Here is a 56,055-nt window from a genome sequence, read left to right as displayed (position 1 = left end):
CAATAACCCGCCGCAGCGGCAGAATTGCAAAATAATACTACAAAATTTCATTTTGCAATTCTGAAAGCAGCTTGGCGAAAAATCCCGAAGGGACTTTTTTGACAAGCTGAGCCTGCATGGCGGTCCGTGACCGCCATGCAGGCTGACTTTTGGCCTCTGCCATTATGGAATCGGCAGCTCTGCGCCGGGAGCGGCGTGCCGCTCCCCTGCAATGCGCCATCGGCAGTCTGCTGATCAGGACACCGTTGCGGGGTCGTACAGCGACGCGGAGAGGCTGTCGGACAGCTCGACGAGGGCATGGCGGTAGCCGCTGAGGTAATCGAAGCGCTGCTGCGCGGTGCGGACGGCTGCGGGCCGGCGCACGAGCGAGAGCGTGAACATCACGTCCGCGCCGCCGGTCGGGACATTGGCCGCCATGAGCGTGCCGCCGTGCAGGCGGGCGATCTCGCGGACCATGGGCAGGCCATAGCCGGTGCCCCAGCGCGGGTCGCCGACGGGGATGAGGCTGTAGCGGTCGAACAGCGTGCCGAGCACGCTCTCCGGGAAGCCCTCGCCCGTATCCGTCACGCGGATGAGCAGCGACTGCTCGCGCCGCTCAAGGCTCAGGCAGATCTCGCCGCCCGCCGGGGTAAAGGCCAGCGCGTTGGACAGCAGGTTATACACCGCGCGCTCCACAAGCTTGGCATCCGCATCGGCGGTGACGGCGGCCGGCAGGCCGCGGTAGACAAAGCGCCGCCCGGCGCGCTCGAACAGCGGGGCGACATCGTCCGCGATGCCGTCCAGCAGGGCCGTCAGGTCCACGCGGTGCCGCTCCGGCTTGCAGGTGCCGGCCAGCAGCTCGCCGCCCGTGGTGAGCTGGCCGCACAGGCGCAGGAGCTGATACAGCCCGCGGTTCAGCTCGGAGGAGACGGCCGTGGCCGCCGGTTCCTCGAGGTCCTCCACGCGGTCGAACAGCTCACGCGCCGCCGTCATGACATTCTGCAGCGGACGGCGGAGAATGGCCGAGGCCTTGAGCGCCGCCCCGGCCGCCGCAGACGGCTCATGCGGGGCATCGGCCAGAAACAGCAGGCCCCGCTGCATCGCGCGGACGGAAAAATCACACAGCGCCCCGCCGAACGGCAGGCTCAGGCGCAGCGTGCCCCTGCGTGACCACAGGCCGAACGCCGTTCCCTGCAGCATGGGCTGCAGGGACGCGCCCGGATCGAGCACGGCGGACGCCGCGGCGTTGCGCCATTGGACGGTCTCGCCGTCCGTCAGAAAAACGGGTTGGGGGAAGGCCCCCAGGACCCATAACAGATCATCTTCTTCCAAGAAAAGCCCTCCTCTCCGGCATGCAGGCAGAGGCCGGTAGGGGCCGGGCAAATGCCCGTCAGCTTGTCAAAAAAACCCTTCGGGCTTTTCGCCAAGCTGCTTTCAGAATTGCAAAATAGAATTTTGTTGTATCTTATTTTGCAATTCTGCCGCTGCGGCGGGTGATTGGACGCGAAAGGACACCCTGACGGTTTCCTTTCACGCTTTTCTTCCCTCCGAAGCTTTTGGCTTGGCAGTTTTTTTGACAGTCTGCCGGGCGAAAGCCCGTGTCCCTTGTTTGTTTTAACCGGACGCGGCTGCGTTATGCGCCGGAAAAACGCCGGGCAGCGGCAGAAACGGCCGTGAAAAATGCAATTGCAGATTCTACCTTCCATCATAACGGATTTTTTCTGCGAAAGCAACCGAAAAGGAGAAATTGGACCGGAAAAATCCGGATTGATGGCGATTTTTGATTTTTTCGACAGGATGTTGTAGGGGAGAGCGCTGATGCAACTCGCGCTTCCCTGACGTGGCGCCCTGAGCGCTAAGCGCGAGGAAGTGCCCTTGGGGTGCAATCTCGGAGAGGCAGTTGCGTTTTCGCCGATCGCTTTCTCGCGATTCGGCCGGGTTCTGCGAGATTGCCACGGCCCCGTTGGGGCCTCGTAATGACAAACTTGGGAGCCTTGCGCTGCAATGTGTGCCGCAGTCATTGTCAGTCTGCAAGGCGCTCACTGAGCGCCGCTACAGACGCAATTGGTGCATACCATTTTAACGGCAGCCGGCACGATTCGGCAGTGCCCTATGGGGCGGTCGGCGAAAAATCGTACATTTGTTTATAAATTTTCGTTGCTGCGATCCGGACAGCGTGGTATAATAAGACTTCAGAGAAATCATCGGCAGGAGGCAGCTATGCGAAATTCCATCCTCGTGCGCGGTGCGCGCGAAAACAACCTGAAAAATGTGGATGTGGAGATCCCGCGCGACGCGCTGTGCGTATTCACAGGGCTTTCCGGCTCCGGCAAATCGTCGCTTGCGTTCGACACGATCTATGCCGAGGGGCGGCGGCGCTATGTCGACTCGCTTTCGGCCTATGCGCGGCAGTTCCTGGGCCAGATGGACAAGCCCGACGTGGACGTGATCGAAGGCCTGTCCCCCGCCATTTCCATCGACCAGAAGACGACGTCCCGCAACCCACGCTCGACCGTGGGCACGGTGACGGAAATTTACGACTACCTGCGCCTGCTGTGGGCGCGCGCCGGAACGCCGCACTGCCCGCGCTGCGGCCGCGAGATCCGCCGCCAGACCGTCGACCAGATCGTCGACAAGGTGCTGGCCCTGCCGGAGGGCACGCGCTTTCAGGTGCTGGCCCCGGTCGTGCGCGGCAAGAAGGGCGAGCACGTCAAGCTGCTGGCCGACGCGCGGAAGAGCGGCTTCTCCCGCGTGCGCGTGGACGGTATCCTCTATGACCTGAGCGAGGAGATCACACTCGAGAAGAACAAAAAACACACCATCGAGCTGGTGGTCGACCGCCTTGTGCTGCGCGGCGACCTGACGCGCCGCCTGACGGATTCCGTCGAGACCGCGCTGGAGCACGGCGGCGGGCTCGTCGTCATCCAGCAGCCGGACACCGGCGAGGAGACGCTGTTCTCCCGCAACTATGCCTGCGACGAGTGCGGCATCTCCATGCCGGAGCTTTCGCCGCGCATGTTCTCGTTCAACAATCCCATGGGTGCATGCCCGGAGTGCAGTGGCCTCGGCTTCCTTTTGAAGGTCGACCCCGCCATCATCATCCCGGACCCGTCCCTCTCCATCTACGACGGCGGCATCCAGGCCAGCGGCTGGGGCAATATCCGCAGCGACTCCATCGCGCGGATGTACTTCGACGCCCTGTCGCAGAAATATCACTTCGACCTGCACGCGCCGATCTCCAGCCTCTCGAAGGAGGCCATGGACGTCATCCTCTACGGCACGCGCGGCGAAAAGCTCACACTGCACTACGACCGCGGCAGCAGCCGCGGAACGCTGGAGCAGGCGTTTGAGGGCATCATTCCGAACATCGAGCGCCGCGTGCGCGAGACGCAGTCCGAGGCCATGCGCAAGGAGCTGGAGGAGACGATGTCCGCCTCCCCCTGCCCGCACTGCCATGGCAGCCGCCTGTCCGATATCTCCCGCGCCGTGACCGTCGGCGGCCTGTCCATCACGGAATTCTGCGACATGCCCGTCGACCGCGAACTGGCATTCGTGAACGATCTGCGGCTCGAGGGCGCGCAGGCCGTCATCGCCGAGCAGATCCTGCGCGAGATCCGCGCCCGCCTCGGCTTCCTGCAGAGCGTGGGCCTGCGGTACCTGACGCTGTCCCGCGCGGCCGCGACGCTCTCCGGCGGCGAGGCCCAGCGCATCCGCCTTGCCACGCAGATCGGCTCGTCGCTGATGGGCGTGCTCTATATCCTCGACGAGCCGAGCATCGGCCTGCACCAGCGCGACAACGACAAGCTGCTCGACACGCTGCGCCGCCTGCGCGACCTCGGCAACACGCTCATCGTCGTCGAGCACGATGAGGACACGATCCGCGCGGCAGACTATATCGTGGACGTCGGCCCCGGCGCGGGCGTGCACGGCGGGCAGATCATGGCGCAGGGCACGCTGCAGGACATCATGAACGCGCCCGACAGCATCACGGGCCAGTATCTCTCCGGTAAGCGGCGCATCGCCGTCCCGGCGCAGCGGCGCGCGGGGAACGGGAATTTCCTGCGCGTGTTCGGCTGCCGGGAGAACAACCTGCGCAATGTGGACGTCAGCATCCCGCTTGGCACGCTGACGTGCGTGACGGGCGTGTCCGGCTCGGGCAAGTCGTCACTCGTCAACGAGATCATCAGCAAAAAGCTCTCGGCCACGCTGAACCGTGCGCGCGTCCGCCCCGGCAGGCACGACCGCTTCGAGGGCATCGAGAACCTCGACAAGGCAATCGTCATCGACCAGAGCCCCATCGGCCGCACGCCGCGCTCGAACCCAGCGACCTATACGGGCCTGTTTGCCGACATCCGCGACCTGTTCGCCGCCACGGCTGACGCAAAGGCCCGCGGCTACGGCCCCGGCCGCTTCTCCTTCAACGTCAAGGGCGGCCGCTGCGAGGCCTGCAGCGGCGACGGCCTTGTGAAGATCGAAATGCACTTCCTGCCGGACGTCTACGTCCCGTGCGACGTGTGCCGCGGTGCGCGCTACAACCGCGAGACGCTCGAGGTGCGCTACCGCGGCAAGTCCATTGCGGACGTGCTGGAAATGACGGCCGACGAGGCGTTGGGCTTTTTTGAAAATCTGCCGCGCATCCGCGACAAGGTCGCAACGCTCGTGGAGGTCGGCCTCGGCTATGTGAAGCTCGGCCAGAGCTCCACGACGCTCTCCGGCGGCGAGGCCCAGCGTGTGAAGCTCGCAACGGAGCTGGCGCGCCGCGCCACGGGCCGCACGATGTATATCCTCGATGAGCCGACGACGGGCCTGCACATGTACGACGTGCAGAAGCTGCTCGACGTGCTGCAGAAGCTCGTGGACGCCGGAAACACCGTGCTTGTCATCGAGCATAACCTCGACGTCATCAAATGCGCCGACCACATCATCGACCTCGGCCCCGAGGGCGGCGACGGAGGCGGCACGATCGTCGCCACCGGCACCCCGGAGGACATTGCCGCCTGCCCGGCGTCTTTCACGGGCCAGTATCTGAAGAAGATGCTGTAAGGCGGCATGCTCCGATTGCACCTGTAGGGGAGCGGCATGCCGCTCCCGTCCGCGAAGCGGCAAAAGGATTGCGAATTCGATGCAATGCACTGTTCCCACTGCCGCACCACTCTGACGTGTCATTCCGAGGAGCGAAGCGACGTGGGAATCTCGCAGGACCCGGCTGGATAACATGGCACTTCCGGCGAAATCGCAACTGCCTTCCCGAGATTGCACCCCAAGGGCACTTTCTCGCGCTTCGCGCTCAGGGCGCCACGTCGGCCGTTGGCCTCCTCGCAATGACAAACCTTTGGCTTTCACCGTTTTATCGGCAACCTGTACCGGTCGACAGCATTGCGCCGGGCCGGCTGTCCCCTCCCCTACAATATTCCATATTCCATCAACGCAAAGGAGGCGATCCCATGGACGGATCCACGGCCAATCTGCTGCGGCGCTTTTTGCAGCGCGCGCCGGACGCCCTCACGGACGAGGAGCTGCTGACCCTGCTGCTGCACGCGGGCACGGGCGCGGAGGAGCCACGGACGCTCGCCGCGCGGCTCATCGGCCAGTTCGGCTCTCTCGGCGCGGCCCTCTCCGCCTCGCCGGAGGAGCTGGCCAGCGTGGAGGGGATGGATGCATCGCGGGCGCTGCTGCTGCGGCTCGTGACGGAGCTGCACCGGCGCTACTACCTCTCCCGGCCGTTTTCCGGCGCGCGCCTGACGGGCACGACGGATTTCGGCAATTTTCTGCTGCCGTTTTTCTACGGCGCGCGGGAGGAGCTTGTATACCTGCTGGCGCTGGACGCCGCCGGGCGGCTTCTGACCTGCACCTGCCTGAGCGAGGGCAGCGTGAACTCGGCCAACGTGCCGATGCGCAAGCTCATGCGCGCCGCGCTGAGCGCGAATGCCAGCGGCGTGGTGCTGGCGCACAACCACCCGGCGGGCATTGCCCTGCCGTCGCACGAGGATGTGGAGCTGACGCGCCGCCTGCAGCAGGCACTCGACGTCGTGGACATTCTGCTGCTGGACCATCTGGTGATCGCGGATGACGACTTTGTGTCGCTGCGCGACAGCGGCTACCTGCGCTGACGGATATTGCGGCATGTAAGGGAGAACTCCTGCCCTATTTCAGGCTTGCATTCCGTCCTGCGGCGTGCTATGATAAAATTTGTGTAGTTTAGGCAAAAAGCAAGTGGCCTTTGCAGAGGAGGGGCATGCCCCTACAACGCGCCGCTGCGGCCCCGCCAATACCATAATCGGATCATTTTGAAATTCACCATACAGGAGTCTTTTCGGGAATGAACATTGTTATCATCGGAGCCGGCAAGATCGGCGCGACGCTGACGGAGCAGCTGCTCCGCGAGGGTCACGAGATCACCGTCGTCGACACGCGCACGGCTGCGCTCGACGCCATCGGCAACACGCTCGACGTCATGACCGTCGAGGGCAACGGCATCAGCATGGACACGCAGGTGGAGGCCGGCGTGCCCTCTGCCGATCTTGTCATCGCCGTGATGTCCACGGACGAACAGAACCTGCTCTCGTGTCTCATTGCCAAGCGCCTCGGCGTGGGCAACACGATCGCCCGCGTGCGCAACCCGGAATATACGAGCGGGCTGCACCTCATTCAGGACGACCTCGGGCTGAGCATGGCGCTCAACCCGGAGCTGGCCAGCGCCACGGAGATCGCGCGCATCCTGCGCGCCCCGGCCTCCATCAAGATCGACACATTCTCAAAGGGCCGCGTGGAGCTGCACAAGATGCGCATCGACCCCGGCTCCATGCTCGACGGCATGAAGCTCTCCGACCTCGGCCGCCTGCAGTCCGGCGCGCTTGTGTGCGTTGTGGAGCGCGGGCAGCACGAGGTGTACATCCCCGACGGCAGCTTCACCCTGCTGGCGGGCGACCGCATCAGCGTGGTGGCAAGCCCGAAGCTCGCCGCAAAATTCTTCCACAAGATCGGTGTGCAGACGAACCCCGTCAAGCGCGTGATGCTGCTCGGCGGCGGGCGCATCTCCTACTACCTCGCGCGGCAGATGCTGGACTTCGGCGCAAGCGTAAAGATCATCGAGTCCAGCGCCGCCGTGTGCGACTCGCTGGCAGAGCGCCTGCCCGAGGCCACGATCATCCACGGAGACGGCACGAGTGAGCAGCTGCTCGCCGAGGAGGGCATTGCCAAGATGGATGCCGTCGCTTCCCTGACGGGCATCGATGAGGAAAACGTGCTGATGAGCCTCTATGCCCGCAGCGTCTCGAGCGCGAAGATCGTCACGAAAATCAACCGCACGACATTCTCCCACATCATCAAGGGCATGGACCTCGGAAGCGTGTTCCACCCCCGCTATATCGCGGCCGACCACATCGTCCGCTACGTCCGCGCCATGCAGAACTCGCTCGGCTCGAACGTCGAGACGCTCTATAAGATCGTCGGCAACAAGGCCGAGGCACTGGAGTTCCGCGCCACGGAGAAATCCGCCGTCTGCGGCAGGCCGCTCATGGAGCTGCCCACGCGGCCGAACCTGCTTATCGGAGCCATCAACCGCGAGGGCCGGATCATCACCCCCGGCGGCCGCGACACCATCGAGCCGGGCGACACCGTCGTCGTCGTGACGGCGGCGACAGGCCTGGACGATCTGGACGACATTCTGGACAAGCGGAGAGTGAAAGCATGAATTACCGCATGATCCTCTCCCTGCTGGGCGACGTGCTGCTGGTCATCGGGGCCTTCCTGTTGCTGCCGTGCATCGTCGCCGTGATCTACGGCGAGCCGGAGCTGTGGACCCTGCTTGCTACGGCCGCAGGCAGCGGCCTGCTCGGCGGTCTTTTTATCCTGCTGCGGCCGAAGCGCCGCCGCGAGCTACACGCACGCGATGGCTTCGTGATGGTCGCACTGAGCTGGATCCTCATCTCGCTCGTCGGCGCGGTCCCGTTTACGGTCTCCGGGGCGATCCCGTCGTATCTCGACGCCGTGTTCGAGACCATGTCCGGCTTTACGACGACCGGTGCAAGCATCCTCCGCGCCGTGGAGGATCTGCCGAAGTGCCTGCTGTTCTGGCGCAGCTTCACCCACTGGCTCGGCGGCATGGGCGTGCTCGTATTCATGCTGGCCATCGTGCCGCTGTCCGGCGAGAGCATCTATCTGCTGCGGGCCGAGTCCCCCGGCCCTTCCGTCAGCAAGATGGTTCCGAAGATGCGCACGTCCGCCGCGATCCTCTATGCCATCTACTGCGCCATGACGCTGCTGCAGATCCTGTTCTACCGGCTGGGCGTGCTGTTCGGCTGGGGCGAGATAACGTGGTTCGACAGCCTGTGCCTTGCCTTCGGCACGGCCGGTACGGGCGGCTTTTCCGTGCGCAACAGCGGCCTTGCGGACTACTCGGCCTACCTGCAGGCCGTGACGACGGTGTTCATGATCCTGTTCGGCGTGAATTTCTCGGTGTATTTTTTCCTGCTGCGCCGCCGCTTCAGGCTCGCGTGGCACAACAGCGAAGTGCGCTGGTACTTTATCATCATTTTCGGGGCCATCGTCCTCATCAGTGCCAACCTGCTGCTCACGGGCGGGTTCTTCCCCACCGTGTTCCAGACGATCCACCATGTGGCCTTCTCCGTCGGCTCCGTCATCACGACGACGGGCTTCGGCACGGCGGATTTTGCGAAATGGCCGGAATTTTTCAAGACGGTGCTGCTCATCCTGATGGCCATCGGCGCGTGCGCCGGGTCGACGGGCGGCGGCATGAAGGTCAGCCGCGTGCTCATCCTGGCCAAGACGGCCCGCGCCGAGACACGCCACCTGCTGCACCCCCACTCCGTGGAGGTCATGACGATGGACGGCAAGCGCGTGAGCAATGAGGTCATCCGCGGCACAATGGCGTTCTTCATCTGCTATGCCGCCATTGCCGTCGTGTCCATCCTGCTGGTCTCGCTCGATAACTTCGGGGCCGAGACGAGCGTGACATCCGTGTTCGCCACGCTGAACAACATCGGCCCGGGCCTGAGCCTCGAGGTCGGCCCGTTCGGCAGCTATGCGAGCTTCTCTGCCCTGTCGAAGGTCGTGCTGACGCTCGACATGCTTCTCGGGCGGCTGGAGCTGTTCCCCGTGCTGCTGCTCCTCAGCCCCGCAACATGGCGGAAGCATTAAAGGCCAAATGTAGGGGCGAGGCATGCCTCGCCCGTCCGCGAAGCGGCATAAGGACGGCCCATTCGGTGCAGGGCACCATTGTCAGCGCCGCGCTCCCAGATTTGTCATTGCGAGAAGGCCAACGGCCGACGCGGCGCCCTGAGCGCGAAGCGGCATAAGGACGGCCCATTCGGTGCAGAGCACCATTGTCAGCGCCGCGCTCCCAGATTTGTCATTGCGAGGCCCCAAAGGGGCCGTGGCAATCTCCTGCGACCGGTCACGTTTTCGCCGGAAGTTCCCTGTTATCCGGCATTGTACTGTGAGATTGCCACGTCGCTTCGCTCCTCGCAATGACACATCAGGGGAGTGCCGTGGTGCACCAGTGCCCTCCTGCCGTTGAATGTCTCTGTACAAGGCGCTCAGCGAGCGCCGCTACAGACGCAATTGGTGCATACCGTTTTATCGACGGCCGGTACGAGTCGGAAGTGCCTCCCCGAGATTGCCACGTCGGCCGTTGGCCTCCTCGCAATGACAAATCGGAGGCCGGTTTCATTTTAACGAAAGCCTGTACGGGTCGGCGGCGCTGTGCCGGGAGGGGCATGCCCCTCCCCTACAGCACGCAAAAGCAGCCCGGCAATATCACTCAAAATCATCCAAAATTCGATCATTCTGGAGGCGACTGCGCCATGCAGGACTATTTTCATCCGCAAATGACCCAACAGGAGCTGCTGGCCATGTCGTCCCTGGCGCTGGCGCACATCGGCGACGCCGTGTTTGAGCTGCTCGTGCGCACAAGGCTGTGCGTCGAGGGCGGCACAACAAACGGCCGCCTGCATCAGCAGACCGTCGCACTCGTGCAGGCCCCGGCGCAGGCGCGCTTTGCCCTGCGCATCCAGCCCCTGCTCACGCCGGAGGAGGCCGCCGTCTATCGCCGCGGCCGCAACGCCCATCCTCACGGCATTCCGAAGCACGCCACGCCGGGCGAATATGCCCGCGCAACGGGGCTGGAGGCCCTGTTTGGCGCACTGTATCTCTCCGGGCAGACCGCGCGCATCGAGGCGCTGTTTGCCGCCATGATGGAGGAAGACCATGCCATTTGACGCCATGTTTCTCACGGCCGTCGCCGCAGAGCTGCGCCCCGCCCTCGTCGGGGCCCGCGTAGACAAGGTCCAGCAGCCCGCGCGCGACACCGTCGTGCTCCAGCTGCGCGGGCGCGACGGCGGCGGAAGACTGCTGCTGTCCGCCAACGGCAACCGGCCGCGCGTCCACCTGACGCAGGCGCAGCTGGAAAACCCCGCGCAGCCGCCGATGTTCTGCATGCTGCTGCGCAAGCATCTGGCAGGCGGCAGGCTTGCCGGTATCCGTCAGCCAGCGGCCGAGCGCATGCTCGACCTGACGTTCGACTGCACGGACGAGCTGGGCGTGCCCTGCCGCAAGCATCTGATCCTCGAGCTGGTCGGGCGCAATTCCAACCTGATCCTCACGGGGCCGGACGGCCGCATCCTCGACTGCCTGCGGCGCGTGGACTTTGAAATGTCCGAGCTGCGCCAGCTGCTGCCCGGCCTGTTTTACCACGAGCCGCCGCGGCAGGACCGCCGCATCCCGCAGGAGACGACGGAGACCGAGCTTCTTGCCCTGCTCGACCGGCCCGACGCGGCCATGCGGCTGGACAAATGGCTGCTGGCCCACTTTGCGGGCCTGTCGCCGCTCATCGCGCGCGAGCTGTCGTTCCGCTTTGCGGGCGAGACGGACGCGCCCATCCCCACGCTGGACCCCGCGCGGCTGGCGGCATTTCTGACGGCGGAGTTCGCCGCCCTGCCGCCCGTACAGATGCAGCCCATGCTGCTGTGGAAGGACGGCGCACCGACGGATTTCACCTATCGCGACATCCGGCAATACGGCGGCTATCTGCGCGCCGAGCCGTGCGAGAGCTTTTCCGCCCTGCTCGACCGCTTTTACACCGAGACGGACCACGCCGAGCGCATGCGGCAGAGGTCGCAGACGCTGCGCAAGGCCATTTCGAACCTGCACGAGCGCACGCGCCGCAAGCTGGAGCTGCAGCGGCAGGAGCTGGAGGCCACGCACGACCGCGAGCAGCTGCGCCGTCAGGGCGACATCGTCACGGCGAACCTGCACGCCATCACGCGCGGGCAGACACTGCTGCGCGCCGAGGATTTTTATGACGAGGATCTGCGCGAAATTGAAATTCCGCTCAAGCCGAACCTCTCCCCGCAGCAGAACGCCGCGCGGTTCTACAAGGACTACGCCCGCGCCAAGCATGCCGAGCAGGTGCTCACGCAGCAGATCGCGCAGGGCGAGATCGAGGAGGCCTATCTGGGCGGCGTGCTCGAGGAGCTGGCCCGCGCCGAAAATGAGCGCGATCTGAGCGAAATTCGAGCGGAATTGGAGGCCGGAGGCTATGTCCGCCCGGCGGACCGCCGCAAGCAGGTCAAGCAGCAGCCCTCCAAGCCGATGCACTTCCGCTCGTCGGACGGCTTCGACATTTTTGTCGGCCGCAACAACCGCCAGAATGACCAGCTGTCGCTCAAGACGGCGCGGCGCGACGACCTGTGGCTGCATGTGCAGAAATTTCACGGCACGCATGTCATCATCGCGTGCGCAGGCATCCAGCCGCCGGACGAGACGATCACGGAAGCGGCCGAGCTTGCGGCCTACTACTCCGAGGCGCGCGAGGGGCAGAACGTCCCCGTCGATGTGACGCCCGTGCGCTGCCTGCGCAAGCCGAACGGGGCCAAGCCGGGCATGGTCGTGTATGACCGCTACCGCACGGTGCTCGTCACCCCGGATGCCGCCCTCCCCGCCCGCCTCCGCGTGGAATGAGAAATAACATGAACGGCACGCTTTGCGTGCCGTTCGTTGTTATATAAAAAATCAATTGTGGGGGCGGGGCATGCACCGATTGCGTCTGTGCATTTTTATCGACAACTTGTACGAACTGCAAGTACCTACTGAGATTGCCACGTCGCTTCGCTCCTCGCAATGACAACTCGGGGGCGTTTACCATTTTAACGATGGCCTATACCAGTCGTGAGTACCGCGCCGGACCCGGCTGTCCCCTCCCCTACTTTTCCTCTCGCAAAGCGCGCAGGGCCTCGGGGGTATCGACATCGGCCAGCGCCTCCGGCGGGACGTCGACGGCAAGGTAGCGCTCCGGATACTGCCGGATGACGGCGCTGCCGCCGCGGTCTCCCTCGAGCGCGCACAGGGCCGGGAAAAATTCCCGCGGGAACACGTTCGGATTGCCCCGCCGCGTGCCGCAGGCCGCGCCCACGATGCACGACGGATGCTCCCGCCACTGCCGCACGACCGCGCGCACGGCCGATGCCGACAGCAGCGGCTGGTCGGCCACGAGGAAGGCTATGCCGTCGCACTGCGCCAGCGCCTGCGTGCCGAGGCGGACCGTGCGGCTCAGCCCGTCGCCGGGCCGGTCGTTGCGCACCGGCTCGAAACCGAATTCCCGCGCGAGGGCTGCAACGGCGGGATACTGCGTGACGACGGCGACGCGGTCGAACACCCCGGCCGGAACGGCCTCGAATGCCCGGCGGATGAGCGGCTTGCCGTCCAGCTCCGCCTCGAGCTTGTTCGCGCCGAAGCGCACGGCGTTCCCCGCCGCCATGATGACACAACCCAGCATGGTGATACCTCCTGTTTGTATTGATCGGGGCAGACCACCCCCCGAATTTGTCCCTGCACCCCTCCGAATGGAGCAGGCCCCGAGCTTGTCATTGCGAGCCTTGCGCGCTCGGAAGCCGTGTCGCTTGGCTCTCCCTTTGGGAGAGCTGGCGGCGCAGCCGCCTGAGAGGGAAAATCAGCCCTCCCCTTGATTGCTATTGCCATTCAAAAGTGCCTGCAAGGCCCTCTCAGTCACCTTCGGTGACAGCTCTCCCGGAGGGAGAGCCAGCGGGCGCTTCGCTCCTCGCAATGGCAAGCCTTTGGCTTCTGCGCCGGGCCCGGCTGTCCGCTCCCCTGCATTCACATTATTTTCCGTTTTTATCTATAGTATATCCGCAATCGGCGGGGTTTTCCAGCCGGAGCGTTCGCCATTGCCGAATTATCCGTTATCTATAACATAGAATAACGTTTTCGCTTTCCACGCTGCGGAATTTATGCTATACTTCAAATTACAAAGAAATTTCCCGCAGAATCTGTGCACATTGCCGGTATTCTGCTGCGATCCAAAAGGAGGGTTCCCCATGGAGGTTGGCAAGAGCGTCCGCCGTGTGGACGCATTCGACAAGGCAACCGGGCGCGCAAAGTACTGCGATGACCTCTGTGACCGCAGTGCGCTCGTCGCGCGCGTGCTGCATTCGACCATTGCAAACGGCGTGGTCAAGTCCATCGACACGAGCGCCGCCGAACAGATCGAGGGCGTCGTGAAGATCGTCACCTGCTTCGACGTGCCGCAGATCAAATTCCCCACGGCAGGCCATCCGTGGTCGACCGATCCGCACCATCAGGACGTCGCCGACCGCCTGCTGCTGACGTCCCGCGTGCGCTTCTACGGCGATGACGTAGCCGCCGTCGTTGCGGAGAATGAGGTCGCCGCCGCGCAGGCCCTGCGCGCGCTGCGCGTGGAATATGAGGAATATCCCTTCGTGCTGGACGTGCAGGAGGCCATGAAGCCCGATGCCCCGCTGCTGCACGAGGAATTCCCGAACAACATCCTCGCCCACACGACCATCCGCAACGGCAACTATGAGGAGGCCAGCCGCGAGCCGGGCCTCATCAAGGTCGAGGGCTGGTACGACACGCCGACCGTGCAGCATTGCCACATCGAAAACCACATGTGCTTCGCCTCCATGGAGGCCGGGCGCATCGTCATCTACTCCTCCACGCAGATCCCGCACATCGTCCGCCGCGTCGTCGGGCAGGCTCTCGGCATCCCCTGGGGCAAGGTACGCGTCGTCAAGCCGTATATCGGCGGCGGCTTCGGCAACAAGCAGGACGCGCTGTATGAGCCGCTGTGCGCCTACCTCTCCACCGTCGTGGGCGGCCGCCTCGTCAAGCTCGACTGCACGCGCGAGGAGACGTTCGTCTGCAACCGCGTGCGCCACGCCATCCGCACGCACATCATCTCGTGGGTACGGCCGGACGGCACGTTCGCCGCGCGCAAGATCGAGTGCTTCTCGAACCAGGGCGCTTACGCCTCCCACGGCCACGGCATCGTCGCCAAGGGCATGGGCGCGTTCCCGCAGCTGTATCCCTGCCCGAACGTCGACGGCGACGCCTACACCGTGTTCACGAACCGCCCCGCCGCGGGTGCGATGCGCGGCTACGGCATCCCGCAGGCCATGTTTGCGGGCGAATCCCACATTGAGGACGTCTGCCGCGTGCTTGGCGTCGACTCGCTGGAGTACCGCCGCAAGCACATGATGCCCGTCGGCTTCGTCGACGGCTTCTCGAAGAACGAGAACCATTCCGACACGCTCAATCAGGTGCTGGACAAGGGCGAGGCGTGGATGGACTACAGCCGCAAGCACCGCGAATACGAAAACCAGACCGGCCCCGTGCGCCGCGGCGTCGGCTGCGCCCTGTTCTGGTACAACACGGCTGTCTGGCCCATCAGCCTGGAAAGCTGCTCGTGCCGCATGGTCCTGAATCAGGACGGCTCCATCCAGCTGCAGACCGGCGAGACGGAGATCGGCCAGGGCTGCGACACCGCCTTCGCCCAGATGGCGGCGGACGCCGTGGGCATCCCCGTTTCGGACGTGCACGTCGTCACGGCGCAGGACACGGACGTCACGCCGTTCGGCACGGGCGCCTACGCCTCGCGCCAGACCTACGTCGGCGGCTTCGCCATCGCCCAGACGGGTGCGCTGCTCAAGGAGCGCATCCTGAAGTACGCCTGCGAGCTGACGCGCCAGATGCCCGCCCTGCTCGACATCGTCGACGGCAGGATCATCCGCAAAACGGACGGCCGTGTGCTGATGACGCTCGGCGAGCTTGCCACGGAGGCGCTCTACAGCCTGTCGCACTCCGAGCATCTGACGGCGGAATCTACTTACCAGATCAAGAACAACGCCTATTCCTTCGGCTGCTCGTTCGCGGAGGTCGAGGTCGACATCCCCCTGTGCAAGGTGAAGCTGCTGAAGCTCATCAACGTGCACGACTGCGGCAAGCTCATCAACCCGCAGCTTGCTGAGGCGCAGGTGCACGGCGGCATGTCCATGGCCATCGGCTACGGCATGTCCGAGGAGCTGAAGTTCGACCCGAAGACCGGCCGCCCGCTCAACAACAACCTGCTGGACTACAAGCTCTCGACCATGATGGATCACCCGCATCTCGAGGCCCAGTTCGTGGAGAACGCCGAGCCGACGAACCCCTACGGCACGAAGGCCCTCGGCGAGCCGCCCGCCTGCTCCGGCGCGCCGGCCATCCGCAACGCCATCCTGAACGCCACGGGCATCGGCATCGACGTCGCGCCCATCACCCCGCACGTTCTCTTCGCCGCATTCGAGAAGGCGGGCCTGTTCGAAAAGGAGGAAACCGCCCATGTATGATATGAAAGCGCTCTATGAGGCGCATTCCGTGGAAGAGGCCGTCGCCCTGCGTCTGGAGCATCCGGAGGCGCAGATCATCGCAGGCGGCTCGGACGTGCTCGTGCAGATGCGCGAGGGCAAGCGCGCCGGGGCGGAGCTCATCTCCATCTACGGCATCGACGCCATGCGCGGCATCTGCATCGACGAGGACGGAAACATCCGCATCGGCTCGCTGACGAGCTTTTCCCACATCACGCGCGACCCCATCATCCGGAAATACATCAACGTGCTCGGCGAGGCGGTCGACATGGTCGGCGGCCCGCAAATTCGAAACATCGGCACCATCGGCGGCAACACCTGCAACGGCGTGACGTCCGCCGACTCCGCCTCCACGCTGCACGCATGGGAGGCCATCGTGGAGCTGACCGGCAAAAACGGCGTGCGCCGTCTGCCCATCAAGGACTTCTACCTCCGTGCAGGCAAGGTGGACATCCGTGCCGAGGAGGGCGAGATCCAGACGGCCATCCTCATCCCGAAGGTAAGCTACGAAAACTGCTTCGGCCACTATATCAAATACGCCATGCGCAACGCCATGGACATTGCCACGACAGGCTGCTCCGTGAACGTCGTGCTGAGCGAGGACAAAAAGACCATCGTCCGCGCGCGCATCGCCTATGGCGTGGCGGGCCCCGTGCCCATGCGCGCCCCGAGCGCCGAGGCGCAGGCCAACGGCCGCCCGGTCTGCCGCGAGACGGTCGACGCCTTCGCGCAGGCCGTGCTGCAGGACATCCATCCGCGTGACTCGTGGCGCGCCTCGAAGGCCTTCCGCGAGCACATCGCCGTCGAGCTGGCGCGGCGCTGCCTCATCCGCTCGATCGAGCTTGCAGGAGGTGCGGTAAAATGAACAAGCAGTATAAGCTCGTGCGCTGCAACATCAACGGCAAGGACGTCGAGCAGATCGTGGACGTCCGCGCCTCGCTGACGGACATGCTGCGCAATGATTTCCGCCTGACGTCCGTGAAGAAGGGCTGCGAGGTCGGCGAGTGCGGCGCGTGCAACGTCATCATCGACGGCGAGTGCTTCAACTCGTGCATCTATCTCGCCGTGTGGGCGGAGGGCAAGCACATCCGCACGCTCGAGAGCCTGCTCGGCCCGAACGGTGAGCTGTCCGACATCCAGCAGGCCTTCATCGACGAGGCCGCCATCCAGTGCGGCTTCTGCACGCCGGGCTTCATCATGACGGCCGTCGAGCTGCTCGAGACCGGCAGGGAGTACACGGACGACGAGCTGCGCAAGCTGCTCTCCGGCCACCTGTGCCGCTGCACCGGCTATGAGAACATCCTCCGCGCCGTGAAGAAGACCATGTACAAGCGCCTCGGCAAGCCCATGCCGGAGGCGGAATAAGCAGCTGAAAAAACAGGGACGCACCGAGACCGGTGCGTCCCTGTTTTTGTTGTTTGTTGGCGGAGTATCGATGGAGCGTTGTAGGGGAGCGGCATGCCCCTCCCGGCGGCCCACTGGCGATACGAACAGGCTGTCGACAAAAACGTACCAACCGATTGCGTCTGTAGCGGCGCTCAGTGACCGCCTTGCAGGCTGGTAAGTTATAGGGCAGCATCGTCGAAAATGCAAGGGTTTCGAATTGTCATTGCGAGGAGGCCAACGGCCGACGTGGCAATCTCGGGAAGGCAGTTGCAGTTCGTACAGGGCAACGATAAAACGTACCAACCGATTGCGTCTGTAGCGGCGCTCAGTGAGCGCCTTTGGCAGCTGCAAATTTCCGTGTACTATGTCGACCGCACATGCCTTGTAGGGGGCGGCGTCCTCGACGCCACGCTGCGTAACGCTACCATATTCGCCGGAAGCCTTCCTGTTATCCGACCGGGTACTGCGAGATTGCCACGGGCGCAAAGCGCCCTCGCAATGACAAACCTGTTTGCCTTGCGCCACTGAATTTGTACCACAAATATCGCCAGTCTGCATGGCGCTCACTGAGCGCCGCTACAGACGCAATCGGTACATACCGTTTTAACGATAGCCTGTTACTTGCGCCGGTGCGGAGCCGGGAGGGGCATGCCCCTCCCCTACAGTGAACGGCCGAAGGCCTGCGTATTATTCATTCTTCATTGTTCAGTCTTCAGTATTCATTTTCCCTACGCCCCTCCCCTACAGTGTGCCAACGATGCCCCGCCTAAAGTGCCGCCAGCGCCAGCTCCGTGGTAATGCCCGCCGCGCTGCCGCAAAGGGCGCAGTCCGTGAGCGTCAGCGTCCGGCCGCCATACTCCGCCGTCGTGCCCGGCTCGAGGGCGTGCGTGCCCGGCAGGGTCAGGCGCACGGCGTCCCGGCCGCGCATGGACCGGGCAAATTCCGCTGCGGCGGGCCAGCGCAGCGCACTGCGCCAGCGCGTTTCGCGGCCGCCCGCCGGATTTTCGTAGGTCGTGCCCGCGGCGTGGAGCACGCCGATGCCCGCCAGCGCCTGCACGGAGCGCTCCCGCACCGTGCCGCCCTGCAGCGCCGTGCCGCCGCTCCTGCGCGTGGCCGTCAGGCACACCCGGCCGTCTGCCAGCATGCGCGGCGGCAGGAGCCCGGCCGAGGCGCAGTAGTCCTGCACGATCGAGCTGCCCGTGCTGCCGAGGGCTGTTTTGAGGGTGCCCGCAGCCGACTGCGCATCGCTCCAGGCAGAAAGCCCCACCGGCTGGAGCACGCGGGTGGCAAGCGCCGCAGGCGTGATGCCCGTTCCCGTCTGCGCGTCGAACTCGCAGTCCTCGAGCAGGGCGTCCATCCCGCGTCCGCGCAGCACGAGCCTGCGCCCGGCCCCGCTTTCCGTGCGCAGCACCTCGTCCGCAAGGCCCGTGAACCAGCCCACGCCGTCCACGCGGGCGCTGAAGCGCAGGCGTCCGTCCGGCAGGGCGGCATCGGCCAGCTCCACACGGAACGAATCCTTCCCCAGCCGGTCCGTCCGCAGAATGCTCCACGCCGTCACCGGCCCCGGCAGGCGCGTCCACGCGCCGTCCTGCGGCGCGGTCCACAGGGCGATCATGCCGCCTCCACGAAGGTGAAGCGGTAGCGCACGAAGTTCTCGCGCGGCTCCTGCTCCCCCTCCAGCTCCGTCAGAACGGCCTGCAGCGTTCCCACATGGGGCAGGGTCAGCGCGCCCGCGCCGCCCTGCGCCAGAAGAGCCTCGAGCGTTCGAAGGCTCTCATAGGCAGTTTCGCCGAAGAACACGCCCTCGCCCGTCACGGTCCGGGCCGCCGTGCCGAGGTCCTGCAGCGTCCAGCCGCCGCCCGGCTCCTCGAGCAGGGCCGTGCGCCTGCGGCTCGTCACCCGCAGGGAGGACGGCTCGTTCGGCCAGGTAAAATTGCGGAACTGCATGCTCATCCCTCCTGCTGCTCATATTCGCCGCGCACGGCGGCCAGCACCACGGCCTCCTCCAGCACGGAGCTGCCGACCTCGGCCCGCTCCGTCAGCCGCTCCCACTCGCAGCCGGAGAACACGACCATCGTGTCCGGCTTTGCGATGACGAGCGAGAACTGCCGCAGCTCGTGAAAGCGCAGGCCGTCGGAAATGGCCTCGTCCGTGGCATAGACCCGCTGCAGCGTGATGCGATAGCGCGCCGGGCCGCGCACGACGCCGACCGGCTCATTCGAGCCGATGGCCCCGACGACCTCGCACGACGCCTCCTCCTCAACGCGGTAGCTCTGCACCACCGCGACGCGCCGTCCCGCGACCTCGATGCGGATGTCCGCCGAGGTCGGAATGCAAATTCCCGTCATGCTCCCCCTCCTCAGCCGGTCATCTGTGCCGAAAGGGCGATGCGGTGCAGCCCCGCCGGGATGGAATAGGTGAACTCCACGCGGCACAGCGACGCGTCGCCGGCATCTGCATAGACGCGCAGGTCGCCGAACGCACTGAGCCAGCCCCGCGCGCGATAGTCCTGCAGCACGAGCAGCACGGCGCTGCGGATGGCCGTGCGCGTGAGCGTGCTGTTCTGCGCCGCGCGGAACCGCGCCGCCAGCGCCGCCCGCAGATCGCGCAGCAGCTCGTCCGTCACAAGCGTGGCGTTCAGGCTGCGGAAGCTCTCGCCCTCCGGTCCCTCGGCCGTGGCCCGCGTCGTCAGAATGCGCAGGGCACACATCCGCCCGCCGGACAGCTGCACGGGCGTGACGCCCGCCTGCAGGAGCTTGTCCAGCTCGTCATCCGTATAGAGGGCCGAAAGGCTCTGCAGGCCGAACAGGGCCACGTCGTGCAGCGGCGCGACCGGCGTGGACAGCGAGGCGATGGCCCCGCCGACGGCCGCCGCCGCGCAGAAGCCGTCCGCCACGGCCTCGTCCTGCGCCAGCACGTCCGGCCCGGTCAGCACAATGCGCGCGCAGCAAAGCGCCTTTGCCCGCGCAACGAGGGCATCGGCCGACGCGCCCTTCATGCCCGCCACGCCGAGGCACTCGTTGGCCTCAGCCGTCTCGCGCAGCAGCAGCTGCACGTCCTCGCGGGCGCTGCCCACGATGAGGATGCCCGGCTTCGCTGCGGCGAACAGAGCCGTGAGCGCCGTCTCATAGGCAACCTTCGTGTCCTCGTCCACGGCGACGGCATAGACCGGATCGCCGCAGTTGGCAAGGCACAGCTTCAGCATGCGCGTGAGCAGGGCGTTCCCGCCGTAGAGCGACACGGCCTCCGCCGCGCTGTGCACGAGCTGCACGCCCTCAGCCGCATCCGCCGGGGCGATGACCGCCGCAAGGCGGCGGTCCGTCAGCTCCGTGGTCCCCTGCGCCCCAAAGGCGGACCACACGCCCGGCCGTTCATGGATCATTGCAATACCCCCCTGATGTCCGCGTGCGTGAACGCGCCGTCCTGCGCCGTGGTATAAAGCCGCAGCGTCAGCGGCGCGCGGACGGCGCAGCGGAAGCAGTCCGTCCTTGCGTCATAGGCCGTGCGCCCCAGCTCGAGGTCGCCGGAATACAGGCCCTCGATGCCGCCGAGAAACACGTCCACCACCTGCGCCGCTGCGCGTTCGCACAGCGCGCCCGCCCGTCTGCCGGGCGAATAGACCTCCAGCTGCAGCGTCGCCTGCAGCTCCATGCCGTAGCGCTCCGCGCCGTCGGCATCCTGCCCGAGATAGCGCGCCAGCGCATGCTGGCGGCAGGCCGAGGGATCGGCCCCGACGGCGACCATCGGTGCCTTCAGCCGGGGCAGCGTCTCCTCGTCGAGGGCGCGCACGCAGTGGATGCCCGCTGCGCGCAGCGCCTGCAGCACCATTTCGATCAGCTGCTCCATGGGTCCTCCCTTCCGCCCTCGACGCACAGCCCCCACAAAAACAGCTCCGCGTCGTCAAAGACGATCATGTCCGCGCGGCGCACAAGGAAATAGCGCCCCGCAAGATACAGATGCTCCGCGCCCCGGATATCCAGCTCCGGCGGCCCGATATATAAAAACTGCCCGCGCGGCACCTCGCCGCCCGTCGGGATCATGTGGTCCATGTTCTGCCAGCTCCGCGAGGTCACGGGCTGCAGGAAGGCCCGCACGATCTCCGTCCGGTCCGGGAACACCGCCTGCACGCTGCTGCCGTAGCGCCGGATGAGGGCCGCGATGCGCCGCTTCATGCCCGCACCCCCATAAAGCAGGTGTCCGGCTCCATCCACGGTGTGAGCATGTAGAGCGCGCCGCGCACCATGGAGTCGCCGGGGTCCTTCAGCCGGAGCGAGACCTGCCCGGCGTCAAAATCCGTCACGCCCTGCGCCTGCGCCGAAAGCAGCGTCGACGCGGCAACGAGGGCGGCGGCCATCACGAAGCACTCGCGGCACTCCTTCTCCGGGTCGACGTCCCGGCGGAGCCGGGCACGAAGCCCGGCCTCCGCTGCGGTGCACAGAGCGGGGAGCAGCTCCTCCTCCGTGCCGAGGATGCGCGCGGCGGCCGCCGCGATCTCCTCGCTCATGCCCGTCATACCTCGAGCACCTTCGCCGCCTCCGTGCAGATCTTGCCGAAGCCGGAGATGGACGTGATGGCCGCGCGCTCGAGCTGGCGGTCAATGAGCTTGTCATACTCCACGCCGACGTCGCCCGCCTGCACCATTTCGAGCGCATAGCGGCGGTCAAAGGCGAGGATGCAGCCGTCCGCCATGGCCTGCGTGCGCAGCAGCGACGCGCCGAGCGGCGTTTCGAACTTGCCCGTGCCCTGGAAGTTCAGACCCGTGAGCGGATTCTGCAGCTCCGTCAGCTTCAGGAGCCTGACCATCGTGGCGTTGCTCACGAGCATCGTGTTCATCTCATACGGGGCGAACTGCGCCCAGAATTCCACAAGCTGTGCATACGTCAGCGTGCCCTGCTCGCCGGAGATGGGCGACGTGCCGGCGGTGAACACGGCCGCGGCATTGTCGTTGCCGTCGCCGTTGCGCAGGACGTTCACGGCATCCTCGAGATGCATGGCCTGGATCTGCGCGCCGATCTGGCGCAGCATGACAGAGAACAGGTCGAGCTTCTGGAAGCGCAGGGCCTCATAGGACGCCACGAGCATTCTGCCGCGCTTGTACAGGCGGACGAGGTGCTCGCGCGTGCGGATGGCCGTGGCGGGGATGGAAGCGCCCTCTGCCACATAGGCAAGGCTGCGGTCGGCCTCCTCCGGCACGGAGTAGATGCTGCGGTAGTCCATGGCGTCGATGCGCGTGACCGTCGCCGTGATGGCGGGCAGGATGTTGGCCTCGTCCATGCCCTGGCGCACGGCGCGGGCCAGGAATTCCGGGAACAGCACGGCGGATTCGAACGTGGAGAAGAATTTCTCCACCGTGTCCGAGCCCGCGCCCTTCACGCGGATGCCGAAGCGCTTGAGCTGGCGCTGGAAGGCGTCCGTGTTCTCCAGCGGCGTGCCGCGGTAGCCCTCGGAGGGGTCGAGCTGCTCGAGCACCTGCGTGAAGCTGCGGCCGGCCTCGTGATACATGCCCTTTTCGAGATGAATGTTGTCAAATGCCATGTTCGTTTCTCCTTTCCGACTCACAGATAGAGGCCGACGGTCTTCGCGGCGGTGTCCACGCGGAGGACGCGGTACTTTTTCGCATTCTCCGTCACGGCCACGCCGCCCTTGCCGTCGCCCGCCAGCGCGCACTCGCCCACGGTCGGGGCCGTCGTGCCGGTGTAGTGCAGCGTCACAAAGCCAGCGACCTGCACGCAGGCCAGACCGTCGCGCTTGCCCACGACCACGCCGATGAAGTCATTGCCCGCCGCGCAGGCCGCAACGGTATCGTTGGCGTGCATCTTGCACACCGTGTTGTCCGCTGCGCTGCCCTGCAGATACATCGTCGTGCAGACCTGACCCAGCTCCTGATGAAAAATTGCCATTGCCTGATTCTCCTTTCATATTCCGGTTCTGCCCATGGGGCCCAGAAGGCCCGAATTTCTGAAACATGCCGTTTCCAATGGAAGCCTCTCGTCAAATCAGATAGGCTTCATCTGTTGAACCAGCCTGCGCCGCCGTCAGCTGCGGCCCGCCGCCGTAGCGCTCCGCGGCGCGCCGGTCCAGCGCGGCCTTCCACGCCTGCAGCTGGCCGTCGTCCAGCGCGGCGGCCGCCTTGCGGAGCGTCTGCTCCGAGGCCCCGAGGTCGAGCGACAGCCCCAGCGCCACAAGCCCGTCCTCGAGCTGCTTTCGCCAGGCGCGGCCCAGCTCTGCCTCGGCCGAGAGCCTGCGCAGGGCGTCCGAAAGCTCCGGTGAGCCATGCTTTGCCACACAGTCCTGCAGTGTCATGCCATATCCCTCCTTTCCTGCCTTCGTCACGCCCGCCGCCGGCTGCGCCGGGACCGCCACAAAGGAAAATTCATATGCATCGAGCGGCTCCGAGAGCACGGCCAGGCACGTTTCGCCGTCATAGACCGCGCCCTTGCGGTGCGCACAGGTGCCGTAGGGCTCGCCGCAGATCGAGCAGCGCGCCTGCCCCATGGCGCAGCCGACGGAGACCTCCTTCTTGATGCCGCCCTCGATGTCCGCGATCAGGTCGGCGTTGCGCTCCGTGCGCAGCACATAGGCCTCGGCCATCAGGCAGCTCGCGCCGTCGTCCTCGCGGACGACCTGCGTGTCAAAAATGCGCGCGACCTGCCGGTCGGCCGACCACTGGTGGTCGCAGATGCCGGTCTTGCCGCGAAACAGCTCCGCCATGCGCGGCAGGGCCGCCGTGTCGAAGCGTTCAAAGTCGCGGTCGGGCCGGTCGTCGCACAGGCGCACGCGGAAGCAGTAGACGGCCTCCGCCGTGAGCGGCGTGCGCGCATAGGCGTTGATCTTTGCGAGCCGGGCCTCGTCCGGCGCTCCCGCGCCGCGCAGCCCGCCCTCCTTGCGAATCTCCATGTTATGTCCCCTTTCTCAGCTGTTCCGTCCGGGCGCGGTACAGGTCGGCCTGCGCCTCCTCGACGAGGTCCTGCAGGCTGATGTCGTCCCAGACGATCTCCGGCGCACAGCCGCAGCCGTGCAGGCGCAGCCACAGCGTGCAGATGCGCAGCAGCACCGGCTCGACGGCGCGGCGCAGCGCCCAGAGCTCACTTGTCAGAAGATCTGCCTGCTGGGCGCTCATGCGCTCCGTGCTCGACCAGCTCAGGCCGAGCAGGAACGGCGGCAGGCCCGTTTTTGCCACGAGCTGCTCGAGCAGCTGGCGCACGGGCACGGCCGCGTCGAGCACCGGCCCGTCCGCGCCGATGACCTTGACGGACACGTCGCCCACGGCCACGAAGTCGCGCACGACGCCGCTCTGGCTGTCGCGCATGGCCTCGCTCCACTCGGCGGCGATGGCCCCGGCCCGCTCGGAGGCGGAGCCGCGCTCCATTCCGTCGCCGCCCGGCCTGCAGACGACGGCATAGCGCACATTGCCCGCGCGCTCCCAGTTTTTTCCGATCGTGCGGTAAATTTTCAGCAGGATGTCCGCGAGGAACGGCATACTGCGCAGCAGCGAGACGCCATAGGGGCTGCCCGGCTCCGGGTTCAGCGCCGTGAACAGCAGCAGCTCCTGCCGCGGCAGCGGCCGCATCCGGCCGTCCTCATCGCAGCCGCACAGCACGACCTCGAGGGGGGACTTCCCCTCCCGAAGCTCCAGCGCGTTCACGTCGCCCCAGCACACGGCCCGCAGGTCGCCCTGCGCCACGAGCATCTCGCCGACGGCCCGGCCGTAGGTCAGAAGGCTGTCGAGATAGGCCGAGAGAAAGCTGTGGATGCCGGTCTGCCCGCGCCCGCACGGAACGGTCCGCAGGAATTCGTTCAGCGCGGTCTCCCGCTGGGCGCTTCGCACCGTGAAGCCGCCGCTCAGCCGCACAAGCTTGCCGATAGCCGCATCCAGCACGGGAAGCGACTGCCGCATGGCGCGGTAGAGCTGCGCCTCGCCGGGCGGGACGGCCGGAAGGCCCGCGCCGAACGGGCTCTGCGTCCCGCCGCGCAGCTGCGCCGCCGCCGCCGCGACGCTCTGCTTTTTTCGAAACATGTTTTTCCTCCTTTATTGGGGGAAACTCCGAATCGATCATCTGCGGCGGATGCCGGATCTTTTTCGGCAATCCATCGGTTTGGAAAGTTTGCAGTACACAAAGTACAACTGCACTTTCCAAACCTCGCCTTGCCAAAAAATCTCTCGCCATCCGCTCTTGTTGATCAATTCAGAGCTTCCCTTGATTTTTCGCGCGCCTTTGATTTCGCTCACGCCATTGTAGGGGCCGGGCATGCCCCTCCCGGCGCGGTACTCACAGCCGGTACAAGCCGTCGTTAAAATGGTGAACGCCCCCGAATTGTCATTGCGAGGCCCCAACGGGGCCGTGGCAATCTCGGGAAGGCATCTGCGATTTCGCCGATGGCATTCCCACGATGCGGTTGCGTACTGCGAGATTGCCACGTCGCTTCGCTCCTCGCAATGACAATTCAGGCAAGTGCCGTGGTGCACCAATGCCGTTCAGCGGTTTAAGGCCCCTCTACAAGGCGCTCACTGAGCGCCGCTACCCCCCATACTTTGGCTTTTACCATTTTACTGACAGCCTGTACAAATCGGCGGTGCAGTGCCGGGCGGGGGCAGCCCTTCCCCTACAATGGCGTTTGCCGTTTTAACGGCTGCCTATGCGAATCGTTTGTGCCCCGCCCCTACAATGCGCCAACACCTACGCCCTCCGGATAGCCGTACACGCGGCCAGGGCCGGGCGCTGCGGAGCCAGCACCGTCGAGACGAAATAGCGCATGTCGTCCATGGCATGGTCGTGCTCCTTGCGCACGGCGTCGCGCCCGGCCTTCGGGTCCCAGACATACTGCTCGATCTCGCGCAGGCAGTCCGTGCAGGTGTCGCACAGCACGAGCCTGCCGCATTTAAGCAGGTCCGACGTGCGGCGGATGCCGCTGAGCACGTCGTTGTCCGCCCGGCGGACGTTCCAGCCGTTACGCCGCAGCGTCTCAAGGAAGCTCGCAGCCGACGGATCGACGATGACGGCCGCGATGGGCCGCCCGCCCGCAAGCTCCCGCAGCGCCCGCTCATACTCCGCGTCCGTCATCTGGCGCTGCTCGCGCCTCGAGTCGAAGTAGAACTCCTTCACGCGGTACCACACGGCGTCCTTCCGCCCCCACAGCCCGAAGGACGCCGGGTTGACCGTGCCATAGTCGCACGAGATGTACCACTGGTTGAACGGCCCCTCGGGCGGCGGCGGGGCCTTTGCCGCGTCGAAGAAGTCATACACCCGGCCCTCAGCCGCCACCCACTGGCCCAGCACGAAGCGGCGGTAGAACACGCCGGAGTACAGCCGCGCATAGCGGCTGCGGATATCGGGCGACAGCGCGGGGTTGTCCTCCATCGTAAAGTGGAGGTACAGGCAGTTCCGCTCCGCCGCGTGGCCGATCCACTCCGTGTAGAACCAGTGGTACGGCCCCTCGGGGTTGCAGTTGAACCACAGGCGGCTTCCCGTGACGGAGCAGCGCGCGCAGGCCTGCTCCACAAAGCTGCGCGGCATGAGCGCCACCTCGTCGAGCAGCACGCCCGCAAACGTGATGCCCTGAATGAGGGCGGCGGAGCCCTCGTCCCGCCCGCCGAAGAGGTAGAACTCGTTCGTGTGCCCGCGGTAGCTCACCTGCAGCAGGTTCTCCGTCCGCCGCTCCCGGACGGAAAAGCCGATGGCCTGCAGCTTCGGCAGCAGCTCCGTAACGACGTTGCGCCGCAGCGAGGCGATGGTCTTGCCGCACAGGCCGAACCGCGCGCCGCTATAGCAGGCGCTCGCCCACAGGAAGAAGCTCAGCCCCATGCACAGCGTCTTGCCCGAGCGCACCGCTCCGTCGCAGATGATGGCCTCAAACGCAGCGTCCGGGCTGTCGGGCCGCCACCACGTCAGCACGCGGCGCTGCTTGGCCGAAAATCGCATCATGGCTCCTCCACCGCCGCGAAGAACGCCGCGGCCGCGCCGTCGTCCGCCGCCCCGGCCTGCAGCAGCTCCTCGAGGGCGCGGATGCGGTCGGCCAGCCGCACCTCGATGGCCCCCTTTTCGCTGCGCTTCACCTCGGACAGCAGCGTCAGGTCCAGCTCGCCGATGGGCGGGTCGTCCTCGAGCACAAGGCGGACGCAGTCGTTCGCGCGCCCGAAGGCGATCTGCGCCAGCCTGCGCAGGGCGTCCTCCCGGCCGGGCACGCCCCGGCTGCGCTGGGCGGCCAGCTCGCGGCGGACGGCGGGACGGGCCAGTGCGTCTGCCCCGCACTGCGCGCGCCGCGCGGCCTCAGCAGCGTCGAAGCACTGCAGATAGGCCTGCACAAAATTCCGGTGCTTTTCCACCATTCGTCTTCAACCTCCAATTTCTGAAAAAGTACTCTTTCACCCGTAGCTCCGCACCCGTTAAAAATTCACGCGAAATGTGAATCCGTTAAAAAAAATCCGGAAAAAAGCAAAAAAATCCCGCGGCGGACGGGATTTTTCCCATCCGCCGCGGCGTAAATTACCGAATAACAGCATATTTTGTTGTAGCGGAGGGGCATGTCCCTCCCTGCGGCGCACTGCCGACCAGCCCAGGCCACTGTTAAAATGGTATGCACTCCCGAATTGTCATTGCGAGGCCCCAACGGGGCCGTGGCAATCTCGGGAAGGCAGTTACGTTTTCGCCGGGGCCTTCCTGTTATCCAATCGGGTGCTGCGAGATTGCACCCCAAGGGCACTTCCTCGCGCTTCGCGCTCAGGGCGCCACGTCGGCCGTTGGCCTCCTCGCAATGACACGTCAGGGGAGCGCGAGGTGCACCAGTGCCCTTGTGCGGTTGAATTGCCCTGTACAGGGCGCTCAGTGAGCGCCGCTACACCCCATACTTTGGCTTTTACCGTTTTACTGACAGCCTGTACAAATTCGTCGGTGCAGTGCCGGGAGCGGCATGCCGCTCCCCTACAATGCACGGCCGGAAACTATCCACTTTCCATTGTCAATTTTCCGCTTCCCACACCCCATACCGTTCCTGCAGCGTCTGCACCATGTCCCGGTATGTGTCATAGCACCGCTCCATCTCGCCGCGCTGCAGCGCCGCATAGCACGGGCCGAGCCAGCGGGCGCGGATCTCGGCATAGCGCGCCGGAGCATCGTCGCAGTATTCCACGCCCGCCACGATGGACGGTGCGACGGCATAATACTCCGCGATGCGCTCGGGGCCGTCCGGCCTCTGCCGCAGCCAGCCGTCGCGGAACGCGCGGAAGGCCGTCAGCTCCGCGCAGTCGTCGGGCTTGCCCTCGGCGGCACACGTCGCCGTCGTGATGAAGCAGAAGCGGAACTTCTTGAACCCGCCTGCGAGTGTGTCATAGTCGCCCGGCCTCCACAGCTGCTTCGGCCAGCGCGCGAGCCACTGCGTCTGCAGCTGCGTGCGCAGCGGCTCGGCCAGCTCCAGCTGCAGCTTGCGCAGCAGCGGCGTAAAGAAAATGGCCAGCGCGACCTTCGTGTCGAAAAACACATTGTCCCGCGTGCGCTTTCCCCAGCGCGGGTCCTTTTCCATATGGGCGGCAAGGCCGTCCAGCATCACGGCCGCCGCGTGCCCGGCCAGCGCCTCGGCCCCGCCGGGATACCCGGCGCAGCAGGCGTCCAGCTCCTGCAGCAGGGGCGCGTTGTCCTGCTCATACTGCGCGAACGTCGGGAAAAAGTCTTTTTTTCCGATGCGCAGGTGCAGGTCCGGATAGCGCGTGATGCAGCCGGGCAGCTGCGCGAGCAGCGCCTCGACGGTCCCCGTCTCCACCGGCTTTGCCCGCAGCGCCTCGGTGCGCATACGCGCCCCGCAGTACAGGCAGGAAAATTCCTCCAGCTCCGCCGGGATCTCCAGCTTTTTTCCGCATTGCGGGCATACGCCCCGGATCATATCCGCCATTGTGATTCCTCCAGATAAACATTGAAGATTGTAATTATTGTAGGGGCGGGACATGTCCCTCCCGTCCGCGAAGCGGCAAAAGTACCGCTGATTCGATGCAATGCACCATTCCCACCGCCGCACCGCCCTGATGTGTCATTCCGAGGAGCGAAGCGACGTGGGAATCTCGGGAAGGCAGTTGCGATTTCGCCGATGGTTTCCCTGTTATCCAACCATGTCCTGCGAGATTGCACCCCAAGGGCACTTCCTCGCGCTGCGCGCTCAGGGCGCCACGTCGGCCTGCGGCCTCCTCGCAATGACAAATCGGGAGCCTTCCCATTTTATCGGTTCCCTGTGCGAATCGGCAGCCTACCGCCGGGAGGGGACAGCCCGGCCCCTACAACGGCCGGTTCGGGACGGCAGTGCCTTCCCGAGATTGCCACGGGCGCAAAGCGCCCTCGCAATGACAAACCTTTGGCTTTCACCGTTTTATCGACAGCCTGCATTAGTCGACAGCATTGCGCCGGGAGGGGACAGCCCGGCCCCTACAACGGCCGTTCGTCAGCCCCGCCATTTTCTTCTATTTTTCCACAAATGCCCGCCGGTGTCAACCCGGCGGGCATAAATTTTCAATTTTGTCACATGTTTTCCGCCCGCGCGGAAATACTATCGCCGAAAAGAGGCGATGTCATGCAAAGCTTTGTCTGCGGCACGCGGCTGTGCTTCGGCGCGGACGCCCCCGCGGCCCTCGCCGGGCTGCACGCCGAGCGCGTGCTGCTCGTCACGGACCCCTATTTTGCCGAAAACGGCACGGCCGCGCGCTATGCCGCGGCCTTCCCCGGCGCACAGGTCGAGATTTTCTCCGACGTCGCGCCCGATCCCCCGCTCTCGCTGGTGGCGCGGGGCGTCGCCCGCCTGCAGGCCCTGCGGCCGGACACCGTTCTGGCCCTCGGCGGCGGCTCCGCCATCGACTGCGCCAAGGGCATCGCCGCACTCGGCGGCCTGCCCGTCCGCCTTGTAGCCGTGCCGACGACGTCCGGCAGCGGCTCGGAGGTCACGTCGTTCGCCATCCTGACGCTGGACGGCGTCAAGCACCCCCTCGTGGACCCGGCGCTGCGGCCGGAGCTGGCCATTCTGGACCCCGCCCTGCTCGAGGCTCTGCCCCCGCGCCTCATCGCGGAATCCGGTATGGACGCCGTGTCCCACTGCGTGGAGGCAGTGGCCGCACGCGAGGCCAGCCCCGTGACGGACGCGCTGGCCCACAGCGCCTGCCGGACGCTGCTGCGGCTGCTGCCGCGCTCGTTCGCGGGCGAGACGGCCGTGCGCGGAGACGTCCATCTGGCGGCCTCCATGGCGGCGCTGGCCTTTGACAATGCGGGCCTCGGCGCCTGCCACGCGCTTGCCCATGCCCTCGGCGGGCGCTTCCATGTAGCCCACGGACGCCTGTGCGCCATGCTGCTGCCGCACGTCATCGCCCACCACGCGGCCGAAGACCCCCACCCCTATGCCGCCCTTGCCGCGGCCTGCGGCCTGCCCGGCGTGCGCGGCCTGACGGGGGCGATCGTCCGCCTGCGCGCCCGGCTCGGCCTTCCTGCAAGCCTGCCGGAGGCCGGGGTCCCGCGCGAGGCCGTATTGGAGGCTGAAACGGACGTGCTCGAGGCCGCGCTGGCAGACCCCTGCGCGGCGCAGGCCCCGGCTCCCCTGACCCGTGACGCGCTGCAGGTCCTGCTGCGGCAGGTGCTGTGAGCGCGGAAACGCTGCTGTCCGTCGGCATCGACCTCGGCACGACGACGACGCAGCTCGTCTTTTCCCGCCTGACCGTCCGCAACGAGGGCTCGGCCTTCTCCGTGCCGAACTACACCGTCGCCGCGCGCGAGGTCCTGCGGCGCAGCGCCGTGCACTTCACTCCGCTGCGCTCGGAGCGCGAGCTGGACGCCGAGGCCATCGCCCGCATCGTGGACGCCGAATACGCCGCCGCGGGCATCGACCGTCGCGCCGTGCAGACCGGGGCCGTCATCATCACGGGCGAGACGGCCCGCCGCGAGAACGCCCGCGCCGTGCTCGAGGCCCTGTCGGGCTATGCCGGGGACTTCGTCGTGGCGACGGCCGGACCCGCGCTTGAAAGCGCACTGGCCGGGCGCGGAGCCGGGGCGGCGGACTACGCGCAGGCCCACGCCTGCACCGTCGTGAACCTGGACATCGGCGGCGGCACGACGAACATCGCCCGCTTCACGAACGGGGCCCTGACGGACACGGCCTGCCTGAATGTCGGCGGGCGGCTCGTCAAGCTGGAGCCGGACGGCCGCGTGACCTATGTCTCGCCCGTGCTGCAGCCGTTCGTGCCCTACGCCCCCGGCGACCGGCTGACGCCGCAGGACCTCGCGCCGACCGTCGCCCTGCTCACAGAGATTCTGGAGGAGGCTCTCGGTTTCCGCCCCGTGCAGGATGAGGCGCGGCTGCGCGGCTTTGTCACGGACCGCCTGCCCGGCCCCGCGCCCGGCGCGGTCTACAGCTTTTCCGGCGGCGTGGCCGACCTGATGGAAGACCGGCCGCGTGAGCCGTTTGCCTACGGAGACCTCGGCGTGCTGCTCGGCCGGGCCGTGGCAAAAAGCGCCGTCGGCCCGCGCATCCCCGCGCGCGAGACCATCCGCGCCACCGTCATCGGCGCGGGCTGCCACGCCACGGAGCTTTCCGGCAGCACGGTCTATTTTGACCGCATCGCCTTTCCGCTGAAGAACCTGCCCGTCGCCGCCCTGACGCCGGAGGAGGAGCGCCTCCCGCCCGCGGAGCTGGCAGAAACCGTCCGGGCGCGGCTGGCCGTGTTTGAAGGAGGCCCGGCCGTTCTGGCCCTGCAGGGGCGGCGCGACCTGCACTTTGCAGCGCTGAGCGCCCTTGCCGACGGGCTGGCCGGCGGCCTGCGCGGCAGGGACGGGCCGGTGCTCGTGGCCGTGGCGGCCGATGTGGGCAAGGCCCTCGGGCAGGCGCTTGCCGTGCGGCTGCCGGGCGTGCCGCTGCTGTGCCTCGACGGCGTGCAGCTCCCGCCGGGCAGCTACCTCGATGTCGCCGCCCCCATCGCAAACGGACAGGTCCTCCCGGTCGTCATCAAAACGTTGGTATTTTGAAGGTATGGGATCGTAGGGGAGGGGACAGCCCGGCCCGGCGCGGTACTCACAGCCCGGTACAGGCCATCGTGAAAATGGTATGCACCCCCGAATTGTCATTGCGAGGCCCCAAAGGGGCCGTGGCGCCCTGAGCGCGAAGCGCGAGGAAGTGCCCTTGGGGTGCAATCTCGGGAAGGCACTTACCGCTCGTACAAACCATCGCCGACCGCACGCGCTGCCAAATTTGACTGTAGCGGCGGTCAGTGACCGCCTTGTACAGAGCCATTCAACGGCAGGAGGGCACTGGTGCACCGCCGCACTACCTGATGTGTCATTGCGAGGAGCGAAGCGACGTGGCAATCTCGCAGTACACAGTTGGATAACAGGAAGGCCCCGGCGAAAACGTAACTGCCTTCCCGAGATTGCCACGTCGGCCGTTGGCCTCCTCGCAATGACAAATCAGGGAGCCTCACGCCATTTCATTTGTGCCACAGCCATTCCCCGCCGTCCCTACAATATCACGCGCAAATTATATATTTCCGATCGAATCTGAACGAATTTGAAAGAAGGGTACCATTTGAAGCTGAAGACGCTGCTGTTCGGCAAGACCTATGCCTTCCGCGATGTGAAGGACGTGCTTGCCAAGGCAAACGAGCCGAAATCCGGCGACCGGCTCGCCGGGCTGGCCGCCGAGAGCGCGCAGGAGCGCGTCGCCGCCAAGGCCGTGCTGGCGGAGCTGCTGCTGCGCGACCTGCGCGAGAACCCCGCCGTGCCCTATGAGCAGGACGAGGTCACGCGCATCATTCAGGACGACCTGAACGAGCGCATCTATGCGGAGATGCAGAACTGGACCGTCTCGGACCTGCGTGAGTGGATTTTGAGCGAGACCACGACGACGGCTGATCTCCGCCGCGCCTCCCGCGGCCTCACGAGCGAGATGGTCGCCGCCGTCTGCAAGCTCATGAGCGATCTTGATCTCATCTATGCCGCGCGCAAGATTCCGGTCACGGCCCACTGCAACACGACCATCGGCCTGCCGGGCACGCTGTCGTGCCGCCTGCAGCCGAACCACCCGACGGACGACGTCGACGGCATCCTCGCCTCCCTGCTCGAGGGCCTGAGCTTCGGCGCGGGCGACGCCGTCATCGGCCTGAACCCCTCGGGCGACACGGCCGAGAGCGTCCGCCGCGTGCTGACGCGCTTCGACGAGGTGCGCCGCCGCCACGGCATCCCCACGCAGATCTGCGTTCTGGCCCATGTGACGACGCAGATGCGCGCCATCGAGTCCGGCGCGCCCGCCGACCTCATTTTCCAGTCCATCGCAGGCTCGCAGAAGGGCAACACCGCCTTCGGCTTCGACGCGGCCACCATCGAGCAGGCGCGGCAGCTGGCGCTGACGCAGGGCACGGCCGAGGGGCCGAACGTGCTGTATTTCGAGACGGGGCAGGGCTCCGAGCTTTCCTCCGAGGCGCATTTCGGCACGGATCAGGTGACGATGGAGGCCCGCTGCTACGGCTTCGCGCGGCATTTTTCGCCCTTCCTCGTCAACACCGTCGTCGGCTTCATCGGCCCGGAGTACCTCTATGACGCGCGGCAGGTGATGCGTGCCGGGCTGGAGGACCACTTCATGGGCAAGCTCTCCGGCATCCCCATGGGCTGCGACGCCTGCTACACGAACCACATGAAGGCCGACCAGAACGACATCGAAAAGCTCGCCGTCCTGCTGACGGCGGCGGGCTGCAACTACTTCATGGGCATCCCCCACGGCGATGACGTCATGCTGAACTACCAGACGACCGGCTTCCGCGAGACGGCCGCCCTGCGCGAGCTGTTCGGCCTGACGGCCATCGCGCCGTTCCAGCGCTGGCTCGAGCGCATGGGCTTCGTGGAGAACGGCAAACTCACCGCGCGGGCCGGAGACGGCTCGGCGCTGCTGTAAAGGAGGCGCGGCATGGATCGCGAAGAACTCAAGGCCATCGTGGCGCAGATGCTGCGCGAGCTTGCTCCCGCGCAAACGCCCCCGTCCCCGCCGCCCGTCAAGGGCGCGGAGACTGCCCCGGAAGCCCCGCCGGACGACGGCGTGCTGCCCGACCTCACGACGGTCGACCTGCGGGCGCAGTATCTCGTCCCGAACGCGGCCCACGGCGCGGAATTCCGCGCCCTCAAGGCCAAAACCCCCGCCCGCCTTGGCCTCGGCCGCTGCGGCGCGCGCTACCCCACGGCCTCGCTGCTGCGCTTCCGCGCCGACCACGCCGCCGCGCAGGACAGCGTCTTCTCCCTCGTGCCGGAGCGCTTCTGGGAGGAAAATCACTATCCCTTTGTGCAGACCATGTGCAAAAGCAAGGACGAATACCTGACCCGGCCGGACCTCGGCCGCCGCTTTGACGAAAAAAATCAGGCCGTCCTGCGCGACCTGCTCGCGGGGCAGCGCGTCGTGCTGGCCGTCGGCGACGGTCTGTCGTCCGCGGCCGTGCAGGCCAACGCCCCGGACTGCTGCGCCGCCATCCGGCAGGGCCTGCAGGCGCAGGGCATTGAGCTTGGCCCCGTCCCGTTCATCCAGTTCTGCCGCGTCGGCGCGGGCGACCACATCGGCGACCTGACGGACTGTGAGGTCATCTGCCTGCTCGTCGGCGAGCGGCCCGGCCTTGTGACGAACGAGTCCATGTCTGCCTACCTGACCTACCGCCCGCACACGGGCATTGCGGAGTCCTGCCGCACCGTCGTGTCAAACATCCACCGGCAGGGCGTGTCCGCCGTGGAGGCCGGGGCGCATATCGCCTCGCTCCTCGGCCGCATTCTGGCGCAAAAGGCCTCCGGCATCGGCCTGCGGGAGGACGGCGCATGACCGGCGCTCCCGTCCCCGTGCGGGTCCTGTGCGCCCGTACGATCGCAAATGTCAGCCCCGGCCTTGCACGCGCACTTTCGCTCGATTCCGGGCAAAATTCACTCGCGCTGCTGGCGACGGACTGCGACGACGTCACCTACCTCGCGCTGGACGAGGCGACGAAGGCCGCGAACGTCTCCGTCGTCTACGGCCGCAGCCTCTATGCCGGGGCAGGGAACGCGCCCACGCCCCTGACGGGCGAGGTCATCGGCCTGCTCGCCGGGCCGACGCCCGCCGACGTCCGCAGCGGCCTTGCCGCCGCGCTGGCCTTCCTGCAGGACGGGCCGCGCTTCCGCGAGGCGGAAAACGGCGTTTTCTACCTTGCCCACTGCGCCGCGCGCACGGGGACGTACCTGTCCCGTGCGGCCCACATCCCCGCAGGGCAGCCGCTGGCCTATCTCATCGCGCCCCCCGTCCCGGCCCTGCTGGGGCTGGACGCCGCCCTGAAGGCCGCAGGCGTCGAGCTTGCGGAATTCTATGCCCCGCCCACCGAAACGAACTTTGCCGGAGCCCTGCTCACCGGCACCCGCTCGGCCTGTCTTGCCGCCTGCACCGCCTTTGCCGAGGCGGTCTGCGAGGCGGCGGCCCGGCCGCTGGAAGCAGAAGGAACAAGGAGGAACGACCATGGAATTTGACCGCGATCTGCGCGCCCGGCAGGAGGTCCGCCTGCTGGCGCAGCAGGCGCAGCAGGCCTTTGAGGGCCTGCAGAAACTGGACCAGAGCGGCCTTGACCGCATCACGGAGGCGCTGTCCCGCGCGGGCGCCCTGCATGCGGCGGAGCTGGCGCGGGGGGCCTGCGCCGAAACAGGCTTCGGCAATGAGCGCGACAAGACGGAGAAGAACCGCTTCGCCGCCGTCCGCGTGTTCGGGGCCATCCGGGGCCTGCGCACCGTCGGTATCCTGCGGCGGGACGACGAGCGCCGCGTCTGGGACGTCGGCGTGCCCGTCGGCGTCATCGCGGGCATCGTGCCCTCGACGAACCCGACGTCCACCGTGATCTACAAATCCCTCATCGCCCTGAAGGCGGGCAGTCCCATCGTCTTCTCGCCCCATCCGCACGCCGTGCGCTGCACGCTCCACGCCGCCCGCCTCATGGCGGAGGCTGCCGAGGCCGCCGGGTGCCCGAAGGGCGCGATCTCCTGCCTGACGATGCCGTCCCTGGACGCCGTGCAGGAGCTGCTGCACGCCCCGCAGGTGCGCCTCATCCTGGCCACAGGCGGCGGGGCCATGGTCCGCGCGGCCTATTCGTCCGGCAAGCCCGCCATCGGCGTCGGCGCAGGCAACGGCCCGGCCTATATCCACCGCTCGGCCGACATCCCCCGCGCCGTGCGGGACATCCTCCGCTCGAAGACGTTCGACAACGGCACGGTCTGCGCCTCGGAGCAGAGCGTCATCGTCGAGCGCTGCTGCGAGGCCCGCGTCCGCGAGGAGTTCCGGAAGCAGGGCTGCTATTTTCTGAACACGGAGGAGGCCGGGCGTGTGGCGCGGCTGCTGCTCCGCCCGGACGGGACGATCAACCCGAAGGTCGTCGGCAGGACGGCCTGCGCCGTGGCGCGCATGGCGGGCGTGACCGTGCCGGAGTCCACGCCCGTGCTGCTGGCAAACGAGACGGAGGCCGGGCCGGCGCGGCCCTATTCCCGCGAGAAGCTCTGCCCCATTCTGGCTTTTTTCGTTGAGGAGGACGAGGACACCATCCTCCGCCGCATCTGCGAGGTGCTGGCGGGCGAGGGTGCGGGCCACACGTTCGTCCTGCACGCAAAGGACGAGGCCGTCGTCCGCCGCTTCGCGCTGACCGTGCCCGTTTCGCGCTTTCTCGTCAATGTGCCTGCGTCGCTCGGCGGCATCGGCGCAGAGACGGCCCTGTTCCCTGCGCTCACGCTCGGCTGCGGCGCGGTGGGCGGCAGCTCGTCGTCCAATAACATCGGCCCGCTCGACCTCATCAACCTCCGCCGCGTGGCGTGGGGGAGCGAAAAGCCCGAGCCGCAGCCCGAAACGCCCGATCAGCCCGAGCCGGACAGCGCGCTCATCGCGCGCCTGACCGAGGAGATCCTGAAAAAACTACGATAAACGGAGGAACCAGCAATGAATGTCAACACGAATGCCCTTGGAATGGTCGAAACGCGCGGCCTTGTCGCCGCCATTGAAGCCGCGGACGCCATGGTGAAGGCCGCGAACGTCCAGCTCGTCGGCAAGGAGCAGGTCGGCGGCGGTCTCGTCACCGTCATGGTGCGCGGCGACGTCGGCGCGGTCAAGGCCGCCACGGATGCGGGCGCGGCTGCCGCCGAGAAGATCGGCGAGCTCATCTCCGTCCACGTCATCCCGCGCCCGCACACCGAGGTCGACGGCATCCTGCCCCACGGCCGCGACACGGCCCCGGCCTGATGCTCTATACCGAGGAGGCCGTCCGCGCGGGGCTGCGTGTGCGGGACGGGCGGCGCGTGTTCTACCTGCCGGAGGGCAGCCGCCTGACCCCGGCGGCGCGCGACTGGCTCCGGCAGGAGGGCGTGACGGTCGTGCCGCATGCCGAAACGCCCCCCGCCGCCTACCGCACGCCGGACGGCGCGTCGTTTGCCGAAAAGCCGGAGCACATGACCCACCTGCGCGGCAATATTCTTATTCCGAAGACGCACCCGCGCATCGCCTTCCGCGGCGGCATCGACACGCTGGAGGCTGAGCTGCTGCTGTGCGCGCAGGCGGCGGACGGCCCGCTGCGCCAGACGCTCTGCGCCATGCTGGACTTCGTCCGCAGCCTCATCCGCGCCGACGTGCTGGACGAGCCGGTGCAGGCCGTCCGCTTCCTCGGGCTGGACGACGACGGTCTGCGCGAGCACAGCCACCACCCGGAGCGCGAGGAGGGCCAGCCGCACTTTCTCCCCGCGCCGGACGACCCGCCCATCCTGCTGCGGCTCAACCGCCTGCGCACCGTCGTGCGGCAGACCGAGCTGCTGGCCTGCCATGCCTTTTCCGCCGCCGACGGCTCCCTCGCCCGCCCGGATCTCGTCAAGGCCCTCAACCGTCTGTCCAGCCTGTGCTGGATCCTCATGATCCGGGTCAAGCGGGGTGGGCAAGTGTAGAATGGATCATTGAGCGTGGAATGCATAAGGCCTCCAGATTTGTCATTGCGAGGGCGCTTTGCGCCCGTGGCAATCTCGGAAAGGCACTGCCGATTTGTACCGACCGCCGGGCAAACGCACGCGCCTTGTAGGGGCCGGGCTGTCCCCTCCCGGCGCCGCACGAACGACTCGTGCCAGTTGCCGTTACAATGGTGAACGCCCCCGATTTGTCATTGCGAGGCCCCAACGGGGCCGTGGCAATCTCGGGAAGGCAGTTACGTTTTCGCCGGGGCCTTCCTGTTATCCAACTGTGTACTGCGAGATTGCCACGTCGCTTCGCTCCTCGCAATGACACATCAGGTAGTGCGGCGGTGCACCAGCGCCCTCCTGCCGTTGAATGGCTCTGTACAAGGCGGTCAGTGACCGCCTTGCAGGCCGTAGGCTTTGCAGCGCGAATTCGGTGGCGTAAGGTTAACAAGTTTGTCATTGCGAGGCCCCAACGGGGCCGTGGCAATCTCGGGGAGGCAGTTGCGATTTCGCCGGGGCCTTCCTGTTATCCAACTGTGTACTGCGAGATTGCCACGTCGCTTCGCTCCTCGCAATGACAATTCGGGAGCCATTTCCATTTTAACGCCGCCCTGTTCGGGTCGGCAGCAGTGCGCCGGGCCGGGCTGTCCCCTCCCCTGCAACGCACGGCCGCTAATCCTACATAACCAGAAAGGAGCGATCCCATGGACGATCTGGTACAGGCCGTGGTGGACGAGGTCCTGCGGCGGCAGGGGCAGCGCCCGGCACTGCTGGTGGGCCGCGCGCCGCAGGCGGCCGCCGGGTGGCGCTTTGTCACGGACGGGCCGTATGAGGCCGTCATCCTCGGCTCGCTGACGGCCGCGGAGCTGCTGCGCTTCCCGGACGAGGCCAGCGCGCAGGCCCTGCTCGAGGGCAAGCCCGTCTACTACTGCCCCGAGGGACTGGACTACCGCCGTCACGCCAAAACGGCAAACCGCGCCCTGTGGTCGGCCCTGCTTGCGGCCGAGCGGCGGCTGCGCACCCTCGGCGTGCAGGAGCTGGCGCAGAAAAGCGCCCTCGTCACGGCGGAGGAGGCCCGCCGCCTGCTGCACAGCGGCCTGCCCGTGACCGGAAGGCTGACGCCGCTGGCACGCGACGTGCTGGAGGGCCGCGCATGAGAGCCGGGCTGGTGCTCGGCGCGGTGTGGGCCACGAAAAAAAGCCCCGCCCTCACGGGGCAGAGCCTGCTGCGCGTGCGCTGCGGCGAGACGGAGTATCTCGCGGCGGACCTTGTGGGCGCGGGGCCGGGCGACCGGGTCATCCTCGCCTTCGGCGCGGCGGCGCGCGCGGGGCGGCCGGACGTGCCCGTAGACGCAGCCATCGTGGCCATTTTGGACGAAACGGAGGCAACTCATGGATAACATCATTCTCTGGATCATGGCCATCGCCATGGTCCTCGGCGCGCTCGACCGCATGTTCGGCAGCCGCCTCGGGCTTGGGAAGCAGTTTGAGGAGGGCATCCTCGCCATCGGCGCGCTGAGCCTCTCCATGCTCGGCATCCTTTCGCTCGCGCCCGTGCTGGCGCGGCTGCTGCGGCCGGTGCTCGTGCCGGTCTACGGCTTCCTCGGCGCGGACCCGGCCATGTTCGCAGGCTCGATCCTGGCAAACGACATGGGCGGCGCGCCCCTTGCCATGGAGCTGGCGGGCACGCGCGCGGCCGGACAGCTCGGCGGCCTCATCGTCGGCTCCATGCTCGGCGCAACCGTCGTCTTCAGCATCCCCGTCGCCCTCGGCATCCTGCAGCCGGAGGACCGGCCCGCGCTGGCGCGCGGCGTGCTGGCGGGCCTGCTGGCCATTGCGCCGGGTGCGTTCGCCGGTGGACTGGCCGCGGGCTTCCCGCTCGGCATGCTCGTGCGGAACCTCGTGCCCATCGTGCTGTTCGCCGTGCTCATCGCGCTGGGCCTGTGGCGCTGGGAGCGCGCGATGATCCGCGGCTTTCTGTGGTTCGGCCGGGGCGTTCTGGCCGTCATCACGGTCGGACTGGCCGCCGCCGTCTTCACGGAGCTGACGGGCGTAACGGTCATCCCCGGCACGGCCCCGCTGGAGGACGGCGTGCAGACCGTCGCGGGCATCGGCTTTGTGCTGGCGGGCGCGTTCCCGCTCGTCTTTCTGCTGACAAAGCTCCTGCGCCGCCCGCTCGCGGCCCTCGGGCGCCTGCTCGGCATGAACGCAACGGCCGCCGCCGGGCTCGTGGCGAGCCTTGCAAACTCCATCCCCATGTTCGGCATGGTGAAGGACATGGACGAGCGCGGCAAGATCGTGAACATCGCCTTCGCCGTCCCGGCGGCCTTCGTCTTCGGCGACCACCTCGGCTTCACGGCAGGCTACGACGCGGCCATGCTCGGCCCCGTCATCGCGGCCAAGCTCACGGGCGGCGTCCTCGCCGTCCTCGCCGCGCTGCTGTTCACGCGGAAAAAGCCCGCGCAAAGCATGTAACACGCAGGGACAGCCCGGCCCGGCGACGCACCTGAGGCTGGTACGGGGCAGCGTTAAAATGGCGATTGCCCCCGATTTGTCATTGCGAGGAGGCCGCAGGCCGACGTGGCAATCTCGCAGTACCCGACCAGATCACAGGAAAGCCATCGGCGAAAACGCAGCTGCCTTCCCGAGATTGCACCCCAAGGGCACTTCCTCGCGCTTCGCGCTCAGGGCGCCACGGCCCCTTCGGGGCCTCGCAATGACAAGGCCGGAGGCTTTCCGCATTCTTCATTTTTCAGTCTTCAGGATTCATTCATTTCCGTGCCGCTCCCCTACAACACACGACTGACAGCCTTGCAAAACTTTCCACTTTCCATTTTCGATTTTCCACGCTCTCCCATTCTCTTCTTTTCGGTATTTTTATATAAATATTTCCGGATTGAATCTGCGAAAATCCGCAAAAAAATCAACAAAGTGAGAAAATACCCATAGATTTTTCCGGCCCGGTGTGGTATATTGAAGTACGCAGTCAGACTATCAAAAAAACCTGCTTAGCCGAACGTTTCGGAGGGAAGAAAAGTGGGAAAGGAAACCGTCAGGGTGCCCTTTCGCGCTTGATCACCCGCCGCAGCGGCAGAATTGCAAAAGCATGCTGCAAAAATTGAGTTTGCGATCCTGAAAGCAGCGAAAAGTCCGAAGGGATTTTTTGACAGGCCGGCGCAGAACAGAATCTTTGCGGCGGGTCTTTTTGTGCCCGCCCGATTCCGGAACTTCATGAACTGAGGTGGTACACCCTTGAAACGAGCCTTTTTCGGCGGCGTCCATCCAAAGGGCTATAAGGAGCTTTCGCGCGAGGCAGCCATCGTCCCGCTGCACCCGAGCGTCGTCTCCGTCGCCATGTCCCAGCACATCGGCGCGCCCTGCCAGCCGCTCGTCAAAGTCGGAGACCGCGTGACCGTCGGCCAGAAGATCGGCGACGGCCAGGGCCTCTGCGTCCCCGTCCACGCCTCCGTGTCCGGCACGGTCACGGCCATCGAGGCCCGGCCCCATCCGGGCGGGAACCTGCAGACGGCCATCGTCATCGAGTCCGACGGCCGCGACACGCTCTGCCCCACGGTCAAGCCGCGGGACCCCGAGGCCGTCGCCGCCATGAGCGCCGAGGACCTCATCGCCGTCATCCGCGAGGCCGGCATCACCGGCATGGGCGGCGCGGGCTTCCCCACGTCCGTCAAGCTCTCCTCCGGCCTCGGCAAGGTCGACACCGTCATCGTCAACGGCGCGGAGTGCGAGCCCTACATCACGTCCGACGACCGCCTGATGCGCGAAACGCCCGAGCGCGTCGTCGGCGGCCTGCGCGTCGTCCTGCAGATCCTGCAGCCGAAGCGCGCCGCCATCGGCATCGAGCAGAACAAGCCCGAAGCCATCGCGGCCATCTCCGCCGTGCTGGGCAGCGGCATCGAGCTGCTGCCGCTGCACGTCCGCTACCCACAGGGCGCGGAAAAGCAGCTCATCCAGACCGTCACGGGCCGCTGCGTGCCCCCCGGCGGCCTGCCCGCCCACGTCGGCTGCGCCGTGTTCAACGCCGCGACCTGCGCCGCCATCTACGACGCTGTCTATCTCGGCCTGCCGCTCGTGCGCCGCGCCGTGACCGTCACGGGCAGCGCCATCGCAAAGCCCGGCAACTTCCTGGCCCCCATCGGCACGGCCTATTCCGACCTCGTCGAGGCGGCGGGCGGCTTCGCCCTGCCCCCCTACAAGGTCCTGTGCGGCGGCCCGATGATGGGCATCGCGCAGTATACCCTGCGCACCGCTACGATCAAGGGCAACAACGCCCTGACGTGCTACAGCGACAAGGACCGCCACGAGACGCCCAACCCCCACTGCATCCGCTGCGGCAAGTGCGTCGAGGCCTGCCCCATGCACCTCATGCCGCTGTTCCTGCACCGCGCCGTGAACCGCGGCGATCTGGAGCGGCTGGACGAGCTGCACGTCATGGACTGCATCGAGTGCGGCTCGTGCGCCTACGGCTGCCCGGCGGGCATCCCGCTCGTGCAGAGCTTCCGCACCGGCAAAAAGCTCGTGCGCGACGCCGCCGCCCGTGAAAAAGCAAAGAAGGAGGCCGCCGCGAAATGAACGAAGAAGCCCTGAAGCTGACGCTCTCCTCCTCGCCGCATGCGCACAGCCCGAATTCCACCCGCCGCATCATGCTCGATGTGTGCATCGCCCTGCTGCCCGCCCTCATCGGCGCGATCGTGTTCTTCGGCGCGCGCGCCCTGACGCTCACGGCCCTGTCCGTCGCGGGCTGCGTGTTCTTCGAGTGGGCCTACCGCCGCATCATGAAGAAGGACAATACCACGGGCGACCTCTCCGCCGTGGTCACGGGCATCCTCGTCGCCTTTGTCTGCCCGGTCACGCTGCCGTTCTGGACGATCCTCATCGGCGATTTCTTCGCCATTGTCGTTGTGAAGCAGCTGTTCGGCGGTATCGGCGCAAACATCGTCAACCCTGCCCTTGCGGCCCGCGCCTTCCTGTTCAGCTGGCCGCTGTTCATGAACACCTGGGTGCGCTCCGGCGTGCATGTCCCCGCGTTCTCGAACCCCACGACGGCCTCGCTCGACGGCCTGACCGCCGCGACCCCGATGGCGAGCCTCCATGTGGGCGCCATGCCGGAGGCCAGCGTGCTCGACCTCTTCCTCGGCCGCACCGGCGGCTCGCTCGGCGAGGTCTCGGCCATGCTGCTGCTTCTGGGCGGCATCTACCTGCTCGTCCGTCGCGTCATCTCGGCCCGCATCCCGCTTGCCTACCTCGGCACGGTCGCGGTGCTGGCCTTCCTGTTCCCGCGCGGCGGCGCGGCCCGGCTGGACTGGATGCTCGTGCAGGTGCTGTCCGGCGGCCTGATGCTCGGCGCGTGGTTCATGGCCACGGACTACACGACCTCGCCCGTCACGCACGGCGGCCAGATCGTCTACGGCGTCGGCTGCGGCGTGCTGACGTTCCTGTTCCGTTACTTCGGCTCCTATGTTGAGGGCGTGTCCTACGCCATCCTCATCATGAACTGCTGCGTCGGCTTCTTTGACCGCATCGGCGTGCCGAAGCGCTTCGGCGCAGTCAGGCAGAAAAAGCAGAAGAAGGGCGGTGCCGAAGCATGACAAAACCGCAAAGCACGGCCGCCTATGTCCTGCGGCTGACGCTGACGCTCTTTCTCATCACCGTCATCGTCGCGGGCCTGCTGGCCTTTGTCAACTACCTGACGGCCGACACCATCGCCGAGCACACGGCCGAGGCCGCCCGCTCCGCCATGACGCAGGTCCTCGCCGCGGACGACTATACGGAGCTTCCCGTGTCGGACGCGCAGGCCGCCACCGGCGTGACGGCCGCGTGGAGCGCCGGGGACGCCGGGACCGTCGTCCGCCTGACGACGAACGGCTTCGGCGGGGCCATTGACCTCATGGTCGGCGTCGACAACGAAAACAAGGTCACGGGCGTGGCCATCATCTCCCATTCCGAGACGGCCTCGCTCGGCGCGAACTGCACGCGCGAGGACTTCCGCGCCCAGTTTGCCGGCAAGACCGGCGAGCTGGCCGTCAGCAAAGACGGCGGCGACATCGACGCCCTGACCGGCGCGACCGTCACATCCCGCGCCGTCACCCGCGCCGTGAACGCAGCGCTGGCCTATGCCGGGGAGGTGCAGAAATGAATTTTAAAAAACAGCTCCGCGAGGGGCTCCTGACCAATAACCCCGTCGTGGGCCAGCTGCTGGGCATGTGCTCGACCATGGCCATCACGACGACCCTGTTCAACGGCCTCGGCATGGGCCTGTCCGTCACGCTGATCCTCATCTGCTCGAACGTCGTCATCTCCATGCTGCGCAAGGTCATTCCGGATAAGATCCGCATCGCGGCCTACATCGTCGTCATCGCGGGCTTCGTCACCATCATCGACCTTCTGCTGCAGGCCTATCTCCCGGCCCTGTCCAAGAGCCTCGGCGTGTTCATCCCGCTCATCGTCGTCAACTGCATCATCCTCGGCCGCGCCGAGGCCTTCGCCTCAAAGAACGGCGTGCTGGCCTCCGCCGTCGACGGCCTGACGCAGGGCATCGGCTACACCGTGGCCCTTGTGTGCATGTGCGTCATCCGCGAGCTGCTCGGCAGCGGCACGTTCGGCAAGGGCGTCCTCTCGGCCGACGGCGTGCGCATCCTGCCGTCGCAGTACCCGGCCATGCTGATGATCCTGCCGGTCGGCGGCTTCCTGACGCTGGCCTGCCTCATCGCCTTCACGCAGTGGTTCAACCGCCATCTGGCCGAGAAGGCCGCCAAGAAGGAGGCTGAAGCAAAATGAGCGTATTCATCTCCCTGTTCACCATCGCGCTGAACGCCATTCTCGCCGAGAATTTCATCCTTGTGAAGTTCATGGGCATCTGCCCGTTCATGGGCGTGTCGAAAAAGCAGGACACCGCCCTCGGCATGGGCATCGCCGTCACGTTCGTCATGGGCATCGCCTCGGCGGCCACCTGGGCCGTCAATGAGTTCCTGCTCGTGCCGCTGAATCTCGTGTACATGCAGACCGTCGTGTTCATCCTCGTCATCGCCGCCCTCGTGCAGCTCGTCGAGATGTTCCTGCAGAAGGCCGTCCCCGCGCTGTATCAGGCGCTGGGCATCTACCTGCCCCTCATCACGACGAACTGCGCCGTCCTCGGCGTGGCCCTGCTGAACATTCAGGACGGCTATAACTTCGTCGAGTCTCTGGTCTACGGCATCACGGGCGGCATCGGCTTCACCGTGGCCATTCTGCTGTTCTCCTCCGTGCGCGAGCGCCTGGAGGACTGCGACTGCCCGAAGGCCTTCCGCGGCTTCCCGATCGCGCTGCTGGCCGCCGGTCTGCTGGCCCTGTCGTTCATGGGCTTCTCCGGCTTCAAGGTATTCGGGTAAGGAGGGCGAGTCATGAAAGAAATTCTCTATGCCGTGCTGGTGCTCGGCATCATGGGCGCCGTGTTCGGCGCGGTGCTCGCCATTGCCTCGAAGGTCTTCGCCGTGAAGACGGACGAGCGCCTGCCGAAGCTCGTCGAGGCCCTGCCCGGCGCGAACTGCGGCGGCTGCGGCTTCGCAGGCTGCCAGGCCTATGCGCAGGCCGTGCTCGAGGGCCGCGCGGAGATCGGCCTGTGCGTCGCGGGCGGTCAGGCCTCTGCCGACCGGATGGCCGCCGTCATGGGCGTCACGGCCGCAAAGACCGAGCGTGTCGTCGCCATGGTCCGCTGCCGCGGTCACCACACCGCCAAGGCCCGCTACGACGGCATCCACGACTGCCGCTCGGCCATGTTCGTCGGCGGCAACGGCCCCTCGGCCTGCCCGAGCGGCTGCCTCGGCTTCGGCTCGTGCGTCTCGGTCTGCCGCTTTGACGCCATCCACGTCGTGGACGGCGTGGCGAAGGTCGATCCCGAAAAGTGCACCGGCTGCCTGCAGTGCGCCGCCGTGTGCCCGCGCAAGGTCATCGTCCCCGTATCCTACGACGCCGATATCGTCATTGCCTGCTCGAACCACGAGCGCGGCGCCTATACCCGCCGCGAGTGCGACATGGGCTGCGTCGGCTGCCACCTGTGCGAAAAGCAGTGCGAGTTCGACGCCATCCACGTCGTCAACAACCTCGCCGTCATCGACTATTCCAAGTGCGTCTCCTGCGGCCGCTGCGCGGCCGTGTGCCCGCGGAAGCTCATCTCCGATTCGAACCTCCGGCAGGATATGGACGCCGTCCCCGCCATGCCGCGATAAAGGCGCAGCCGCCGGGGAAGGAACCGCATAGCTTGGCTCTCCCTTTGGGAGAGCTGGCGGCGCAGCCGCCTGAGAGGGAAACTCCATTCTCCCTTTCATTGCGATTGCCATTCAGAAGTGCCTGCATGAGATTGCCACGTCGGGCTTGCGCCCTCCTCGCAATGACAAATCGGAGGTGCATGCCATTTTAGCGATGGCCTGAACCTGTCGGCAGTGCCTGCAAAGCCCTCTCAGTCACCTTCGGTGACAGCTCTCCCAGAGGGAGAGCCAAGGGCGATGCCGGGGAGGGAGAGTCACGGCATCTCTCCGCAATAGGAAAAACGCCCGTCCGCAGCTTTTGGGCTGCGGACGGGCGATCTATATTCCTGTATTATTTCAGGGGCTCAAAATCCTCCGCGCCGTGCTTGCACAGCGGGCAGATATAGTCCGCCGGGAGCGTCTCGCCCTCGTAGACATAGCCGCAGATCTTGCAGACGAAGCCGGTCTTCTTCTCGGCGGCGGGCTGGGGCTTCGGCTTGATGTGCTCGAAATAGTAGGCATACGTCGCAGACGGGACAGCGGACAGGACGCAGGCCTCCGTGACCTCGGCGAGGAACAGGGTGTGCGTGCCGCAGTCGAGCATCTGGATGACCTTGCCGGAGAGGACGGCGTTCGTACCGGCCGGCTCATAGCGCAGGCCGTTGGCCGTGCGGACCGCCTCCGCGCCGTCGAACTTGTCGGCCGTGTCGCGGCCGCTGCGGAAGCCGTACTGTTGGAACTGCGCGAACGAGGCATCCTGCGAGAGGACGGACAGGTTGAACACGCCGGTCTTCAGGATCATGTCATGCGTCAGGTTCTGCTTGTTGACCGTGATGGAGATGCGCTTGGGCGTGTCCGTGACCTGCGCGGCCGTGTTGATGATGCAGGCGTTGTCGCGTTCCCCCTCGCGGGCGCTCAGGACGAACAGGCCGTAGGACAGGGCGAACATCGCCTGATTGTCCACCGTGCCGGGTTCGGAGGCGTGCACCTGCGGCTGCGGCAGCGTGGCGCACAGGGCGTCCGCCAGCGCGCCCAGCTGCGCGCTCTGGCTCTCGGCCATGGCGGAGCGGATGGTCAGCTGCTGGTCGAGGATGGTGACGTTCTTCAGCTTGCCGAGCAGGTCGCGCATGTGCTTGCCGGACGTCGGGGCCCACGAGCCGTTCTCGATGAGGGCGACGGTGCGGTTCTGCAGATTGTGCGCGACGATGTCGTGCAGCAGGTTCTCCATCGTGACGAAGATGCCCGCATTATACGTCGGCGCGGCAAAGACGAGGTGGCTCCAGCGGAAGGCGGCGGCGATGATGTCGGACGCCGGGGTGACGGAGACGTCGAACATGACGGTCTTCACGCCGCGCTCGCGCAGGCGGACGGACAGCAGCTCGGCCGCGTTCTCCGTGCCGCCGTAGACGGAGGCGTAGGCGATCATGACGCCCTGCTCCTCCGGGGTATAGGTGCTCCAGTGGACGTAGCGGTCGATGAATTCGCCGATGTTTTTGCGCCAGACGAAGCCGTGCAGGGGGCAGATGCGGTCGATCTGGACCGTGGAGGCCTTCTTGAGCAGGGCCTGCACCTGCGTGCCGTATTTGCCGACGATGTTGCAGTAATAGCGGCGGGCCTCGTCCACATAGTCGCGGAAGAAGTCGACCTCATCGGCGAACAGCGCGCCGTTGATCGCGCCGAACGTGCCGAAGGCGTCGGCCGAGAACAGCGTGCGCGTCGTCAGGTCGTAGCTGACCATGACCTCCGGCCAGTGGACCATCGGGGCGCTCAGGAACGTGAGCGTGTGGTGGCCGGTCTCGAAGGTGTCGCCCTCCTTGACGAGGTGGAAGGCATTCTGCGGGGCGACGCCGCCGCGGAACTGCTGCAGCATGGCGCGGATGCGGTCGCTGCAGACGATGACGGTCTCCGGATGGCGCAGCAGCACCTCGCTGACCGTGCCGGAGTGGTCCGGCTCCATGTGGTGGATGACAAGGTAGTCGAGCTTGCGCCCGGCCAGAACGTGGTCGACGTTCTCGAAGAATACCTTGCTGACCGACGGATCGACCGTGTCGAACAGGACGGTCTTGTCGTCGAGCAGCAGATAGGAATTGTAGGAAACCCCGTTCGGAACGGCGTAAACGCCCTCGAACATGGCAAGTCTGCGGTCATTCCCGCCGACCCACCAGAGATCCTCCAGAACCTTGCGGACACAGTACATAAGTTTTTCCTCCGTATTTGATAGATTGTTTATTTTCATGGCATAGCGTGTGCGAGTGGGAAATGGAAAGTTACACGATACCTCCGGCCGCCGTTAAAATGGTAAACGCCGAAGTATGGGGTGTAGCGGCGGTCACTGCGCAGCCGTTGGCGGCTTTGCCGCCTTACGGATGCGGCGTGCCCCTTGCGGGTAGTGACCGCCTTGTACAGGGACATTCAACCGTAGGAGAGCGCTGGTGCACCACAGCACCACCCTGATGTGTCATTGCGAGGAGCGAAGCGACGTGGCAATCTCGGGAAGGCACTGCCGACTCGTACAGGGCGGCGATAAAACGTGAAAACCGATTGCGGGTTGTGAGCGCCATGCAGGCCTCCAATTGTTTGCGGCATTGATTTTATGGCGTGAGGCTGTCAGCTTTGTCATTGCGAGGAGGCCAACGGCCGACGTGGCAATCTCGCAGTACCATGTCGGAGAACAAGTAGGCCTCGGCGAAAACGTGACCGGTTGCAGGAGATTCCCACGTCGCGTCGCTCCTCGGACTGACAAGTCGGGAGCGTGTGCGAGTTTGGCGGCGGTTTGTACAGATTGCAAGTGCGTCGCCGGGAGCGGCATGCCGCTCCCCTACAAGGGCAGGTGCGGTCGGCGGGGTGCCACCAAACCTACAACCTGCAAGGCGCTCACAACCCGCAAGGGGCACGCCGCATCCGTAAGGCGGCAAAGCCGCCAACGGCTGCGCAGTGAGCGCCGCTACAGACGCAATCGGCGCGTGCCGTTTTGACGGCGGTCTGTACGGGCTGCAAGTGCCTTCCCGAGATTGCCACGGGCACGAAGCGCCCTCGGAATGACAAGTCGGGAGCGTTTGCTATTTTAACGGCAGCCTGCTAATTGCGCAAGCGCTGCGCCCCTGCGATCCGTAACCGGTTCTGCGCCGTTCACTCCCGCTTTCTCCTGCATTATACCACATGGCATGAAAATCCTCAACCGGCCTTGTGCAAAAAAACGCCCCGTCCGAAAAGGGACGGGGCGGCAGGAGGTTCTTACAGCTCCTCGCTGCGGTAGAGCACGGCGGAGGAGATCAGGCCGAGGAACAGCGGGTGCGGGTGGTTCGGCCGGGAGTTGAACTCCGGATGGGCCTGCGTGGCGAGGAAATACGGATGATCCGGCAGCTCGAGCATCTCGACGATGCGGCCGTCCGGCGACATGCCGCACAGGCGCATACCGGCGTCCGTCAGCGCGGTGCGGTAGTCGTTGTTGACCTCGTAGCGGTGGCGGTGGCGCTCGTGGATGAGCGGCTCGCCATAGAGCTCAAAGGCGCGGGAATCCGGGTCCAAACGGCAGGGGTACGAGCCGAGGCGGAGCGTGCCGCCGATGTCCAGAACGCCCTTCTGGTCAGCCATCAGATGGATGACGGGATCGGGCGTGTCGGGCATGAGCTCGATGCTGTGCGCCTCGGGCAGGCCGACGACGTGGCGTGCGAATTCGACAATGGCAAGCTGCATGCCGAGGCACAGGCCGAGGAAGGGGATGCGGTGCTCACGGGCATAGCGGATGGATTCGATCATGCCGTCGATGCCGCGGCTGCCGAAGCCGCCGGGGACGATGATGCCGGACATATCGCCCAGAATTTCGCCGACATTCTCCGGCGTGATGGTCTCGGAGTCGATCCAGTGGATCTCCACATGGGCGTCGTTTGCCACACCGGCGTGGCGCAGCGCCTCTGCGACGCTGAGGTAGGCGTCGTGCAGCTTCGTATACTTGCCGACGAGGGCGATGTCGACGCGGCGCTTCGGGTGCATCCAGCGGTCGCACATCTGCCGCCACTGCGTCAGATCCGGCTCACGCTGCGGCAGGCCCAGGTCGCTCAGCACGACCTCAGCCAGATGCTCGTCCTCCATCATCAGGGGGACCTGATAGAGAATGCTGGCGTCGAGGTTCTGCAGCACATGGTCCGGGCGGACATTGCAGAACAGGGCGAGCTTGTCGCGGATGTCCTGCGTCAGGGGGTAGTCGGAGCGGCACACGAGCACGTCCGGCCGCAGGCCGATGCTCTGCAGCTCGCGGACGCAGCCCTGCGTCGGCTTCGTCTTCATCTCGCCGGAGGCCTTGAGATACGGGATGAGGGTGACGAGCAGGATGATGGCATTCTCCTTGCCGACCTCATTCTGGAACTGGCGGATGGCCTCCAGGAAGGCCTGGCTCTCCATGTCGCCGACCGTGCCGCCGACCTCGATGATGGCGATCTTGTCCTCGCCGCGATAGAAGCGGCGCTTGATCTCGTTGGTGATGTGCGGGATGACCTGCACCGTGCCCCCGCCGAAGTCGCCGCGGCGCTCGCGCTCGAGCACCGTGCGATACACGCGGCCGGACGTCACGTTCGAAACGCGCGTCAGGCGCTCGTCGATGAAGCGCTCATAGTGGCCGAGATCCAGGTCGGTCTCCGCGCCGTCGTCCGTGACGAACACCTCGCCGTGCTGGATCGGGTTCATCGTGCCGGGGTCGACGTTGATATAGGGGTCGAACTTCTGCATCGTCACGGCATAGCCGCGCGCCTTGAGCAGCCTGCCGAGCGAAGCGGCCGTGATCCCCTTGCCGAGGCCGGAGACAACGCCGCCGAGAACAAATACATATTTTACCGCCATGCCAAATTTCCTCTCTGTTCCGGGGAGGGTCCTCCCCCTTGTCTGGTATTTCAATAGCTTAACCTGCAAATGCAGGATGTACACATGTTATTTCACATTGTAGGGGCGAGGCATGCCTCGCCCGGCGCAGCACCTGCGCAAGAAACAGGCTGCCGTTAAAACGGTACCGGCCCCCCAATTGTCATTGCGAGGAGCGAAGCGACGTGGCAATCTCGGGAAGGCACTTGCAGCTCGTACAGGGCCGGCGATAAAACGTGAAAACCGATTGCGTCTGTAGCGGCGCTTAGTAAGCGCCTTTGGCAGTCACAGGTTGTTGAGCGGCATCGCCGAACATGCAAGGGTTTCGAATTGTCATTGCGAGGAGGCCAACGGCCGACGTGGCAATCTCGCAGTACCCGGCCGGATAACAGGGCACTCCCGGCGAAAACGTAACTGCCTGCACGAGATTCCCACGTCGCTTCGCTCCTCGGAATGACACGTCAGGGGAGTGCCGCGGTGTACCAGTGCCCTTGCGCGGTTGAATGGTCCTTCACAAGGCGCTCGCTCCCCGTAAAGGGGACGCCGCATCCGTAAGGCGGCAAAGCCGCCAACGGCTGCGCAGTGAGCGCCGCTACAGACGCAATCGGTGCGTACCATTTTGACGGTAGCCTTTACGAGTCGCCAACATTGCGCCGGGCCGTCCCCGTCCCTAATTATTCATTCTTCAGTATTCATTCTTCATTTCGCGCGCGGAGCGCGCGCTTTCTCACCCTCCGCAATAGGGACAGGCGGTATAGCCCCGCGCGATGGCGAGGTTGATGCTGTAGGCCCAGTAGCTCTGCTTTTTGAAGTAGGAGCAGCTGTAATTGTGATAATAATCCGTGCCGTCGTTCTCCACAAAGGCGACGTGCGCGTCAAAAAACGCAGATTTCTGCTGCAGGGCCGCGTTGCTGTCCTGCAGGGTGCTCACGCGGCTGTTCAGCTTGCTGAGCTGGGCGTTCAGCGCGTCGACCTGCTCGGCATAGCCGGCGTTCTCGTCGACAAGGCGGAGATTCTCCTCCTGCAGCTCGCGCAGGGACTGCTCGTTCTGCGCGCCCTGCATCTGATAGGTGTTGACCTGCTGCTCGAGCCGGTCGATGTCGCGGGCCTGACTGGCCAGCTCCTCCTGCGCGGCGGCAAGATCGTCCTGCGCCTCGGAAAGCTCCGTGGCCGTCTGGGCGGCGGACGCGGCCTGCCGGTCCAGCTCCTCGGCCTGCACGCGAAGGCGGTTGCGGTCGCGCTGGTAGTGCGTCAGGTAGTAGTAAACGCCGAACGCGCAGCACCCGGCCAGCACCGCGCACACGAGGGCGAGCGAGACGATCGCCCGCACCATGCGGTGGTAGCGGCGGGAGCGCGGCTTTTTCTTTTCGGGCTGCTCGACCGGCTTGCGCGCGGGCCGCGGCTGGTCCGTCCGCTTCGGCAGAGCGATGTGCAGGCTCGTGTAGGGGGAGTCGGGCAGCGGCTCGCGCACGACCCCGGCGCATTCGTCGCAGAAGGTCTTCCCCTCGGCAATGCGCCGCCCGCAGCGGATACAGTTCATAGCTCCATCCCCCTTTTCGACATATCCTCTCTATTTTACACCAAAATCCCCCGACTGTAAATAGGGAATATGGCGGCCGGGGGCGCACGCTCCGCGTGCTAAATGAAGAATGAATACTGAAAACTGAAGAATGAATCATTCGCTGGCCTCCGGCCGTGCGCTGTAGAGGGAGCGGACAGCCGGGCCTGGCTGCGTACTGCCGATTCGGACCGGCTGCCCCTCCCCTGCAACGCGTTAACCCTGCTTCTCCCCGCGCTCGACGGACCTTACGCGCGGCAGAATCTGAAAGCGCGGCTTCATGACCTCGTGGCCGCAGCCGGTGCAGCGCAGGCGCAGGTCCGCGCCGGTGCGCAGGACGAGCCAGCGCGCCACGCCGCATGGGTGCGGCTTTTTCATCACGAGAATATCACCGACCTGAATTTCCATCGCTGCCTCCTTTGATTGCGTCCCAATAGTGCCGGGCGGCCTGCTCGACCTTGTTGTCGCCGTAGTGATAGTAGACCGTGCCCTTTAACAGGTCCGGCAGGTACTGCTGCGGGACCCAGTGGTTCGGGAAATTGTGCGGGTAGAGATAGCCCTGCTCGCGCTCCTGCCCGGCGCTGTCGGCGTGGACGTTCTGCAGCTCGCGCGGGATGACGCCCGTTTTGCCGTGCCGGACGTCCGCCAGCGCGGCGTCGATGGCGAGCACGCCGGAATTGGACTTCGGGGCCGTCGCCAGCAGGAGGACGGCGTCGGCCAGCGGCAGGCGCGCCTCCGGCATGCCGAGCTGCAGGGCGCTGTCGACGCAGGCCTTGACGATGGATATGGCCTGCGGGTAGGCAAGGCCGATGTCCTCTGCGGCGGAGCACAGCAGGCGGCGGCAGCAGGCGGGCAGGTCGCCGACCTCGAGAAAGCGCGCCAGATAGTGGATGGCGGCGTCGGGGTCCGAGCCGCGGATGGACTTCATCAGGGCCGAGAGGCAGTCATAGTGATTGTCTCCCTCGCGGTCGTAGCGCATGGCCGAGCGCTGCGTGACGGCCTTCGCGTCCTCGAGGCGGATATGCAGGCTCGTGTCGCCGGTCTTGGCGACGAGGAACAGGGCCTCGACGGCGTTGAGCGCCTTGCGGATATCGCCGCCGCAGGAGCTTGCGATATGCTCGAGCGCACCCGGCTCCGCCGTGACGGCGAGCTGCTCCTTTTTTGCCAGATAGTCCACGGCGCGGCGGACGGCCTTCTCAGCGGCCGCGGGCGAGATGGGCTTGAACTCGAAGACCGTGCAGCGGCTGAGGATGGCGTTGAAAATATAGAAATACGGATTTTCGGTCGTGGAGGCGATGAGCGTGATCTTGCCGTTTTCGATGTGCTCGAGCAGGGACTGCTGCTGCTTTTTGTTGAACGACTGGATCTCGTCGAGGTAGAGCAGGACGCCGTTCGGGGCCATGAAGGTGTCGAGCTGGGAGACGATCTCCCGGATGTCGGCCGTGGAGGCCGTCGTGGCGTTGAGCTTATAGAGGGTGCGCTGCGTGGCGGCAGCGATGATGTTGGCGACGGTCGTCTTACCCGTGCCGCTCGGGCCGTAGAAGATCAGGTTCGGCACGCGGCCGGACTCGATCATCCGGCGGAGCATCCTACCCTCGCCGAGAATTTCCTCCTGCCCGTAAACGTCGTCGAGCGTCGTCGGCCGCAGCTCGTCTGCCAGCGGCTGGTACATGCGATCACCTCAAATTCCCGAAAGCTTGTTCCTGATATTATACCGCATTTTGAGGAGAATGTCCAGAACGGAGCGGGCAATGCTGCAGGGCGGCGGACAGCCGGGCCCCTGCAGTGCGCGACGGACTGGCTTTTCCCCGCAAACTATGCTATAATTGCTGCAAACGAAACGGAGGGATCGGCATGGAGGAAAAGGTCGCGGCGATCATTGCGGCGCTGCGGGAGCGGTATCCGGACGCGCTTTGCGCGCTGCACTATGGGAAGGACTACGAGCTGATGATCTCGGTGCGCCTTTCGGCGCAGTGCACGGACGCGCGCGTCAATCAGGTCACGCCCGCGCTTTTCGCGCGCTTCCCGACGCTCGAGGCCTTCGCGGAGGCTGACGTTGCTGAGGTGGAGGCGTATGTGCGTTCGTGCGGCTTCTTCCGCCACAAGGCGCAGGACATCGTGGCGGCCTGCCGGATGCTCCGCGACGAGTACGGCGGGCGCGTGCCGGACACGATGGAGCAGCTCCTGCGACTGCCCGGCGTCGGGCGGAAGACGGCCAACCTGCTGCTGGGCGACCTCTACGGCAAGCCGGCCGTCGTGTGCGACACGCACTGCATCCGCATCGCAAACCGCCTCGGGCTGGCCCGCGGCAAGGAGCCGGAGAAGGTCGAGCGGCAGCTGCGCGCCATCCTCCCGCCGGAAGAAAGCTCGGATTTCTGCCACCGGATCGTCCTGTTCGGCCGCGAGGTGTGTACGGCGCGCAGTCCGCACTGCGACCGGTGCGAGCTGCGGCCGTATTGCAGAGAGTTCAGCGGGGAGTGAGGAATCCGAAATCGGGAGATAGCCCCCGACTTGTCATTGCGAGGGCGCTCCGCGCCCGTGGCAATCTCGGGAAGGCCGTCACGTTGATCGCACACGCCATTGTAGGGGAGCGGACAGCCGGGCCCGGCGGCGCACTTACAGTCCGTACAAGCCACCGTCAAAATGGCAAACGCTTCCGATTTGTCATTGCGAGGAGGCCAACGGCCGACGTGGCGCCCTGAGCGCGAAGCGCGAGGAAGTGCCCTTGGGGTGCAATCTCGGGAAGGCAGTCACGATTTCGCCGATAGTCTTCCTGGGATCCGGCTCAGTTCTGCGAGATTGCCACGTCGCTTCGCTCCTCGCAATGACACGTCAGGGGAGTGCTGTGGTGCACCAGCGCTCTCCTGCGGTTGAATTACTTCCTACCGGGCGCTCGCTGAGCGCCGCTACAGTCAAATTTGGTAGTGATCGCGTTCGGCGGCACTCTGTGTATATCGGCAGTGCCTTCCCGAGATTGCCACGGGCGCGAAGCCCCCTCGCAATGACAAATCTGAGAACCTTGCACCGCTGAATTTATGCCATGATCATTGCCGGTCTGCATGGCGCTCGCTGAGCGCCGCTACAGTCAAATTTGGTAGCGATCGCGTTCGGCGGCACTCTGTGTATATCGGCAGTGCCTTCCCGAGATTGCCACGTCGGCTGCGCCTCCTCGCAATGACAAGTCGGGGGTGCGTGACATTTTCATGATGGCCTGTTCCGAACGGCAGTGCCGCGCCGGGAGGGGCATGCCCCTTCCCTGCATTTCTAGGGAACCTCTGATTAAAATGCAAGAGCGGTCAGCGAGGGATTTTGTTCCAAATTGAGGTTTGGAAATTGCAGGAATACTTTGTGTATTTCAAGATTTTCAAACCGATAAGTTGGGGCGAAAGCCCCGCTGAGCGCCGCAGCCGATTTATTCAGAGGTTCCCTAGCGAC

General features: G+C 65.8%; 48 protein-coding genes. 27 read left to right on the top strand and 21 right to left on the bottom strand.

Features of this window, described 5'->3' with window-relative positions; all coding sequences use genetic code 11:
- Window positions 1-234: 234 nt before the first annotated feature.
- Window positions 235-1,311: a sensor histidine kinase gene (locus ACMKFF_RS01710; RefSeq protein ID WP_419495842.1), complete on the bottom strand. Its 1,077-nt coding sequence runs from the start codon at window positions 1,309-1,311 to the stop codon at window positions 235-237.
- Between the two features lie 888 nt (window positions 1,312-2,199).
- Here ACMKFF_RS01710 and uvrA point away from each other — a divergent pair.
- The 6 genes from uvrA to ACMKFF_RS01680 all read left to right on the top strand — a co-directional run bounded on the left by uvrA (window position 2,200) and on the right by ACMKFF_RS01680 (window position 11,958).
- Entirely contained in the window at window positions 2,200-5,022 is a 2,823-nt protein-coding gene (gene uvrA, locus ACMKFF_RS01705; protein ID WP_419495841.1) for an excinuclease ABC subunit UvrA, read from the top strand.
- A gap of 401 nt (window positions 5,023-5,423) precedes the next feature.
- Complete coding sequence (locus tag ACMKFF_RS01700) at window positions 5,424-6,089, top strand: JAB domain-containing protein (protein WP_367926680.1); 666 nt, start codon at window positions 5,424-5,426, stop codon at window positions 6,087-6,089.
- A 209-nt stretch (window positions 6,090-6,298) separates the two neighbouring features.
- Window positions 6,299-7,672: a Trk system potassium transporter TrkA gene (trkA, locus tag ACMKFF_RS01695; protein WP_349134707.1), complete on the top strand. Its 1,374-nt coding sequence runs from the start codon at window positions 6,299-6,301 to the stop codon at window positions 7,670-7,672.
- Complete coding sequence (locus ACMKFF_RS01690; protein ID WP_419495840.1) at window positions 7,669-9,138, top strand: TrkH family potassium uptake protein; 1,470 nt, start codon at window positions 7,669-7,671, stop codon at window positions 9,136-9,138. The genes trkA and ACMKFF_RS01690 overlap by 4 nt, the downstream gene beginning before the upstream one ends.
- A 665-nt stretch (window positions 9,139-9,803) precedes the next feature.
- Window positions 9,804-10,217 (top strand): Mini-ribonuclease 3, encoded by a 414-nt coding sequence (locus ACMKFF_RS01685; protein ID WP_419495839.1) that lies wholly within the window; start codon window positions 9,804-9,806, stop codon window positions 10,215-10,217.
- On the top strand, window positions 10,207-11,958 hold the full coding sequence (locus tag ACMKFF_RS01680) for an Rqc2 family fibronectin-binding protein (protein ID WP_419495838.1): 1,752 nt from the start codon (window positions 10,207-10,209) through the stop codon (window positions 11,956-11,958). Before ACMKFF_RS01685 ends, ACMKFF_RS01680 begins: the two co-directional genes overlap by 11 nt.
- Window positions 11,959-12,199: 241 nt before the next feature.
- Here ACMKFF_RS01680 and ACMKFF_RS01675 read toward each other — a convergent pair whose 3' ends face one another.
- Window positions 12,200-12,772 carry a nucleotidyltransferase family protein gene (locus ACMKFF_RS01675; RefSeq protein WP_419495837.1) on the bottom strand — a complete coding sequence of 191 codons (573 nt, stop codon included), beginning with the start codon at window positions 12,770-12,772 and terminating at the stop codon, window positions 12,200-12,202.
- 559 nt (window positions 12,773-13,331) lie between these two features.
- Here ACMKFF_RS01675 and xdhA point away from each other — a divergent pair.
- The 3 genes from xdhA to xdhC are packed head-to-tail and all read left to right on the top strand — an operon-like array spanning window position 13,332 to window position 17,021.
- On the top strand, window positions 13,332-15,638 hold the full coding sequence (gene xdhA / locus ACMKFF_RS01670; protein ID WP_419495836.1) for a xanthine dehydrogenase subunit XdhA: 2,307 nt from the start codon (window positions 13,332-13,334) through the stop codon (window positions 15,636-15,638).
- A complete protein-coding gene (gene xdhB / locus ACMKFF_RS01665) occupies window positions 15,631-16,521 on the top strand; it encodes a xanthine dehydrogenase subunit XdhB (protein WP_419495835.1) in 891 nt (296 codons plus the stop codon). Before xdhA ends, xdhB begins: the two co-directional genes overlap by 8 nt.
- Window positions 16,518-17,021 (top strand): xanthine dehydrogenase subunit XdhC, encoded by a 504-nt coding sequence (xdhC, locus tag ACMKFF_RS01660; protein ID WP_367926672.1) that lies wholly within the window; start codon window positions 16,518-16,520, stop codon window positions 17,019-17,021. Before xdhB ends, xdhC begins: the two co-directional genes overlap by 4 nt.
- 787 nt (window positions 17,022-17,808) lie before the next feature.
- Here the strand turns inward: xdhC and ACMKFF_RS01655 are convergent.
- The 14 genes from ACMKFF_RS01655 to ACMKFF_RS01590 form a co-directional block, all read right to left on the bottom strand.
- Window positions 17,809-18,657: a hypothetical protein gene (locus tag ACMKFF_RS01655; protein WP_419495834.1), complete on the bottom strand. Its 849-nt coding sequence runs from the start codon at window positions 18,655-18,657 to the stop codon at window positions 17,809-17,811.
- Complete coding sequence (locus ACMKFF_RS01650; RefSeq protein WP_418486719.1) at window positions 18,654-18,989, bottom strand: DNA circularization N-terminal domain-containing protein; 336 nt, start codon at window positions 18,987-18,989, stop codon at window positions 18,654-18,656. Before ACMKFF_RS01650 ends, ACMKFF_RS01655 begins: the two co-directional genes overlap by 4 nt.
- 2 nt (window positions 18,990-18,991) lie before the next feature.
- Window positions 18,992-19,390: a hypothetical protein gene (locus ACMKFF_RS01645; RefSeq protein WP_349134397.1), complete on the bottom strand. Its 399-nt coding sequence runs from the start codon at window positions 19,388-19,390 to the stop codon at window positions 18,992-18,994.
- Window positions 19,391-19,401: 11 nt separating this feature from the next.
- Window positions 19,402-20,424 carry a hypothetical protein gene (locus ACMKFF_RS01640; RefSeq protein WP_419495833.1) on the bottom strand — a complete coding sequence of 341 codons (1,023 nt, stop codon included), beginning with the start codon at window positions 20,422-20,424 and terminating at the stop codon, window positions 19,402-19,404.
- On the bottom strand, window positions 20,421-20,888 hold the full coding sequence (locus ACMKFF_RS01635) for a hypothetical protein (RefSeq protein ID WP_349134395.1): 468 nt from the start codon (window positions 20,886-20,888) through the stop codon (window positions 20,421-20,423). The genes ACMKFF_RS01640 and ACMKFF_RS01635 overlap by 4 nt, the downstream gene beginning before the upstream one ends.
- Complete coding sequence (locus ACMKFF_RS01630) at window positions 20,876-21,214, bottom strand: hypothetical protein (protein WP_349134394.1); 339 nt, start codon at window positions 21,212-21,214, stop codon at window positions 20,876-20,878. The genes ACMKFF_RS01635 and ACMKFF_RS01630 overlap by 13 nt, the downstream gene beginning before the upstream one ends.
- Window positions 21,211-21,555, bottom strand: a complete 345-nt coding sequence (locus ACMKFF_RS01625) for a hypothetical protein (RefSeq protein WP_419495832.1) — start codon at window positions 21,553-21,555, stop codon at window positions 21,211-21,213. Before ACMKFF_RS01625 ends, ACMKFF_RS01630 begins: the two co-directional genes overlap by 4 nt.
- A complete protein-coding gene (locus tag ACMKFF_RS01620) occupies window positions 21,552-22,577 on the bottom strand; it encodes a phage major capsid protein (protein WP_349134392.1) in 1,026 nt (341 codons plus the stop codon). The genes ACMKFF_RS01625 and ACMKFF_RS01620 overlap by 4 nt, the downstream gene beginning before the upstream one ends.
- Window positions 22,578-22,597: 20 nt before the next feature.
- Window positions 22,598-22,942 carry a hypothetical protein gene (locus ACMKFF_RS01615; protein WP_349134391.1) on the bottom strand — a complete coding sequence of 115 codons (345 nt, stop codon included), beginning with the start codon at window positions 22,940-22,942 and terminating at the stop codon, window positions 22,598-22,600.
- A gap of 91 nt (window positions 22,943-23,033) precedes the next feature.
- Entirely contained in the window at window positions 23,034-23,939 is a 906-nt protein-coding gene (locus ACMKFF_RS01610; RefSeq protein ID WP_419495831.1) for a hypothetical protein, read from the bottom strand.
- A 1-nt stretch (window position 23,940) separates the two neighbouring features.
- A complete protein-coding gene (locus ACMKFF_RS01605; protein ID WP_419495830.1) occupies window positions 23,941-25,059 on the bottom strand; it encodes a serine/threonine protein phosphatase in 1,119 nt (372 codons plus the stop codon).
- A gap of 661 nt (window positions 25,060-25,720) precedes the next feature.
- The gene (locus ACMKFF_RS01600) at window positions 25,721-26,965 is read right to left on the bottom strand and encodes a PBSX family phage terminase large subunit (protein WP_417325409.1); all 1,245 of its coding nucleotides are present in this window, start codon (window positions 26,963-26,965) and stop codon (window positions 25,721-25,723) included.
- On the bottom strand, window positions 26,962-27,369 hold the full coding sequence (locus tag ACMKFF_RS01595; protein ID WP_349134615.1) for a terminase small subunit: 408 nt from the start codon (window positions 27,367-27,369) through the stop codon (window positions 26,962-26,964). The genes ACMKFF_RS01600 and ACMKFF_RS01595 overlap by 4 nt, the downstream gene beginning before the upstream one ends.
- Window positions 27,370-27,998: 629 nt before the next feature.
- A complete protein-coding gene (locus ACMKFF_RS01590; RefSeq protein ID WP_419495829.1) occupies window positions 27,999-28,925 on the bottom strand; it encodes a CFI-box-CTERM domain-containing protein in 927 nt (308 codons plus the stop codon).
- A 669-nt stretch (window positions 28,926-29,594) separates the two neighbouring features.
- On the opposite strand from ACMKFF_RS01590, the gene ACMKFF_RS01585 reads away from it, so the two are divergent.
- The 17 genes from ACMKFF_RS01585 (at window position 29,595) to ACMKFF_RS01505 (ending at window position 46,190) form a co-directional block, all read left to right on the top strand.
- The gene (locus ACMKFF_RS01585; protein ID WP_419495828.1) at window positions 29,595-30,650 is read left to right on the top strand and encodes an iron-containing alcohol dehydrogenase family protein; all 1,056 of its coding nucleotides are present in this window, start codon (window positions 29,595-29,597) and stop codon (window positions 30,648-30,650) included.
- Window positions 30,647-32,026 carry an ethanolamine ammonia-lyase reactivating factor EutA gene (locus tag ACMKFF_RS01580; protein ID WP_419495827.1) on the top strand — a complete coding sequence of 460 codons (1,380 nt, stop codon included), beginning with the start codon at window positions 30,647-30,649 and terminating at the stop codon, window positions 32,024-32,026. Before ACMKFF_RS01585 ends, ACMKFF_RS01580 begins: the two co-directional genes overlap by 4 nt.
- Window positions 32,027-32,582: 556 nt before the next feature.
- Window positions 32,583-33,944: an ethanolamine ammonia-lyase subunit EutB gene (locus ACMKFF_RS01575; RefSeq protein WP_419495826.1), complete on the top strand. Its 1,362-nt coding sequence runs from the start codon at window positions 32,583-32,585 to the stop codon at window positions 33,942-33,944.
- Window positions 33,945-33,956: 12 nt separating this feature from the next.
- On the top strand, window positions 33,957-34,850 hold the full coding sequence (gene eutC / locus ACMKFF_RS01570; protein ID WP_419495825.1) for an ethanolamine ammonia-lyase subunit EutC: 894 nt from the start codon (window positions 33,957-33,959) through the stop codon (window positions 34,848-34,850).
- Window positions 34,847-35,524, top strand: a complete 678-nt coding sequence (eutL, locus tag ACMKFF_RS01565; protein ID WP_419495824.1) for an ethanolamine utilization microcompartment protein EutL — start codon at window positions 34,847-34,849, stop codon at window positions 35,522-35,524. Before eutC ends, eutL begins: the two co-directional genes overlap by 4 nt.
- Window positions 35,514-36,956: an acetaldehyde dehydrogenase (acetylating) gene (locus ACMKFF_RS01560; protein ID WP_419495823.1), complete on the top strand. Its 1,443-nt coding sequence runs from the start codon at window positions 35,514-35,516 to the stop codon at window positions 36,954-36,956. The genes eutL and ACMKFF_RS01560 overlap by 11 nt, the downstream gene beginning before the upstream one ends.
- A gap of 15 nt (window positions 36,957-36,971) precedes the next feature.
- On the top strand, window positions 36,972-37,271 hold the full coding sequence (eutM, locus tag ACMKFF_RS01555) for an ethanolamine utilization microcompartment protein EutM (protein WP_419495822.1): 300 nt from the start codon (window positions 36,972-36,974) through the stop codon (window positions 37,269-37,271).
- Window positions 37,271-37,963, top strand: a complete 693-nt coding sequence (locus ACMKFF_RS01550; protein ID WP_419495821.1) for an ATP-binding protein — start codon at window positions 37,271-37,273, stop codon at window positions 37,961-37,963. Before eutM ends, ACMKFF_RS01550 begins: the two co-directional genes overlap by 1 nt.
- Before the next feature lie 710 nt (window positions 37,964-38,673).
- Window positions 38,674-39,126: a hypothetical protein gene (locus ACMKFF_RS01545; protein WP_418468292.1), complete on the top strand. Its 453-nt coding sequence runs from the start codon at window positions 38,674-38,676 to the stop codon at window positions 39,124-39,126.
- Window positions 39,123-39,368 carry a EutN/CcmL family microcompartment protein gene (locus ACMKFF_RS01540; RefSeq protein ID WP_349134992.1) on the top strand — a complete coding sequence of 82 codons (246 nt, stop codon included), beginning with the start codon at window positions 39,123-39,125 and terminating at the stop codon, window positions 39,366-39,368. The genes ACMKFF_RS01545 and ACMKFF_RS01540 overlap by 4 nt, the downstream gene beginning before the upstream one ends.
- Window positions 39,361-40,443, top strand: a complete 1,083-nt coding sequence (locus tag ACMKFF_RS01535; RefSeq protein WP_419495820.1) for an ethanolamine utilization protein EutH — start codon at window positions 39,361-39,363, stop codon at window positions 40,441-40,443. Before ACMKFF_RS01540 ends, ACMKFF_RS01535 begins: the two co-directional genes overlap by 8 nt.
- Window positions 40,444-41,220: 777 nt before the next feature.
- Entirely contained in the window at window positions 41,221-42,558 is a 1,338-nt protein-coding gene (gene rsxC, locus ACMKFF_RS01530) for an electron transport complex subunit RsxC (RefSeq protein WP_419495819.1), read from the top strand.
- Window positions 42,555-43,574, top strand: coding sequence for an RnfABCDGE type electron transport complex subunit D (locus ACMKFF_RS01525; protein ID WP_418464446.1), 1,020 nt, complete (start codon window positions 42,555-42,557; stop codon window positions 43,572-43,574). Before rsxC ends, ACMKFF_RS01525 begins: the two co-directional genes overlap by 4 nt.
- Window positions 43,571-44,122, top strand: coding sequence for an RnfABCDGE type electron transport complex subunit G (locus ACMKFF_RS01520; RefSeq protein ID WP_349136167.1), 552 nt, complete (start codon window positions 43,571-43,573; stop codon window positions 44,120-44,122). Before ACMKFF_RS01525 ends, ACMKFF_RS01520 begins: the two co-directional genes overlap by 4 nt.
- Window positions 44,119-44,763, top strand: coding sequence for an electron transport complex subunit E (locus ACMKFF_RS01515; RefSeq protein WP_349136169.1), 645 nt, complete (start codon window positions 44,119-44,121; stop codon window positions 44,761-44,763). Before ACMKFF_RS01520 ends, ACMKFF_RS01515 begins: the two co-directional genes overlap by 4 nt.
- Window positions 44,760-45,353, top strand: coding sequence for an electron transport complex subunit RsxA (gene rsxA / locus ACMKFF_RS01510; protein ID WP_349136170.1), 594 nt, complete (start codon window positions 44,760-44,762; stop codon window positions 45,351-45,353). The genes ACMKFF_RS01515 and rsxA overlap by 4 nt, the downstream gene beginning before the upstream one ends.
- Before the next feature lie 12 nt (window positions 45,354-45,365).
- Window positions 45,366-46,190 carry an RnfABCDGE type electron transport complex subunit B gene (locus ACMKFF_RS01505; RefSeq protein ID WP_418468733.1) on the top strand — a complete coding sequence of 275 codons (825 nt, stop codon included), beginning with the start codon at window positions 45,366-45,368 and terminating at the stop codon, window positions 46,188-46,190.
- A gap of 370 nt (window positions 46,191-46,560) precedes the next feature.
- On the opposite strand, the gene ACMKFF_RS01500 is transcribed toward ACMKFF_RS01505, so the two are convergent.
- From ACMKFF_RS01500 to ACMKFF_RS01480, 5 genes are all read right to left on the bottom strand, one after another.
- The gene (locus ACMKFF_RS01500) at window positions 46,561-48,405 is read right to left on the bottom strand and encodes a flavin reductase (protein ID WP_419495818.1); all 1,845 of its coding nucleotides are present in this window, start codon (window positions 48,403-48,405) and stop codon (window positions 46,561-46,563) included.
- A gap of 1,037 nt (window positions 48,406-49,442) precedes the next feature.
- The gene (locus ACMKFF_RS01495; RefSeq protein ID WP_367926530.1) at window positions 49,443-51,044 is read right to left on the bottom strand and encodes a CTP synthase; all 1,602 of its coding nucleotides are present in this window, start codon (window positions 51,042-51,044) and stop codon (window positions 49,443-49,445) included.
- 745 nt (window positions 51,045-51,789) lie between these two features.
- Window positions 51,790-52,602, bottom strand: coding sequence for a hypothetical protein (locus ACMKFF_RS01490; protein ID WP_419495817.1), 813 nt, complete (start codon window positions 52,600-52,602; stop codon window positions 51,790-51,792).
- Window positions 52,603-52,836: 234 nt separating this feature from the next.
- Window positions 52,837-53,028 (bottom strand): DUF951 domain-containing protein, encoded by a 192-nt coding sequence (locus tag ACMKFF_RS01485; RefSeq protein WP_419495816.1) that lies wholly within the window; start codon window positions 53,026-53,028, stop codon window positions 52,837-52,839.
- A complete protein-coding gene (locus ACMKFF_RS01480; protein ID WP_419495815.1) occupies window positions 53,009-54,292 on the bottom strand; it encodes a replication-associated recombination protein A in 1,284 nt (427 codons plus the stop codon). The genes ACMKFF_RS01485 and ACMKFF_RS01480 overlap by 20 nt, the downstream gene beginning before the upstream one ends.
- A gap of 182 nt (window positions 54,293-54,474) precedes the next feature.
- On the opposite strand from ACMKFF_RS01480, the gene nth reads away from it, so the two are divergent.
- Window positions 54,475-55,101: an endonuclease III gene (gene nth, locus ACMKFF_RS01475; protein WP_419495814.1), complete on the top strand. Its 627-nt coding sequence runs from the start codon at window positions 54,475-54,477 to the stop codon at window positions 55,099-55,101.
- The last annotated feature ends 954 nt before the right edge of the window (window positions 55,102-56,055 follow it).

The sequence above is a fragment of the Faecousia sp. genome, assembly GCF_048519415.1.
Lineage (GTDB): Bacteria > Bacillota > Clostridia > Oscillospirales > Oscillospiraceae > JAZOXB01.
Note: the sequence above shows the minus strand (reverse complement) of the source record. Positions and strands in the feature narration are given on the sequence as shown.

What these genes read in the sequence shown, in the direction of transcription:
- uvrA (WP_419495841.1), top strand. Translation starts at nt 2,200, where the DNA reads ATGCGAAATTCCATCCTCGTGCGCGGTGCGCGCGAAAACAACCTGAAA.
- ACMKFF_RS01700 (WP_367926680.1), top strand. Translation starts at nt 5,424, where the DNA reads ATGGACGGATCCACGGCCAATCTGCTGCGGCGCTTTTTGCAGCGCGCG.
- trkA (WP_349134707.1), top strand. Translation starts at nt 6,299, where the DNA reads ATGAACATTGTTATCATCGGAGCCGGCAAGATCGGCGCGACGCTGACG.
- ACMKFF_RS01690 (WP_419495840.1), top strand. Translation starts at nt 7,669, where the DNA reads ATGAATTACCGCATGATCCTCTCCCTGCTGGGCGACGTGCTGCTGGTC.
- ACMKFF_RS01685 (WP_419495839.1), top strand. Translation starts at nt 9,804, where the DNA reads ATGCAGGACTATTTTCATCCGCAAATGACCCAACAGGAGCTGCTGGCC.
- ACMKFF_RS01680 (WP_419495838.1), top strand. Translation starts at nt 10,207, where the DNA reads ATGCCATTTGACGCCATGTTTCTCACGGCCGTCGCCGCAGAGCTGCGC.
- ACMKFF_RS01675 (WP_419495837.1), bottom strand. Translation starts at nt 12,772, where the DNA reads ATGCTGGGTTGTGTCATCATGGCGGCGGGGAACGCCGTGCGCTTCGGC.
- xdhA (WP_419495836.1), top strand. Translation starts at nt 13,332, where the DNA reads ATGGAGGTTGGCAAGAGCGTCCGCCGTGTGGACGCATTCGACAAGGCA.
- xdhB (WP_419495835.1), top strand. Translation starts at nt 15,631, where the DNA reads ATGTATGATATGAAAGCGCTCTATGAGGCGCATTCCGTGGAAGAGGCC.
- xdhC (WP_367926672.1), top strand. Translation starts at nt 16,518, where the DNA reads ATGAACAAGCAGTATAAGCTCGTGCGCTGCAACATCAACGGCAAGGAC.
- ACMKFF_RS01655 (WP_419495834.1), bottom strand. Translation starts at nt 18,657, where the DNA reads ATGATCGCCCTGTGGACCGCGCCGCAGGACGGCGCGTGGACGCGCCTG.
- ACMKFF_RS01650 (WP_418486719.1), bottom strand. Translation starts at nt 18,989, where the DNA reads ATGCAGTTCCGCAATTTTACCTGGCCGAACGAGCCGTCCTCCCTGCGG.
- ACMKFF_RS01645 (WP_349134397.1), bottom strand. Translation starts at nt 19,390, where the DNA reads ATGACGGGAATTTGCATTCCGACCTCGGCGGACATCCGCATCGAGGTC.
- ACMKFF_RS01640 (WP_419495833.1), bottom strand. Translation starts at nt 20,424, where the DNA reads ATGATCCATGAACGGCCGGGCGTGTGGTCCGCCTTTGGGGCGCAGGGG.
- ACMKFF_RS01635 (WP_349134395.1), bottom strand. Translation starts at nt 20,888, where the DNA reads ATGGAGCAGCTGATCGAAATGGTGCTGCAGGCGCTGCGCGCAGCGGGC.
- ACMKFF_RS01630 (WP_349134394.1), bottom strand. Translation starts at nt 21,214, where the DNA reads ATGAAGCGGCGCATCGCGGCCCTCATCCGGCGCTACGGCAGCAGCGTG.
- ACMKFF_RS01625 (WP_419495832.1), bottom strand. Translation starts at nt 21,555, where the DNA reads ATGACGGGCATGAGCGAGGAGATCGCGGCGGCCGCCGCGCGCATCCTC.
- ACMKFF_RS01620 (WP_349134392.1), bottom strand. Translation starts at nt 22,577, where the DNA reads ATGGCATTTGACAACATTCATCTCGAAAAGGGCATGTATCACGAGGCC.
- ACMKFF_RS01615 (WP_349134391.1), bottom strand. Translation starts at nt 22,942, where the DNA reads ATGGCAATTTTTCATCAGGAGCTGGGTCAGGTCTGCACGACGATGTAT.
- ACMKFF_RS01610 (WP_419495831.1), bottom strand. Translation starts at nt 23,939, where the DNA reads ATGGAGATTCGCAAGGAGGGCGGGCTGCGCGGCGCGGGAGCGCCGGAC.
- ACMKFF_RS01605 (WP_419495830.1), bottom strand. Translation starts at nt 25,059, where the DNA reads ATGTTTCGAAAAAAGCAGAGCGTCGCGGCGGCGGCGGCGCAGCTGCGC.
- ACMKFF_RS01600 (WP_417325409.1), bottom strand. Translation starts at nt 26,965, where the DNA reads ATGATGCGATTTTCGGCCAAGCAGCGCCGCGTGCTGACGTGGTGGCGG.
- ACMKFF_RS01595 (WP_349134615.1), bottom strand. Translation starts at nt 27,369, where the DNA reads ATGGTGGAAAAGCACCGGAATTTTGTGCAGGCCTATCTGCAGTGCTTC.
- ACMKFF_RS01590 (WP_419495829.1), bottom strand. Translation starts at nt 28,925, where the DNA reads ATGGCGGATATGATCCGGGGCGTATGCCCGCAATGCGGAAAAAAGCTG.
- ACMKFF_RS01585 (WP_419495828.1), top strand. Translation starts at nt 29,595, where the DNA reads ATGCAAAGCTTTGTCTGCGGCACGCGGCTGTGCTTCGGCGCGGACGCC.
- eutC (WP_419495825.1), top strand. Translation starts at nt 33,957, where the DNA reads ATGGATCGCGAAGAACTCAAGGCCATCGTGGCGCAGATGCTGCGCGAG.
- eutL (WP_419495824.1), top strand. Translation starts at nt 34,847, where the DNA reads ATGACCGGCGCTCCCGTCCCCGTGCGGGTCCTGTGCGCCCGTACGATC.
- ACMKFF_RS01560 (WP_419495823.1), top strand. Translation starts at nt 35,514, where the DNA reads ATGGAATTTGACCGCGATCTGCGCGCCCGGCAGGAGGTCCGCCTGCTG.
- eutM (WP_419495822.1), top strand. Translation starts at nt 36,972, where the DNA reads ATGAATGTCAACACGAATGCCCTTGGAATGGTCGAAACGCGCGGCCTT.
- ACMKFF_RS01550 (WP_419495821.1), top strand. Translation starts at nt 37,271, where the DNA reads ATGCTCTATACCGAGGAGGCCGTCCGCGCGGGGCTGCGTGTGCGGGAC.
- ACMKFF_RS01545 (WP_418468292.1), top strand. Translation starts at nt 38,674, where the DNA reads ATGGACGATCTGGTACAGGCCGTGGTGGACGAGGTCCTGCGGCGGCAG.
- ACMKFF_RS01540 (WP_349134992.1), top strand. Translation starts at nt 39,123, where the DNA reads ATGAGAGCCGGGCTGGTGCTCGGCGCGGTGTGGGCCACGAAAAAAAGC.
- ACMKFF_RS01535 (WP_419495820.1), top strand. Translation starts at nt 39,361, where the DNA reads ATGGATAACATCATTCTCTGGATCATGGCCATCGCCATGGTCCTCGGC.
- ACMKFF_RS01525 (WP_418464446.1), top strand. Translation starts at nt 42,555, where the DNA reads ATGAACGAAGAAGCCCTGAAGCTGACGCTCTCCTCCTCGCCGCATGCG.
- ACMKFF_RS01520 (WP_349136167.1), top strand. Translation starts at nt 43,571, where the DNA reads ATGACAAAACCGCAAAGCACGGCCGCCTATGTCCTGCGGCTGACGCTG.
- ACMKFF_RS01515 (WP_349136169.1), top strand. Translation starts at nt 44,119, where the DNA reads ATGAATTTTAAAAAACAGCTCCGCGAGGGGCTCCTGACCAATAACCCC.
- rsxA (WP_349136170.1), top strand. Translation starts at nt 44,760, where the DNA reads ATGAGCGTATTCATCTCCCTGTTCACCATCGCGCTGAACGCCATTCTC.
- ACMKFF_RS01505 (WP_418468733.1), top strand. Translation starts at nt 45,366, where the DNA reads ATGAAAGAAATTCTCTATGCCGTGCTGGTGCTCGGCATCATGGGCGCC.
- ACMKFF_RS01500 (WP_419495818.1), bottom strand. Translation starts at nt 48,405, where the DNA reads ATGTACTGTGTCCGCAAGGTTCTGGAGGATCTCTGGTGGGTCGGCGGG.
- ACMKFF_RS01495 (WP_367926530.1), bottom strand. Translation starts at nt 51,044, where the DNA reads ATGGCGGTAAAATATGTATTTGTTCTCGGCGGCGTTGTCTCCGGCCTC.
- ACMKFF_RS01490 (WP_419495817.1), bottom strand. Translation starts at nt 52,602, where the DNA reads ATGAACTGTATCCGCTGCGGGCGGCGCATTGCCGAGGGGAAGACCTTC.
- ACMKFF_RS01485 (WP_419495816.1), bottom strand. Translation starts at nt 53,028, where the DNA reads ATGGAAATTCAGGTCGGTGATATTCTCGTGATGAAAAAGCCGCACCCA.
- ACMKFF_RS01480 (WP_419495815.1), bottom strand. Translation starts at nt 54,292, where the DNA reads ATGTACCAGCCGCTGGCAGACGAGCTGCGGCCGACGACGCTCGACGAC.
- nth (WP_419495814.1), top strand. Translation starts at nt 54,475, where the DNA reads ATGGAGGAAAAGGTCGCGGCGATCATTGCGGCGCTGCGGGAGCGGTAT.